General features: G+C 52.8%; 52 protein-coding genes (2 of these 52 running past the window's edge). 22 read left to right on the top strand and 30 right to left on the bottom strand.

What is annotated here, in order from left to right:
• From C5523_RS15025 to pgaD, 6 genes are all read left to right on the top strand, one after another.
• A protein-coding gene (locus C5523_RS15025; RefSeq protein ID WP_107223278.1) for a Slam-dependent surface lipoprotein crosses the window boundary here: on the top strand, positions 1-528 show its 3' portion. Its footprint begins 234 nt before the window's first position; only the last 528 of its 762 coding nucleotides appear in the window; its start codon lies off the left edge, out of view; the stop codon is at positions 526-528.
• 53 nt (positions 529-581) lie between these two features.
• Complete coding sequence (locus tag C5523_RS15020) at positions 582-1997, top strand: porin family protein (protein WP_107223277.1); 1416 nt, start codon at positions 582-584, stop codon at positions 1995-1997.
• A 765-nt stretch (positions 1998-2762) separates the two neighbouring features.
• Positions 2763-5225, top strand: coding sequence for a poly-beta-1,6 N-acetyl-D-glucosamine export porin PgaA (gene pgaA / locus C5523_RS15015; RefSeq protein WP_108702329.1), 2463 nt, complete (start codon positions 2763-2765; stop codon positions 5223-5225).
• Positions 5226-5233: 8 nt separating this feature from the next.
• Entirely contained in the window at positions 5234-7249 is a 2016-nt protein-coding gene (gene pgaB / locus C5523_RS15010) for a poly-beta-1,6-N-acetyl-D-glucosamine N-deacetylase PgaB (RefSeq protein ID WP_108701418.1), read from the top strand.
• On the top strand, positions 7246-8580 hold the full coding sequence (pgaC, locus tag C5523_RS15005) for a poly-beta-1,6-N-acetyl-D-glucosamine synthase (protein WP_108701417.1): 1335 nt from the start codon (positions 7246-7248) through the stop codon (positions 8578-8580). Before pgaB ends, pgaC begins: the two co-directional genes overlap by 4 nt.
• The gene (gene pgaD / locus C5523_RS15000) at positions 8577-9005 is read left to right on the top strand and encodes a poly-beta-1,6-N-acetyl-D-glucosamine biosynthesis protein PgaD (RefSeq protein ID WP_039079270.1); all 429 of its coding nucleotides are present in this window, start codon (positions 8577-8579) and stop codon (positions 9003-9005) included. Before pgaC ends, pgaD begins: the two co-directional genes overlap by 4 nt.
• Positions 9006-9090: 85 nt before the next feature.
• Here pgaD and C5523_RS14995 read toward each other — a convergent pair whose 3' ends face one another.
• Complete coding sequence (locus C5523_RS14995; protein ID WP_039079269.1) at positions 9091-10257, bottom strand: iron-containing alcohol dehydrogenase; 1167 nt, start codon at positions 10255-10257, stop codon at positions 9091-9093.
• Positions 10258-11016: 759 nt separating this feature from the next.
• On the opposite strand from C5523_RS14995, the gene C5523_RS14990 reads away from it, so the two are divergent.
• Entirely contained in the window at positions 11017-13068 is a 2052-nt protein-coding gene (locus C5523_RS14990; protein ID WP_108701416.1) for a bifunctional diguanylate cyclase/phosphodiesterase, read from the top strand.
• Between the two features lie 221 nt (positions 13069-13289).
• Here the strand turns inward: C5523_RS14990 and C5523_RS14985 are convergent, their stop codons facing one another.
• From C5523_RS14985 to C5523_RS14970, 4 genes are all read right to left on the bottom strand, one after another.
• Complete coding sequence (locus C5523_RS14985; RefSeq protein WP_108701415.1) at positions 13290-14540, bottom strand: NAD(P)/FAD-dependent oxidoreductase; 1251 nt, start codon at positions 14538-14540, stop codon at positions 13290-13292.
• Between the two features lie 130 nt (positions 14541-14670).
• A complete protein-coding gene (locus C5523_RS14980) occupies positions 14671-15489 on the bottom strand; it encodes an ABC transporter permease (RefSeq protein WP_108701414.1) in 819 nt (272 codons plus the stop codon).
• A 1-nt stretch (position 15490) separates the two neighbouring features.
• Entirely contained in the window at positions 15491-16345 is an 855-nt protein-coding gene (locus tag C5523_RS14975) for an ABC transporter permease (RefSeq protein WP_039079265.1), read from the bottom strand.
• A 63-nt stretch (positions 16346-16408) separates the two neighbouring features.
• Positions 16409-17440 (bottom strand): ABC transporter substrate-binding protein, encoded by a 1032-nt coding sequence (locus C5523_RS14970; protein WP_079496581.1) that lies wholly within the window; start codon positions 17438-17440, stop codon positions 16409-16411.
• Positions 17441-17782: 342 nt separating this feature from the next.
• Here C5523_RS14970 and C5523_RS14960 point away from each other — a divergent pair, with 342 nt between their 5' ends.
• Complete coding sequence (locus tag C5523_RS14960; protein WP_039079263.1) at positions 17783-18745, top strand: LysR family transcriptional regulator; 963 nt, start codon at positions 17783-17785, stop codon at positions 18743-18745.
• Between the two features lie 19 nt (positions 18746-18764).
• Here C5523_RS14960 and C5523_RS14955 read toward each other — a convergent pair whose 3' ends face one another.
• The 9 genes from C5523_RS14955 to C5523_RS14915 all read right to left on the bottom strand — a co-directional run bounded on the left by C5523_RS14955 (position 18765) and on the right by C5523_RS14915 (position 26789).
• A complete protein-coding gene (locus tag C5523_RS14955; RefSeq protein WP_071194907.1) occupies positions 18765-19694 on the bottom strand; it encodes a glyoxylate/hydroxypyruvate reductase A in 930 nt (309 codons plus the stop codon).
• Positions 19691-20140 (bottom strand): type II 3-dehydroquinate dehydratase, encoded by a 450-nt coding sequence (locus C5523_RS14950; protein ID WP_039079261.1) that lies wholly within the window; start codon positions 20138-20140, stop codon positions 19691-19693. Before C5523_RS14950 ends, C5523_RS14955 begins: the two co-directional genes overlap by 4 nt.
• Before the next feature lie 12 nt (positions 20141-20152).
• A complete protein-coding gene (locus C5523_RS14945) occupies positions 20153-20767 on the bottom strand; it encodes a glutathione S-transferase N-terminal domain-containing protein (protein ID WP_108701413.1) in 615 nt (204 codons plus the stop codon).
• The gene (locus C5523_RS14940) at positions 20764-21747 is read right to left on the bottom strand and encodes an NAD(P)H-quinone oxidoreductase (RefSeq protein ID WP_223878698.1); all 984 of its coding nucleotides are present in this window, start codon (positions 21745-21747) and stop codon (positions 20764-20766) included. Before C5523_RS14940 ends, C5523_RS14945 begins: the two co-directional genes overlap by 4 nt.
• Before the next feature lie 8 nt (positions 21748-21755).
• Complete coding sequence (locus C5523_RS14935; RefSeq protein WP_108701411.1) at positions 21756-22913, bottom strand: ABC transporter ATP-binding protein; 1158 nt, start codon at positions 22911-22913, stop codon at positions 21756-21758.
• Between the two features lie 194 nt (positions 22914-23107).
• The gene (gene argE / locus C5523_RS14930; protein ID WP_108701410.1) at positions 23108-24265 is read right to left on the bottom strand and encodes an acetylornithine deacetylase; all 1158 of its coding nucleotides are present in this window, start codon (positions 24263-24265) and stop codon (positions 23108-23110) included.
• Between the two features lie 15 nt (positions 24266-24280).
• Positions 24281-24955, bottom strand: coding sequence for a DUF1028 domain-containing protein (locus tag C5523_RS14925; protein WP_039079256.1), 675 nt, complete (start codon positions 24953-24955; stop codon positions 24281-24283).
• Between the two features lie 4 nt (positions 24956-24959).
• Positions 24960-25394 carry a RidA family protein gene (locus C5523_RS14920; protein ID WP_039079255.1) on the bottom strand — a complete coding sequence of 145 codons (435 nt, stop codon included), beginning with the start codon at positions 25392-25394 and terminating at the stop codon, positions 24960-24962.
• 147 nt (positions 25395-25541) lie between these two features.
• Positions 25542-26789 (bottom strand): MFS transporter, encoded by a 1248-nt coding sequence (locus C5523_RS14915; protein WP_108701409.1) that lies wholly within the window; start codon positions 26787-26789, stop codon positions 25542-25544.
• A gap of 586 nt (positions 26790-27375) precedes the next feature.
• Here C5523_RS14915 and C5523_RS14910 point away from each other — a divergent pair.
• A complete protein-coding gene (locus C5523_RS14910; RefSeq protein WP_108701408.1) occupies positions 27376-28878 on the top strand; it encodes a sensor domain-containing diguanylate cyclase in 1503 nt (500 codons plus the stop codon).
• A 75-nt stretch (positions 28879-28953) separates the two neighbouring features.
• Here C5523_RS14910 and C5523_RS14905 read toward each other — a convergent pair whose 3' ends face one another.
• From C5523_RS14905 to cfa, 5 genes are all read right to left on the bottom strand, one after another.
• The gene (locus C5523_RS14905) at positions 28954-29352 is read right to left on the bottom strand and encodes a helix-turn-helix transcriptional regulator (RefSeq protein WP_052249260.1); all 399 of its coding nucleotides are present in this window, start codon (positions 29350-29352) and stop codon (positions 28954-28956) included.
• Between the two features lie 124 nt (positions 29353-29476).
• On the bottom strand, positions 29477-30172 hold the full coding sequence (locus tag C5523_RS14900) for a lactate utilization protein C (RefSeq protein ID WP_108701407.1): 696 nt from the start codon (positions 30170-30172) through the stop codon (positions 29477-29479).
• Positions 30172-31605 (bottom strand): LutB/LldF family L-lactate oxidation iron-sulfur protein, encoded by a 1434-nt coding sequence (locus tag C5523_RS14895; RefSeq protein ID WP_108701406.1) that lies wholly within the window; start codon positions 31603-31605, stop codon positions 30172-30174. The genes C5523_RS14900 and C5523_RS14895 overlap by 1 nt, the downstream gene beginning before the upstream one ends.
• 9 nt (positions 31606-31614) lie before the next feature.
• Positions 31615-32334: a (Fe-S)-binding protein gene (locus tag C5523_RS14890; protein WP_108701405.1), complete on the bottom strand. Its 720-nt coding sequence runs from the start codon at positions 32332-32334 to the stop codon at positions 31615-31617.
• Positions 32335-32427: 93 nt separating this feature from the next.
• Positions 32428-33576 (bottom strand): cyclopropane fatty acyl phospholipid synthase, encoded by a 1149-nt coding sequence (gene cfa, locus C5523_RS14885; RefSeq protein ID WP_108701404.1) that lies wholly within the window; start codon positions 33574-33576, stop codon positions 32428-32430.
• 210 nt (positions 33577-33786) lie between these two features.
• Between cfa and C5523_RS14880 the strand changes: the two genes are divergently transcribed.
• On the top strand, positions 33787-34584 hold the full coding sequence (locus tag C5523_RS14880) for an AraC family transcriptional regulator (protein ID WP_039079249.1): 798 nt from the start codon (positions 33787-33789) through the stop codon (positions 34582-34584).
• 88 nt (positions 34585-34672) lie between these two features.
• On the opposite strand, the gene C5523_RS14875 is transcribed toward C5523_RS14880, so the two are convergent.
• Positions 34673-35554, bottom strand: a complete 882-nt coding sequence (locus C5523_RS14875) for a LysR family transcriptional regulator (RefSeq protein WP_039079248.1) — start codon at positions 35552-35554, stop codon at positions 34673-34675.
• 105 nt (positions 35555-35659) lie between these two features.
• Here C5523_RS14875 and budA point away from each other — a divergent pair, with 105 nt between their 5' ends.
• Genes budA through C5523_RS14860 form a run of 3 tightly spaced genes read left to right on the top strand, consistent with a single transcriptional unit; the run spans position 35660 to position 38923 of the window.
• Entirely contained in the window at positions 35660-36439 is a 780-nt protein-coding gene (gene budA, locus C5523_RS14870; RefSeq protein ID WP_071194003.1) for an acetolactate decarboxylase, read from the top strand.
• A 58-nt stretch (positions 36440-36497) separates the two neighbouring features.
• Positions 36498-38132 (top strand): acetolactate synthase AlsS, encoded by a 1635-nt coding sequence (gene alsS, locus C5523_RS14865; protein ID WP_369944949.1) that lies wholly within the window; start codon positions 36498-36500, stop codon positions 38130-38132.
• Positions 38133-38152: 20 nt separating this feature from the next.
• On the top strand, positions 38153-38923 hold the full coding sequence (locus tag C5523_RS14860) for a (S)-acetoin forming diacetyl reductase (protein ID WP_108701402.1): 771 nt from the start codon (positions 38153-38155) through the stop codon (positions 38921-38923).
• 382 nt (positions 38924-39305) lie between these two features.
• On the opposite strand, the gene C5523_RS14855 is transcribed toward C5523_RS14860, so the two are convergent.
• Positions 39306-39944, bottom strand: a complete 639-nt coding sequence (locus C5523_RS14855) for a TetR/AcrR family transcriptional regulator (protein WP_108701401.1) — start codon at positions 39942-39944, stop codon at positions 39306-39308.
• 302 nt (positions 39945-40246) lie between these two features.
• Here C5523_RS14855 and C5523_RS14850 point away from each other — a divergent pair, with 302 nt between their 5' ends.
• Positions 40247-41260 carry an HlyD family secretion protein gene (locus tag C5523_RS14850; protein WP_108701400.1) on the top strand — a complete coding sequence of 338 codons (1014 nt, stop codon included), beginning with the start codon at positions 40247-40249 and terminating at the stop codon, positions 41258-41260.
• Complete coding sequence (locus C5523_RS14845; RefSeq protein ID WP_107223255.1) at positions 41253-42785, top strand: DHA2 family efflux MFS transporter permease subunit; 1533 nt, start codon at positions 41253-41255, stop codon at positions 42783-42785. Before C5523_RS14850 ends, C5523_RS14845 begins: the two co-directional genes overlap by 8 nt.
• Positions 42786-43016: 231 nt before the next feature.
• Here the strand turns inward: C5523_RS14845 and C5523_RS14840 are convergent, their stop codons facing one another.
• Complete coding sequence (locus C5523_RS14840; protein WP_108701399.1) at positions 43017-43460, bottom strand: MarR family winged helix-turn-helix transcriptional regulator; 444 nt, start codon at positions 43458-43460, stop codon at positions 43017-43019.
• Positions 43461-43694: 234 nt separating this feature from the next.
• Here C5523_RS14840 and C5523_RS14835 point away from each other — a divergent pair, with 234 nt between their 5' ends.
• The gene (locus tag C5523_RS14835; RefSeq protein WP_172960896.1) at positions 43695-44840 is read left to right on the top strand and encodes an NAD(P)/FAD-dependent oxidoreductase; all 1146 of its coding nucleotides are present in this window, start codon (positions 43695-43697) and stop codon (positions 44838-44840) included.
• Positions 44841-45241: 401 nt separating this feature from the next.
• A complete protein-coding gene (locus tag C5523_RS14830; protein WP_108702328.1) occupies positions 45242-46018 on the top strand; it encodes a BPL-N domain-containing protein in 777 nt (258 codons plus the stop codon).
• Between the two features lie 26 nt (positions 46019-46044).
• On the opposite strand, the gene C5523_RS14825 is transcribed toward C5523_RS14830, so the two are convergent.
• Positions 46045-46632, bottom strand: coding sequence for a TetR/AcrR family transcriptional regulator (locus C5523_RS14825; protein WP_108701397.1), 588 nt, complete (start codon positions 46630-46632; stop codon positions 46045-46047).
• A 162-nt stretch (positions 46633-46794) separates the two neighbouring features.
• Positions 46795-47487, bottom strand: coding sequence for a YafY family protein (locus C5523_RS14820; protein WP_108701396.1), 693 nt, complete (start codon positions 47485-47487; stop codon positions 46795-46797).
• 89 nt (positions 47488-47576) lie between these two features.
• On the opposite strand from C5523_RS14820, the gene C5523_RS14815 reads away from it, so the two are divergent.
• Entirely contained in the window at positions 47577-47975 is a 399-nt protein-coding gene (locus C5523_RS14815) for a glyoxalase/bleomycin resistance/extradiol dioxygenase family protein (protein ID WP_108701395.1), read from the top strand.
• A gap of 116 nt (positions 47976-48091) precedes the next feature.
• Here the strand turns inward: C5523_RS14815 and ychF are convergent, their stop codons facing one another.
• Both ychF and pth read right to left on the bottom strand, forming a co-directional pair.
• Positions 48092-49186 (bottom strand): redox-regulated ATPase YchF, encoded by a 1095-nt coding sequence (ychF, locus tag C5523_RS14810; protein WP_039079207.1) that lies wholly within the window; start codon positions 49184-49186, stop codon positions 48092-48094.
• Positions 49187-49312: 126 nt separating this feature from the next.
• Positions 49313-49897 carry an aminoacyl-tRNA hydrolase gene (gene pth, locus C5523_RS14805; RefSeq protein WP_039079206.1) on the bottom strand — a complete coding sequence of 195 codons (585 nt, stop codon included), beginning with the start codon at positions 49895-49897 and terminating at the stop codon, positions 49313-49315.
• Between the two features lie 273 nt (positions 49898-50170).
• On the opposite strand from pth, the gene ychH reads away from it, so the two are divergent.
• Positions 50171-50446 (top strand): stress-induced protein YchH, encoded by a 276-nt coding sequence (ychH, locus tag C5523_RS14800; RefSeq protein ID WP_039079205.1) that lies wholly within the window; start codon positions 50171-50173, stop codon positions 50444-50446.
• 117 nt (positions 50447-50563) lie between these two features.
• Positions 50564-51613, top strand: a complete 1050-nt coding sequence (locus C5523_RS14795) for a MerR family transcriptional regulator (RefSeq protein WP_108701394.1) — start codon at positions 50564-50566, stop codon at positions 51611-51613.
• On the opposite strand, the gene dauA is transcribed toward C5523_RS14795, so the two are convergent.
• The 4 genes from dauA to lolB all read right to left on the bottom strand — a co-directional run bounded on the left by dauA (position 51608) and on the right by lolB (position 55971).
• Positions 51608-53260 carry a C4-dicarboxylic acid transporter DauA gene (gene dauA / locus C5523_RS14790; protein WP_071194049.1) on the bottom strand — a complete coding sequence of 551 codons (1653 nt, stop codon included), beginning with the start codon at positions 53258-53260 and terminating at the stop codon, positions 51608-51610. The genes C5523_RS14795 and dauA overlap by 6 nt on opposite strands.
• A 149-nt stretch (positions 53261-53409) precedes the next feature.
• Entirely contained in the window at positions 53410-54357 is a 948-nt protein-coding gene (prs, locus tag C5523_RS14785) for a ribose-phosphate diphosphokinase (protein WP_090085106.1), read from the bottom strand.
• 124 nt (positions 54358-54481) lie between these two features.
• A complete protein-coding gene (gene ispE / locus C5523_RS14775) occupies positions 54482-55348 on the bottom strand; it encodes a 4-(cytidine 5'-diphospho)-2-C-methyl-D-erythritol kinase (RefSeq protein WP_172960925.1) in 867 nt (288 codons plus the stop codon).
• Entirely contained in the window at positions 55348-55971 is a 624-nt protein-coding gene (gene lolB, locus C5523_RS14770; protein WP_039079201.1) for a lipoprotein insertase outer membrane protein LolB, read from the bottom strand. The genes ispE and lolB overlap by 1 nt, the downstream gene beginning before the upstream one ends.
• Before the next feature lie 201 nt (positions 55972-56172).
• Between lolB and hemA the strand changes: the two genes are divergently transcribed.
• Together hemA and prfA are read left to right on the top strand one after the other, a co-directional pair.
• A complete protein-coding gene (gene hemA / locus C5523_RS14765; protein ID WP_039079200.1) occupies positions 56173-57429 on the top strand; it encodes a glutamyl-tRNA reductase in 1257 nt (418 codons plus the stop codon).
• Between the two features lie 36 nt (positions 57430-57465).
• Positions 57466-57671, top strand: partial view of a peptide chain release factor 1 gene (gene prfA, locus C5523_RS14760; RefSeq protein ID WP_039079199.1) — the beginning only. The gene runs 877 nt beyond the window's last position; the window shows 206 of its 1083 coding nt (coding positions 1-206); the start codon lies at positions 57466-57468; its stop codon lies beyond the right edge, outside the window.

Raw genomic sequence — 57671 nt, 5'->3', positions numbered from 1 at the left:
ACCACGCCGCAAGGGTTTGCCTATACCATGCGTGGTACGGGGATCTCCGCAGGCTATGTGCAAACCCAGAGACTTGTACGCACGGACGGTACGCCCGTTTCGGCAACATCCTGGTGCTGTGGTCGTATGAGCTACACTACATTCGGTACCTGGACAAGTTTCGAAACTGGTCAACATGATGTTTTCTACACCGGTGATGCGACCGCGGTCGCCAATGTACCGACACAAGGCACGGCAACGTACGTTGGTAACGGCCTGCGTGAGAGCAATCGTAGCGATGCCACCTTCAATATTGATTTTGGCGCCAAAACCATCAACGGAAACATTGCCGCCAGCGATACCTTCGGCAGTGCAGTGACGATGCAGGGCAACATCGCTAACGGTGGTTTCTCCGGCAATGCGCAATCAGGCGGGCAGAACGGGACGTTTGTTGGTCATTTCAACGGCCCGGCAGCACAGGAATTGGGTGGTCTTGCCCAGTTCGCCGACAGCAGCAAAAACGCCTCCTTTGGTGCAACACGCCAGTAAATGTGTTTCCGGCCAGCCCGCCTGGCCGGTGATTTCCTGATGGTAAGTAATTTATGAATGTCTTGCGTATTGGGGCACTGAGTGTGCTTTGCCCATTTGGTGCCGCCTTTGCCGCACCGCCAGAAACGAACGCTATTCCCGCCGCTCCCCATTTTGAACGTCTGACGACACCGGATACCTCCACACCATCCCGTGGAAAGACGCGGCATGTGACAAACGTTCAACTGGCTGAACAGCCCGCGCTGGCGATGGCGTTGCTCGATCAGGCCGTGCGGGACGGGCAATGGCAGGTAGTCAGCGCGATTTTGCCGGTTTACGAGGCATCGCCAAACCCGGATAACACGCTGATTCACTTCGCAAAAGCGGGGCTTGCCCGCAGTCAGGGCAATTATGCTCAGGCCATTGACCATTACCGTGCCATTCTCAGCCTGCACCCTGAATTTGCCGCGGTGCGGCTCGATCTGGCTCGCGCGATGTTTGAAAATCATCAGTATGATGCGGCGGAATATCAATTTCGTCGGGTACTGCAAAGCAGCCCACCGGATAATATTCAACGTGTTATTGCGCAATATCTTGAACGCATTCAGAAAGGCAACGCGCTAACGGGGACGTTGAGTGTCAGCTATCTCAACGACAGTAACGTGAACAATGCGTCTTCAGGCAAAACGATCCGCGTTGGCGACCGTCTGTTTATCCGTAATAAAGACAGCTTCCCGCAACGGGGAGAGGGGCTGTGGTTTAGCGGTGCGATGCAAAAGGATGTGCAGCTTTATGATCAACACGGGCTGCGCTTTCTGGCTACCGTGAACGGGAAAAGCTATTGGAATAACCACAAGTTTGATGACATCACCAGCCGTCTCTATGCCGGATATCAGTGGCGCGATTTCCGCCAGCAGTTTGCGCTGCTGCCCTTTTATGAAAAACGCTGGTACGGCACCGAGAATTACTCCTCTGGTCCGGGCGTGCGTGCAGAGTACAGCTATCTGTTGTCGCCCACCTGGCAGGTGAGTCAGGCGCTTGAGTATCAGAAATTGTCTTACGATGATGATGCTTACCGTTTTCTTCGCGGCTATAACCGTTACACATCAACGACGTTATCCCATGCATTAAGTAGCCGGGTTTCCACCTATGCGGGCATCGATTTTCTCGATCAGCAAACTTTTGTTAAAAGCGAGTCCAGTCACCGGGTGGCCATACGTGGAGGAATACAGGTGGATTTACCCTGGCAGATCTCGTTTTCTGCCGGTTCAGCGTTTGCGCGCCGGGACTACCAGGCCGACAGCGAAATCTTTGCTACCCGCCGTAAAGATAGCGAACAGATCTATAACCTCTCGGTCTGGCATCGCGATCTCTATTTCTTTGGGGTGATGCCGAAACTGAATTTCAGCTATAAGCATGTGGACAGTAATATCGACTTTTATGACTATCGCCAGCGAAATGTGACGTTGTCACTTGATAAAAATTTCTGAATATCTACACGTTAAACGGTAATAGCGGCCACATCATCGATTGCACCGATGTCGCCACAGGTTCTGCAATCGGCTTAACAGGTACATTGTTCTCTCCCCGGTAAGCGCCGGGGAACCGGCCCCGTGTTTTTCACCGTCACGGTGAGAAGGTGAGTTTTACAATACCTGGCCGGTAAAAAATAATGTCGCGCCCATACTGGCAATAACAGCATGCTTTTTATTAGCGATTGGCTAATCCCATAATCTCGAAATTTTGTGATGTGTGTCGGTAATACAGAAAATGATTTCCACCCTATACAATGATTGCCCCCTGATATGTCGCAACATTCCTATTTCAGTAAAGCGTTAGCAAAGAAGCCCACGATTTCAGGTGCTGAAACGTGTAATTCATGAGTCCCGGAATGAATAATCCTCTGGAGTGCATAGCCACCGGTAATGCCATCATCACCATGACCTGTACAGACTGACTGCATCCCTGGCCTGTCTGGGGTTTGAGGCGGTTGGCGTTATTTCTATTGTGGCGTAATAATATTTTTTTATTTTCTTATGGCAAAATTAAAATAGTGAGGCTAACGTTTGTAAGCATTTTTATTTATTTTATTGATTGTCATAGTTTGCATTTTAATAAATAAAAATAGGAGAAAAGTATGATATTTTTTTATTTCGTCATGCATTTGTAGGTCTGGTGTATTTATTAATTTTCGTCATATTGCGGCAATAAATTAATGAAATGCTCACTTTCGATATAAAGGTGCAGGGATGGTTATGGTTACTCTTCATCGGCGTGTTAATTCAGTGAAACGGTTTAAATCAGGAACCTGCTTATTTGCGGTGAGCATGATGTTGCCATTTTTCGCCTATGGCGCGAACCCTGCCTACGATGAGCTGATTATTCAGGCACGAAAAGGGGATCGCCAGCCGCTGCTAACGTATCTCAATGCCCGTGAGCAAACTGCGCCGCTGACGCCAGAGCAAGTTGCCGACTGGCTACAGGTATCCGCTTGGGCAGATAACGATGCACAGACGCTGGAAGTATGGGGCCGCTATCAGGACAAAATGGTCATTCCGGTCCGCGGACAAATCGCCGTGGCACGCGCTCTGCGCAATCTGAAAAAGTGGGATGAATCACTGAATGTCTGGGAGCGCGTTTTGCGTGAGGAGCCCGACAACAACGACGCGCGAACCGGATGGATAATGACCCTCGCCGATGCCCGGCGTAACGAAGAGGCCATTACCGCCGCACAGCAGTGGGCAGAGCAGTCTCCTGGGCCGGAACGCGATGCGCTGCTGGCTTATGTTTACAAGGCGCAGGGTAAAAACTGGGATGCGTTACTCGCCGCGACCCGCGTTGATGCGGATTCACCGGCAAGCAAAAATGTGGTGCCGACACTGTTGTCCGCTATGACGGCTAACCGGATAGCCGGCCCCGCGCTGTCGCTTTACGAGCGCAACCCGCAGTCCGATGCGATCACCCGCCAGCTTGAACTCGATGCCGCCGCCCAGACAGTACGCGCGGCGTTTACGCCCGCCCGCAACGAAGAAGAGCGCTATCTGGTGGCCGATCAAGCGCTTGCCCGCTATGACGCCTTCATCGCTGCCTGGAAAGATAATCCCGAGGCGCAAAAGGATGTGCGGCGCGCCAGAATCGACAGACTGGGTGCCCTGGTGATTCGCAAACGCAGTGCTGAGGTCATTGCCGAATATGAAGCGCTGGAGGCCGATGGACAACACGTCCCCAATTATGCCCGGCGCTGGGTTGCCTCTGCCTGGCTTGCCGAGCGACAGCCTGATAAAGCGGAATCAATGCTGGAAGCGGTTTTCTACCCGCATGGCCCTGTCGCGGTGATGCCGCTCACCATGGATGACCAGCAAGACCTTTTCTATGCACGTCTCGACAATAATCACTTCGATAAAGCAAAGCAGCAACTGGACACCTACATCAGTAAAAGCCCTTACTTCATCTATTTCGAGGGTTCACCCACACCGCAACCTAACGATAACTGGCTGCTCGGTCAGTCATTGCTTATCGACTATTTCACGGCAACCAATGACTTAGCTGCCGCACAAAAACAAGCGCAAACGCTGGTGAGCAAGGCTGCGGGTAATCAGGATCTGCGTATTGCTTTAGCGTCGGTCTTGCTGGCGCGGGGCCTCCCGCACGCAGCAGAACGCGAACTTAAGCTTGCTGAGGTCATTGAACCCACCAACCTGGCGCTGGAGAGACAGCAGGCCTCGACGGCGCTGGAATTGCAGGAGTGGCGGCAGGCCAATGAACTGACCAGTGATGTGGTCGCACGCAGTCCCGATGATTTCGCCACCCGTCAGCTCGAACGCCTGCTGGCGGTACACAATAAAGCGGAGCTGCGTATCAGCGGCACGCAGGGGATTTCGTCGGACAGCCCCATTAGCGGCAAACATGATTTTACCCTGAACACCGCTCTCTACAGCCCGCCCATAAACGATAACTGGCGACTCTTTGCGGGCTATAACTTTGCCAGCGGTGAGTTTGAAGAAGGCAAGGGGATTAACCGCGATATTGGCGCCGGTGCGGAGTGGACCTCACGGGATAACTGGGCCGAACTGGAAGTGTCCGGGCATAACTACGGCGACGGGCAGAAAGTCGGTGGACGCCTGTCTGCCTGGCACGATTTTAATGACAACTGGCGGGTGGGTGGTTCGGCGGAGCGGTTATCGCGTAATACGCCGCTGCGTGCGTTACGCAATGGCGTAAGTTCCAACGGCGGCGACCTTTGGCTGCGTTGGTATCACAATGAACGTCGCGAATACCATTTTTCACTGGCGGGCGCCCATTTTACGGATGGCAATGATCGCCTGGAGTACGGCATCAGCGGCAAAGAGCGGCTGTGGACCCGGCCGCGTTTTACGCTGGATTTCATCCCCGCCATCAACGGTAGCCACAACAGCAAAGACAATGCGCCTTATTACAACCCCAAACGTGACGTTTCAGCCGTTGCGGGCCTGCGCGCGGAGCACGTGATGTATCACCATTACGATACCGTCTGGAAACAGCAGTTTATCGTGGGCGCGGGGGGCTACTGGCAACAAGGACACAATAGCGGTGCCATTACTCAGCTTGGCTACGGGCAGCGCATTCAATGGAATAACGTAGTGGATGCCGGGGTGACGCTCTCCTGGGACAAACGTCCTTACGATGGCAAGCGTGAGCGAAATATCGCCCTCGCTTTTGATCTGAATGTCAGATTTTAAGGACACGCATGTTTAAACACTGGCTACGCATCGTCATTGTGATCGCAGGGTGGATACTGGCAAACGTGTGTGCCAGCGCGCCAGCGCCACGCTACCTTTCCCCCTCAGCGCGGGCGCCACTCTACGCGGAACAGCCCTGGCCAAAAAACAGCTTCCTGGTGCTGGCGTACCACGACGTGGAGGATAACGCCGCGGATCAGCGCTATCTTTCCGTGCGCACCAGTGCGCTTAACGATCAGTTTGCCTGGCTGCATGTTAATGGCTACCACCCGATAAGCGTGCAGCAGGTGCTCGATGCTCACGCCGGCAAGAGTGTCCTGCCGCCGAAAGCAGTACTGCTGACCTTTGATGACGGTTACAGCAGCTTTATCAAACGTGTTTTACCTCTGCTCAAATCCTATAAATGGCATGCCTTATGGGCACCTGTCGGCATTTGGGTAGATGCGCCAGCCAATGTTCCGATTGATTTTGGCGGGCTCAAGACGCCACGCGATAAATTTGCGACCTGGCAAATGGTACGCGAAGCCAGCCAGTCGTCGCTGGTGGAGATTGGCGCACACACCTGGGCTTCGCACTATGGGCAACAAGCGAATCCGCAGGGCAGCCGCGAGCCTGCCGCGGCAAATCGCGGATTCAATGACGCCACCGGGCAGTACGAAACCGATAGCCAGTTTGAGCAACGCATGAGCGCTGACCTTGTGCATATCAGCCGGAAAATTACCGAGGTGACGGGACATTCACCGCGCGCGTGGGTCTGGCCGTATGGTGCGGCGAGTGGCACCACGTTGAGGCTGGCGAAGCAGCAGGGTTATCAGATGGCTTTTACCCTCAATCAGGGCCTGGCCAATGCGGCAAACCTGGACGACATACCCCGTATGCTTATCACCGGTAATCCGTCGCTTCGTGAGTTTGCCGACCAGGTCGCGCAGGTCAGAGAGCCTGAGTCTATGCGGGTTATGCACATCGATCTGGATTATGTGTATGACAAAAACCCCGCGCAGCAGCGTAAAAATATCGATGCACTCATCCAGCGCGTCTTTGATATGCATATCTCGCACGTATTTTTGCAGGCCTATGCCGACCCGAAAGGGGATGGCAATGTGCAGGCGCTCTATTTCCCGAACCGCTGGCTGCCGATGCGCGCCGATTTATTCAACTTTGTCGCATGGCAACTCCAGACCCGCGCGGCTGTGAGTGTCTATGCCTGGATGCCGGTGCTGGCTTTCAATCTTGATGCCTCTGTTCCACGTGTGATGGCATGGTCGCCGGGCGCCGGGCGGACAGCGCCTGACAGCAGGCACTATGCGCGGCTTTCACCCTGGAGCCCCGTGGCCCGTAAGCGGATCAACGATATCTACGAAGATTTGGCTCGCCATGCCAGCTTTCAGGGCATTTTGTTCCACGATGATGCGTTTCTGACGGACTATGAAGATGCCTCTCCGGCAGCGCTGGACGCGTATCGCGCTGCCGGGTTTCCTCACGACATTGCGCAAATTCGTGCCAATCCCCAATTACTTGAGCGCTGGACGCGCTTTAAAAGCCGGGCGCTGATTGATTTCACCGAACAACTCACGCAAACCGTTCGATCCATACGCGGCCCGCAGGTGAAAACGGCGCGCAATATCTACGCGATGCCGGTGCTGGAGCCAAAGAGCGAAACCTGGTTTGCCCAAAATTTGAATGATTTCCTTGGCACCTATGACTGGACGGCACCGATGGCGATGCCGTTGATGGAAGATATTTCGCCGAAAGACGCGAACGACTGGCTGGACAGGCTGGTCGGGCGCGTGGCCCGTTACCCTGGCGCAATGGAGAAAACGGTCTTTGAGTTGCAGGCGCGTAACTGGCGCAAAGGGGCAGGGCAGGACGGCATCAGTGATGAAATGCTTATCGGGTGGATGCAACAACTTCGGTTGAGCGGCGCCAAAAACTACGGCTATTACCCGGATGACTTCATTAACGATCAACCCCGGATGGCGGAGATACGCCCCGCTTTCTCATCATACTGGTATCCACAAAAATGACCGATCGCATCATCGCATTCCTGATCCTTTGCCTGATGTTCAGTTTTCCGCTCGGTGTGGCGGTGGTCTTTACGGGTGAAGTGATTCTGGATTTCGTCTTTTTCTGGCCGCTGTTTATGTCTGCGCTTTGGATGAGCGGTGGCCTCTATTTCTGGTTTCATCGTGAGCGTTACTGGCCATGGGGGGAAGGGACACCTGCGCCAACGCTTGCGGGAAATCCGCTGATTTCCATTCTTATACCGTGCTTTAACGAAGGGCTGAATGCGCGGGAAACCATCGAAGCCGCCCTGGCCCAGCGTTACGACAATATCGAAGTCATCGCCATTAACGATGGTTCGAAAGACAACACGGGGGCTGTGCTGGATCAATTGGCCGAAGAGTATTCGCGGCTGCGGGTCATCCATCTGGCGGAAAACCAGGGCAAAGCGGTAGCGCTTGCGGCCGGAGCCGCCGCGGCACGCAGTGATTTTCTGGTCTGCATTGATGGCGACGCCTTGCTGGATAAAGATGCGGCGGCATACATGGTCGCGCCGTTGTTAAATCATCCACGCGTGGGGGCGGTGACCGGTAACCCGCGTATTCGCACGCGATCAACGCTTATCGGGCGGGTGCAGGTCGGTGAGTTCTCATCAATCATCGGGTTGATCAAGCGAACCCAACGTGTCTATGGGCAGGTTTTTACTGTTTCCGGCGTCATTGCCGCGTTTCGTCGTCGGGCGCTGGCTGAGGTGGGCTACTGGAGCCCGGATATGATCACCGAAGACATTGATATCAGTTGGAAGTTGCAACTGCGCCACTGGTCCATCTTTTTTGAACCCCGTGCGCTGTGTTGGATCCTGATGCCTGAGACGTTAAAAGGGCTCTGGAAGCAGCGTCTGCGCTGGGCACAGGGTGGTGCCGAAGTCTTTATTGTCAATATGCGTCGCCTGTGGGGCTGGGAATATCGACGCATGTGGCCGTTGTTTATTGAGTTTTGTATGTCCAGCGTGTGGGCATTTGCCTATGCGATGACGATTGTGCTGTTTCTCATCGGGCTTGTCATCCCTATGCCTGATTCACTGCATGTTCAGCATCTCTTTCCACCCGCATTTACTGGCCTGATGCTTGGCGCCGTTTGCCTGCTGCAATTCGCGGTCAGCCTGTTTATTGAACGGCGCTATGAAAAAGGCATTGCGGCGTCGTTGTTCTGGGTTATCTGGTTTCCGGTGGTGTACTGGATGTTGAGCCTGTTCACAACCCTGGTGGCTTTCCCGAAAGTGATGCTGCGGCGCAAACGCAGCAGAGCGCGTTGGGTCAGCCCCGACCGCGGTATCGGGAGAATTGAACCATGATCGAACCGTTAATTTTTACTGAACAGCGTCTGTTTCCGCGCATGCTTGATGTGTTTTTAACGCTTGTTGCCTGGCTGGGATTTTGCTGGCTGATCTATAGCGGGCTGGTGGTGGCGATAAAACATGATCCCTTTATGGGCGTCCGGCCGTTTTATACCACGCTCAGCACCCTGAGCGTCTATCTGCTGGTGGCCTGTATGATCAGTCTGACACTTATCGGCTGGGCTAAATATAACCAACTACGTTTTCGCGTTGAGCGTCGTCGGCGTCGCCCCGGCCTTGAAGCGCATGAAGTGGCGGCAAGCTTTAATATCACACCTGAACTCGCGCAGGCGATGAGTCGGGCCCAGGTATTTACCCTTGCCCATTATGACACCGGTGCGATTGACCGTGTGTGGATGGCAAAAATGCTGGCAGAAAACTAGGGCAGTCTTGTCGGGAGAATAGATCCACGCCGAAGCGTGGATCTTTCTCAGTGGCCGGTGCCGTTATACGCTAAACGGCGCTAATTCAGAGCGCGCCTTCGCCTTCGTAAGCCTGACGATAAAGCTCGATGACCTGCTCTTTCGTCGCTTTTCGTGGGTTGGTTAACTGGCAAACATCTTTTTTGGCGTTCTCCGCCATAATGGCGAAGTCTTCCGGTTTAACCCCCAGGCTTTTCAGATCGGCAGGAATACCGACCTGTTTGCTCAGGCGACGAATGGCGGCAATCGCCCTCACGGCGGCTTCATCGGTCGACAGACCGGCGACTTTCTCACCCATGGCTTCGGCGATATCACGGAAGCGATTAAGGTTGCCGATAAGGTTAAATGATTCAACATAGGGCAGAAGAATCGCGTTACACACGCCGTGAGGAAGGTTATAGAAGCCGCCTAACTGGTGCGCCATCGCATGAACATAGCCCAGTGACGCGTTGTTAAATGCAATCCCGGCGAGGTACTGGGCATAGGCCATATTGTCCCTTGCCTTCATATATTCACCGTTGGCTACCGCTTTGGGCAGGTATTGCGTGATCATTTTAATGGCTTGCAATGCGGCGGCATCGGTTAACGGATTCGCCATTGTCGACACGTAGGCTTCGATAGCGTGCGTCAGCGCATCCATACCGGTTGCAGCGGTAAGGGAAGGGGGCATGCCGACCATTAATTCCGGGTCGTTGATGGAAATTTGCGGGGTGACGCGCCAGTCGACAATCGCCATTTTCACCTTGCGTTCCGTATCCGTAATAATACAGAAGCGGGTAATTTCAGAGGCGGTGCCTGCGGTGGTATTAATCGCCATCAGCGGGATCATATCGTTGCTGGATTTATCCACCCCTTCGTAATCGCGAATATTCCCGCCGTTTGCCGCAACCAGGCCAATACCTTTGGCGCAGTCATGGGAGGAGCCGCCACCGAGTGAGACAATCCCATTACAGCCATGTTCACGATAGCATTCGATGCCGGCCGCGACGTTTTTATCCGTGGGGTTTGGCTCTGCGCCGCCAAAAATATGTACATCGATACCGGCTTCTTGATAAATCTTCGCAACATTATCAGCCATGCCGCTTTTTGCCAGAAATGCATCCGTGACGATAAGGATTTTTTTCACATTTAACGTTTTTGCCAACGTACCGGCTTCCTGAACACTACCTTCACCAAATACATTGCGTGTTGGTAGAAAATAATATGTCGACATTGATCATCCCCTGTTCATAAATGTGATTGTTAGAGTGTCCATGACTGCTTTTAAACTCCTGGCAACGTATTCCTGCCGCAGAATAACGATACTCTGCTGATGCGAATAAAAGCGCTGACTGAACATGCGCAGGCAATGTTAAGGAAAAGCTGACAGGGAACAGTGAACAACCTCACAAAACACAGGGGTTTTTAACAATAAACATCAAATTTATTTACAGGGAGGGTTTCTAATTATCACTTTATGTTATTAACTTGTTGTAAAAGAACGGGTGAAAATGGCGGGTAGTGGGGCATTTTCTCTTTGTGATCAGAAAGCTTGCAGGTTTTGTTTAACATTGCAGAGAAAAGTTAAACGGGGCGACAAGGCGGTCGGTGTGTCGGTGTAGTGATGCGAAGGTGAGCATTACACACGCTTCGCTTGCTGCTTTAGTCTGCTGAGCGGATCTTTCGGGTGCTGAATAAAGTGCGCATGGTTGCGTTTAAGCCAGCGTGAAGACGTTTGTTTTAATCGCAAAGCAGTGAAAGGCGCTAATTAAAGCAAATGTCCGCTCTGAAAGAGGAAAGGCATTTCCAAAAAACGCCAAAGAATACATGATGTATACATTGAACGAGATAAATCTATTCTGTTATTTTTCTGCGTTATAAACCTGTTCGCTACCGATTTCCATATTGAGCTTGCTTATTATGGCGTGGGGTTGAAACAGTGATTACGCGCTGAGGGAAAATCACCGTTTTTATTGATCGTGGCGGGGGCAATATGAATAAAACTCACTGGGATGAAAGTGGCTTATTTCAGGCAATCCTCGACAAATGTCCCGTCGGAATAGCGGTAATTGATTATGACGGACATTATCTGACTGTTAATCCCGCTTATTGCGATATCTATGGCTATACGCAGCAAGAGATGTTGCATCACTCCTTCACCATGATTTTTCCAGCCGCAGATAAACAGGCTGTTCTGCAACGTCATTATCAATTTATCAAAGAAGGCACCCGCCTTGGTGGAGAGTGGCCTGTCCTGCATCATAATGGTTCGCAAATGACGGTCTTTTCGGAGTCCGTGACCTTTTATCCAGCCAAGGGACTGCCCGCCAGGCTGGTCTACGTTCAGAACATCACCGAACGCAAAAAGGCGCAGGAGCAAATGAAAATTGCGGCAGCCGTGTTTGATGCGAGCCAGGAAGCCATTGTCGTGACCGACTGCGACAATAATATTATTAGTATTAACCCGGCTTTCACCATCCTGACGGGATGGTCTTTGGAGGAGGTGAAGGGGCACAATCCTCGGGAATTTAAGTCGGGCCGCCATCCACGTTCTTTTTATACCGAGATGTGGCAGGCATTAAACGACAGCGGACAGTGGATGGGGGAGGTCTGGGACCGGCATAAAGACGGCACTGAATTTCTCAAAGAGCTGAGCATTTCGGTGATAAAAGATCCTGCGGGCAATGTGATTAATTACGTTGGCATGTTTTCCGACATTACCCTACGTAAAAAACAGGAAGAACTCATCTGGCAACAAGCAAATTATGATGCGGTCACCGGTTTGCCCAACCGTCATTTGTTTCAAAGCAAGCTTGAACAGGCGGCCCGCCACGCCTCGCGCACCCACCGTATCATGGCGCTGATGCTCATCGACCTCGATCAATTTAAATCGGTTAATGACAGTATGGGGCACCGGGCGGGTGATGAATTATTAGGCCGCGTGGCTATGCGCTTACTTGAATGTGCCAGTAACGCCGAATGTATCGCGCGCCTGGGTGGCGATGAATTTGCCATCATTATTCCGGACATTAACGATCCGGCGGAATGTACGGATATTGCCCGCAAGATTCTCCGTAAACTGGAAATTCCATTTACGATTAACGGCGAGACCATGTTTGTCTCGGCCAGTATTGGCATTTCTCTTTATCCCACTGATACAGAAAACCTCGAAGATTTATTCAAGAACGCCGACCAGGCGATGTATGCGGTTAAAAACGCGGGGCGAAAGAATTTCCGCTACTACTCCCGCGCCCTGCATGATGCGATTCATGCGCGTCTGCGGATGATGAGAAATTTAAGAAAGGCGCTCGAAGAGAGCCAGTTTGTGGTCTATTACCAGCCGATTGTCTCGCTCACCACGGGGCAGATTACCCGAATGGAAGCACTGGTTCGTTGGCTCCACCCGGTACAGGGGATTATTAGCCCGGATACCTTTATTCCGCTGGCCGAAGATACCGGTCTTATCGTCCCCATGGGCAACTGGATCGCAAAACAGGCTATTACACAACTGGCTTACTGGCGGCAAAAATATGACCCTCAACTCAAAATGGCTATTAATCTGTCACCAATACAGTTACGCAGCCAGGAGTTTGAAGATATCCCCTGGATTCGGGATCTACAGAATCATAACCTTATGGGTGATGCGGTCACCATTGAAATCACCGAAGGGTTGCTGCTTAATTCGGAAACACGCGTCAACCACAATTTAAAAATGATGCATCAGATTGGTATTCAGATTGCCATCGACGATTTCGGCACCGGCTATTCATCACTGGCCTATCTGAGAAAATTTAATATTGATTTTCTCAAAATTGATCGCTCCTTCGTGGAAGATTTAAAAGGGGTGGGGTTTGAACTTTGTACGGCCATTATTGCGATGGCGCACAGTCTGGGGCTCGGCGTGATTGCGGAAGGCGTTGAAACAGAGGAGCAGAAAAAATTGCTGATGGAACTGGGGTGCGACGCTATGCAGGGGTATCTGTGTTCGAAACCCTTGCCCGCCGATGAGATCGAAAAGCTACTGGCACCGTCTTATGTCCGATAACGCTTCTGTTTCATAAGGGGCCGCATTACGCTCACCACCCGCAATGTGAGGAATCCCCACAAAAATGCGAGCACGAACGGTCCCCTCTTCCTTGAGGAAGAGGGCCCGGGTGAGGGGGGAAATGCGGCTCTGATGGTCATTCCGTTCACCTTATGTTCCTTGCTTTTCTGTCGCAAAAGTGTAGGTGCCACGGCTGATAAACAGCCGCGATACCCTGATCATTATGATTTAACGTAGTCGCTGTAGGCGTTTTGCAAAACAATATGATCGGCAATATATTTCGCGTCATGCCAGACGCCGTAAATAAACGAAGAGGCACGGTTGACCAGATTCGGCAGGCCAAGGAAATAAATGCCACGCTCCGCTGAAATACCGCGTTTATGGAACGGCAGGCCTTTTTCATCGAAGGCATCCACCTGTAGCCAGCCGAAATCAAATTTAAATCCCGTCGCCCAGATAATGGTGGTAATACCGGCAGCGGCAATATCTAATTGCGCCAGCGGGTTGAGCAGGCATTCCGGGTCCGGCAGTAACGTCCACGCTTGCGGCTCCGGTGGCAGATCCAGCCCGTTGCGTTCGATATACGCGTCCGCATCGCGCAGTACATCAAAATAGGCGTTATCGCCCGCAGCGATATTCTCCGCCAGCCCCTCGGCAAAGCGCAGCACACCGTTATCCCAGCTTTGGGTGATGCCCACCAGCGTAATACCGGTATGCGCCAGGCGTCGGAAATCGACGGTTTTGCCCCCTTCATAACCGCTCACGGCAAAGGCAACGTGCTCTTTCTTCGGCTTTATTTTCACTTCATCCCACAGACCCAGCGCGCCCAGCCACCAGCAGTAATCACGGTCGCGATAACTGCGCGGTGGACGATAATGTTCACCGACTGACAGATAAACGTCACGCCCTGACTGGCGCAGCTCTTCGGCAATTTGCGTACCGGACGCGCCTGCTCCAACAACCAGTACGCCGCCTGCGGGCAGTTGCTGCGGATTTTTGTAAACCGAGGAGTGGATCTGATGCACCCCGGCGCTTTGCGGGACGATCTGCGGAAACGACGGTTTTTGAAACGGGCCGGTGGCGGCGACCACATTGGCGGCTTCAAATTCTCCGGCAGAGGTCACTACGTTGAATCCGCTACGTCCTGCCAGGCGAGTCACCTGATGCACCTCAACGCCCGTGCGCACCGGGGCATTAATCATACTCGCATAGTCTTCAAAATACTGTGCCATGCGCTCTTTGGGTGGGAAAGCTTCCTGGGAGATATTGTCGAATTGCAGCGACGGAAAGCGGTCGTGCCACGCAGGCCCGTTCGCCACCAGCGAATCCCAGCGTTCAGAGCGCCAGCGCTCAGCAATACGGCTGCGCTCCAGCACGACATGGGGCACGCCCATTAATGTCAGATGCTCGCTCATGGCAATACCGGCCTGACCTGCACCGACAATCACAGTATTGATTTTTTCTGTTGGCATAGTGAATCCCTAAATATAAGCGACCCTCGATATTTTTATCGCTACGCGGCATCGGGGCGGTATGAATGATAATCAGGCATTTTTAAATTCAGCGCGGCGCAATAGCCCGCGTGCATTTCTTCACGGTTTATTAATGTCTGGCTTCAACATTTAATATTTTCCCCAGACCTAAAAACCTATTGGCGATAATTAACATCGTGGCGGTGACGGCAATATAGATAACCGACAGGGCAGCGAGTGTTGGATCGGCAAATTCACGCACATAGTTGTACATCGCCACCGGAAGGGTCTGCGTTGCCTGGGTCGTAATAAACAACGATGCGGTAAATTCGTTAAAGGAGAGGATCGCGGCAAACAGCCAGCCGCCAAACAGGCCCGGTAAAATCAGCGGCACGGTGATGGTCCATACCACGCGCAGCGGCGACGCCCCCAAACTTGCCGCCGCCAGTTCAATGCGCTGCTCCAGGTTTTTTAACGACACATAAACACTGCGCAACACAAACGGCAGTACCAGTACGATGTGGCAGAAAATCACCAGTGGGTAACCGCGCCCGAGGTTGAGTTGCGACACCAGCATCAACAGCCCCAGGCCAATGGTGAAGTGGGGGATAAAGAGCGGTGACAGCAGAATGCCTTCCAGCACCTGCTTGCACGCAAAGGAATAGCGTTCAATGGCAATCGCCAGCGTGGCGCCGATGACCACCGCCAGCGACGACGCCCACGCGGTGACTATCAGCCCGGAGTAAAAACCGTGGCGGAAATCGTCATAACTCACCGCCCGCTCGAACCAGCGCAGCGACCAGCCTTTTGGCGGGAAAAACAACACGGCGGTGCTGCTGAACGAGGAGATAAACACCACGATGGTCGGCAGCATGACAAAAACCAGAATAGCGGCGACCAGCAGGCGGCCTGCCAGTATTGTCAGTTTGTTGTTAAGTGAACGGGTCATATCAATGTTCTCCCATCGCGTGCAGGAACCGGGTCATGCGTTTTAGCGCCATCAGCAACAGGATGGTCAGGATTAAACCGGCAATGCTCAGCGCGGCAGCAAACGGAAAATTCATTGAGGAGAACCCCAGTTGATAGACCATTGTGGCGACGGTGCTGACGCGTCCCCCGCCAATCAGTTGCGGTGTGGCAAAGGCGCTAAACGTCCAGGCAAACGCGGTAGTGAGGCTGGCGACGATGCCGGGGATGGACAGGGGGATCGTCACGGTCAGCAGGGCGCGGATTGGCCCCGCGCCAAGACTGGTGGCGGCTTTCTCATAATCGGGATTGATGTGCGATAGCGCGGTTGCCAGCATCAGCACCATGATCGGCATGGTGACATGCACCAACGCCAGCACCACGCCCGTTTGCGTAAACATAAACTGAATGGGTGTGGAGATAACACCCAGCGCCAGCAGCAGGCTATTGAGGAAGCCGCTGTTACCCAGGACGATAATCCATGAGTAGGTGCGCACCACTTCGCCAAGAAACAACGGCGTGATCGCAATAATCAGAATCGTGGATTTGACCCAGATTGTGCGGGTGCGCACCAGGGCAAATGCCAGCGGATAACTCATCAACAGGCCAAAAAAAGCGGTTTTGGCGCTCAGCATAACCGTGTTGATAAACGCATCGGCATAGACGCTTTTGAACAGACCGCTAAAGTTTGCCAGCGTAAATCCGCCCACGTCTAGCGAACCGGGGATATAAGCGCGCACGCTGAACTGCATCACCGCCAACATCGCGATAACCAGCCCGACGGCGGTTAGCGTCGCGGGAATAATGAACCAGGGTAAAAATGTCGGTTTTCTCGTCATAACGTGCTGCCTGAGTAATGTGCTGGCGCCAGAACCTGGGCGACGTGTTCGTCGCCCGGCAAATCAATGAGACATGATGTTTTCAGAGAACCACTGACGCCACTGCGCGGTTTTCTCCGCACGCAGTTGTGGATCGGTATTGATGGTGGCATTCCACTGGGCGGGGGTGGTCAGCATACCCGGCAGTTTTGCCAGTTCAGGATCGATATGGGCGTTGGTTACCGTTGGGCTACCGTGATAAATCTTCGCCACCTGCTCCTGTATTTCGGGCTGTAAGGCAATATTGATAAACTTATAAGCCAGTTCGCTGTGTCGGGTGCCTTTGTTGATCCCGATGGTATCAACGCCCAAAATCGCACCTTCTTTTGGCATTGCCAGTTTGACGTCCACCCCTTCGGCCATCATGTTGTAGGCGTTCATCGAGAGCATCACCTGTACCGGTGTTTCGCCAGTGGAGATCAACTGCTGACTGTTGGCATCATCGGTATAGAAGGATTTGATATTCGGGATCAGCGCCTTGAGCTTCGCCTGGCCTTGCTCCCAGTGCGCTGCGTCGCTGCCGGAGAGTTTGGCGGCCACTGCAATGATGTGGCTCGGATCCCAGTCAGGCAGCGCCAGCGTGCCCTTGAGTTCAGGTTTCCACAGATCGTTCCAGCTCTCGAAGGTTTCGCCTTTGGGGACTAAATCCGGACGGTAGCCGATGGTGTAAACGTAACCCCAGACGCCGAGGTGATAGGGGCTGACTTTGGCCTGCTGGACAAGGTTCGCGGCGTTGGGGATTTTGCTCATATCGAGTTTTTCAAACAGGCCGGAATTGGCATACAGATAGCCCACGTGCGCAGTCGTAAAGGTCACGTCAGTTTCCGGTGACCCGCCGGCCAGTTTGGCTTTATTAAGGCGATCGATGGTGCCGCCGGTAACAAACTGCACTTCCACGCCGGTCTCTTTGGTAAAGGCTTTCGCGATGGTTTCATCGATCAAATCTTTGAAGCCGCCGCCCCAGGTGCTGACAATCAGTTTGTCTGCGGCCATCGCATTTCCTGCGCTTAGCACACATGTGGTCAACAACGTTAAGGCACGAATTTTACGCAACATATTCTTATCCCCATCTATGAAATGGCTGTTGTGGCAGTCTGAAACCCGGCGCGCCAGAACGGTGCAAGCGGTGTTCCCCGGTGTGAAAGCGATAATGACGTGGTGAACGGATGGCGTAAAACAGCCTTTTCCTCGCCGTTGCATCGGAATTTCTGAGGCTAAAAAAGGCGCTGCTTTGCAACGGATTTTCTTAACCAGTGATAAGGATGAAGAGAAGAAGGGCACAACAAAACCAGGGGATTATGCTGTTATTTTTCATTTGGCATGATAACTGCATAAAAATTAGCACTATTAGAATGACTGGCGCGACATGATCGCGTCGGCGATCTCAGGAGAACCTGCATGCTCAGTCGCATTACCCAGCGTCAGCTGGAATATTTTGTCGCCTCCGGGGAGGCGGGCAGCATCATTGGCGCCTCAGAACGTATCCACGTTTCATCACCGTCGATCTCTGCTGCCATCACCCATATCGAATCTGAACTGGGCGTACAGCTCTTTGTGCGCCATCATGCGCAGGGCGTTTCGCTGACTGCCATCGGTCATCAGGTTCTGAAAGAGGCAAAGCTCATTCTGGAGCAGATGATGAATCTTTATACTATTGCCTCGGAGTCCATGAACAATGTGCGCGGCCCGCTGCGGGTAGGCTGCCTGGATACGCTGGCGCCGATGCTGACGCCTGAACTGGTATTCGGCTTTGGACGCGCCTTTCCCGGCGTGCGCATTACGCTTGTCGAAGGCAACCATGAACAGTTACTCAAACAGTTGCGCACCGCCGATATCGACATCGCGCTGACTTACGATTTAGTCCCCGCCAGCGATATTGACTTCACCGCACTGGCCCAATTGCCGCCCTATGTGATGGTGGGGGAACATCATCCGTTCGCGACCCACTCAGCGGTGACCATTGAGGATCTGGCGACCATGCCGATGGTCTTGCTGGATATGCCGTGGAGCCGCGAATATTTCCTGGGGCTGTTCAGCGAAGCGGGCGTTACGCCCAACGTGGTGATGCGCTCCAGCAATATGGAAGTGGTGCGCTCGATGGTGGCAAATGGCGTGGGATTTGGTATCGCCAACGTGCGGCCAAAAGCGCATTTATCCCAGGATGGCAAACGTCTGATTCGTGTGCGACTGGCAGGGGCGAACAGGCCGATGCAACTGGGTTACGCGACCGCAGCCCACACCCAGCACTCGATGGTGGTTAACGCTTTTGCTGAGCGCTGCCGCATTTTTATCTCCGATCAGTATATTCCCGGCATGGCGGCGCCGAGCTATTTCGATCCGCAGGTGGTACGGGTGGCGTGACACCGGGCGTGGCGACAACTTAGTAGCCACGCGCCGGGAAGACCTGGCCGGTCACCGGCTCGCCGCGTGCGGCGCGCTGGATGTTGTCCGCCACCTGTTGTGCGGCGCTGGCCGGAATGGCAACGGAGGCCAGATGGGGCGTGATGAGCACGTTGTCCATGCGCCATAACGGATCGCCCGGCGGCAGCGGCTCACGCTCAAACACATCCAGCGTGGCCTGCGCGATCTGTCCTGAGCGCAACGCCGCTGTCAGTGCCGCCTGATCGACAATCGCACCGCGCGACACATTGATAAAGGCGGCGCCACAGGGGAGGCGAGAGAGCCGGTCTGCGCTGAGCAGGCCCGCCGTCTGTGGGGTGAGAGGCAGCATCACCACCAGAATGTCGCTCTGGCTGAGAAAATCATTCAGCGAGGCCAGTCCGCTGCGACAGTGAATACCGTCGATGGCTTTAGGTGTCCGCGACCAGCCGCGCACGTCGAACCCCTGGCGTGCCAGTTCCCGTGCCGTATACGCGCCCAGTTCCCCCAATCCCAACACCCCAACGCGAATACCAGAAGGGCTGCGCGGGTGGAGGTAATGCCAGCGCTGTTCACGCTGCGCGCGCTCGAATGCCGGGATATCACGCGCGTAACGCAATACCGCAAAAAGCACGTAGCCTGCCATCATGCGCGCCATATCAGGATCGGAGAGACGAACAATCGGAACCGGCGGCAGATCGTCGCGCCCCACCAGTGAATCGACCCCCGCGCCGAGATTGACCAGTAACTTAAGATGGCGGTAGGGCGCAAAGAACCCGTGTGGCGGCTTCCATGCCAGCGCATAGTGCACCTCATCGGGGTTTTGCACTGTTTCGGCGCGGCAAATCGTCACGCCGGGCAAACGTGGCGCAAGAAGGGCCGACCATTCTTCGAAACTATCGAATTCGCTGTAAAATACTAAGGTGCTCATGCGCTGTGTGTCCCCATCAGATTGACCACCGCATCAATGGCCAGCTCGTAGCCCACCGCGCCCAGTCCGGCAATCACACCGGTTGCCGCTTTGGAGACAAGGGAGTGATGGCGAAATGGCTCACGCTTCCAGATGTTGCTCATGTGCGTTTCAATGATCGGGCCATCAAACATCAGCAATGCATCCAGTATGGGGACGGAACTGTAGGTCAACCCCGCGGCGTTGATAATTAACCCTGCGGCGTGCTGACGCGCCTCCTGGATCCAGTCAACCAGCACGCCTTCGTGGTTGCTCTGGCGAAAATGCAAAACCACGCCGTGTGTCCCGGCACGGCGCTGGCAGCGTTCGCCAAGACTGGCAAAGCTTTCGCTGCCATACGTGCCGTTTTTATCCAGGCCATATAAGTTGGCGTTCGGCCCATTAAGAAAATAGATCTGCTGTGACATGCACACTCCTGATTAAACGTGCGGATGGGTAGCGGTCATCGCCGGATGCGCATCAAAGAGGGCGAACCATGCGGCGGTAAGCGGGTGGCTGGCACGCCAGTTGAGTTCGGCAAAGCGAAAGTCGAGATAACCGAGCGCACAGCCGATGGCAATAAGGCCGATATCGTCGGGTTGAGCGCGAAAACTGCTGACCTGGTGTTCAATCTCTGCCAGTGCGGCGGTGACTTTTTTCAATTGGGCGTCGGCCCAGCCCTGCCACTGCTTTTCAGGCGGGCGCGCGGTGAACTCGTAGCGCGCCAGTAATGCTGCATCGATAATGCCGTCGCCCAGCGCCTGGCGTGCCAGACTTTTCCAGCGTGCCTCGGCGTTTTCCGGGTATAAATGGCCCTGCGCACGCGCGTTGAGGTATTCACAAATAACCCGGCTGTCATAGAGACAGAGCCCGTCTTCGGTACGCAGCGCCGGGACTTTTGCCAGGGGGTTAAAGAGGGCGATACGTTCGTCGCGCACCACCGGGTGCGCGGCGGAATCCAGCCGTTCTATCTCTTCTGCAAGCCCCAGTACGGTTGCGCACACCATCACTTTGCGAACATAGGCGGAGGTGGCGGCAAAAAAGAGTTGCATCATGACGCCACCTGCAGCAGCACTTTACCAATGTTGGCGTTGGCTTCCAGAATGCGATGGGCCTCTGCGGCCTGGTCTAAAGGCAGGGTTTGATAAATGCGCGGCGCGATTTTTCCGGCGGCGATCAGTGGCAGCAGATGTTTACTGATGCCCTGCGCCAGGCGTGTTTTCTCGGCCAGGCTTTTGGGGCGCAGGGTGGAAGAGGTCAGACTCAGCCCTTTGCGCATCACCTGTTGCAGGTCCAGTTCAATCTTTGCCCCCTGCATAAATGAGAGACTGACGTGGCGCCCGCCCGGTGTCAGCACGCTGAGATTGCGTGCCACGTACTCACCCCCCACATTATCCAGCACCACATCAACACCACGCTCCCCGGTTGCCGCCAGAATGACGTCGACGAAATCCTCGCCGTGGCGGTCAATGGCGCGCCATACTCCGAGTTGTTGCAGTGCGGCAATTTTTTCCGCGCCGCCCGCGGTTGCTATCACGCGCGCGCCGCACGCCTGTGCGCATTGAATAGCAAATGTTCCTACGCCGCTGGCTGCCCCGTGAATCAGCACGGTTTCCCCAGGCTGCAAGCGGCCCAGTTCAAACAGGTTATGCCACACGGTAAAGGCCGCTTCCGGCACGCCTGCCGCCTGCGGGAGAGGCAGGTTTTCGGGAACGGATAAACAGAGTTCGGCACGTGCCACACAATAATCTGCATACCCTCCGCCGTTGAGCAAGGCCATGACCGGGGTGCCTGGCGCGGGGGCGTCAACGCCTGCACCCAGCGCGACGACGGTGCCTGAAACCTCCAGCCCCAGCACATCGGTGACTCCCGGCGGCAGCGGCATGCCGTTGCGTTGCAGAATATCGGGGCGATTGACCCCGGCACTGGCAACGCGAATCAGCACTTCACCTGCGCCCGGTTGCGGCACCGGGCGCTGCACCTGTTCTAAGACCTCCGGACCACCTGGTCGGCCCGCAATTATGGCGTTCATCATTTCAGGTATCATGCGCGTGTATCCCGGTCTGCCGCGCTAAATGCGCAGACACCTTCATCATCAACGTTAATACCCACCAGGCTACCGACGGGCCAGCGTGTCAGCGCATGAAGACCGGACTGGCGTGCAAAGAGCGTGGCGCTACCCAGCGCAGGCACATCGAGATGCACATCGACATGATCGCCCTGAAAGACATGGGCAATCACCGTGGCGCTGAGCAGTGACTGCGGGCCCAGGGCGGCCAGTTGAATATTTTCCGGGCGAACAAAGACATCCAGGCGTTCGCCAATCGTGGCATGTACGCGATCCGCTGGCAGGCGAAGCACACTGCCGCCCAGTTCCAGCATCGCCACGCCATCGCGACCGGTGTAGCGGCCCGGCAGAATGTTCACATCACCCACAAACCCTGCAACAAAGGGATCCTGTGGACGACGATAAATCTCATCTGGCGTGCCTATCTGGCGAACATGCCCCGCAGACATCACCACCACGCGATCGCTCATGCTCAGCGCTTCGCCCTGATCGTGCGTCACGAAGACCGTGGTGACGCCAAGCTTGCGCTGAATGGCTTTCAACTCAACCTGCATCGACAGGCGCAGATTTTTATCCAGCGCGGAGAAAGGTTCATCAAGCAACAGGACTTTGGGGCGGATCACCAGCGCACGCGCCAGCGCCACACGCTGCTGCTGTCCACCCGAAAGCTCGCGTGGTTTGCGATGGCCGTAACCGGCAAGTTTTACCAGCGCCAGTGCCTGTTCAACACGTTCAGCGATTTCGGCTTTGGGTACGCCGCGCATGCGCAGACCGTAGCCCACGTTTTTTTCGACCGTCATATGCGGGAACAGGGCGTAGTTCTGAAACACAATGCCGATTTCACGCTGCCAGGGCGGGGTATCTGTCACCAGATCACCATCAATGAAAATTTCGCCGCCATCCGCGCCGGCGAAACCCGCCATCAGATTCAGCAGCGTGGTTTTGCCGCAGCCGGACGGGCCAAGCAGCGTGATAAATTCACCTTCTTCAATCATCAGGGAAATTTTGTGTAAGGCGATGGCGTCGCCAAAGCGTTTGAGTACGCCATCGAGCCGTACGGCAACGTGCCTGTTGCTCATGTCGGGTTGCAGCGTTGCGGGCTGCGGGAACGGGGTGACTTCTGCACTGACCATGTAATCTCCAGAAAGGGGCTATCAAATGCCTGAAACCAGCATACGGCTTAAACGCTGAAGACGCGGTTAGTGGTTCCCGAAGCTGGTGTTTGGAAAAGGTAAAGCAGAGATAACGCGAAGCAGAGGGATGCAGGGCGAGTCGGCGCACGCCCTGCAATCAAGGGAACCTCAGAGGGGATGATGCCGCGACAGTATCAGCTTTTTTGACACATCCAGGTCGCAAGACGGCGTAGCAGGGCGTCACAGGCGTTTAGCTGTTCGATGGTAATGAACTCATCCGGCTTATGGCCCTGCGCCATACTGCCTGGCCCGCATATCACGCTGGGAATACCGGACTGATGGAACAACCCGCCTTCGGTCCCGAAGGCGACGGTGCTGAATTTTTCCGATCCGGTGAGATGGGCGACCAGCCGTGCGGCGGCGCTTTGCGCGGCGGTGTACAAACCGGGGTAACTACTGATGGGATAAAAGCGGATCGCGGCGTCACGATTTACCGCGCGCATTGTGGGCAGGAGTTCGCGCTGTGCGTAACTTTCCAGCTCACGGGCCACCTCCTGCGCATCATCCTGCGGCAATGTTCGCACCTCAAAGTCAAAGGCACAGTCGGCGGGCACGATATTCAGCGCCCGGCCACCCTGGATAAGACCCGTTTGCACCGTGGTAAAAGGAGGATCAAAACGCGCATCATGATGCTCCGGCGCGGCCAGCCGCTGGCCGATTAGCGTCAGATGATGGATAAGTTTTGCGGCATATTCGATGGCATTAACACCCTGCGGCGCATAAGCCGAGTGGCAGGCGGCGCCCTGGACTTCACAGCGCACGCCGAGTTTGCCTTTGTGACCAAGAACCGGTTGCAGTTCAGTGGGTTCGCCAATCAGGCAGATAGCGGGCTTGTCCGCACGAGCGGAGAGCGCATCCAGCAATGTTCGTACCCCGAGGCACCCGACTTCCTCATCATACGAAATCGCCAGATGCAGCGGTTGCGCCAGCGGCTGCGCAAGAAAGTGGGGTATGGCGGCGAGAATGCAGGCAATAAAGCCTTTCATGTCCGCGGTGCCACGGCCATACAGTTTGCCATCGCGCTCCGTCAGGGCGAAGGGGGGGACGCTCCAGTTCTGCCCGTCAACGGGCACCACATCGCTGTGGCCCGATAGCATAACGCCACCGTGACCCGGTGGGCCAAGCCGCGCATACAGATTGGCTTTGCTGCCTTCGGCGTTGTGAATCAATTCGTAATCAACGCCGAGCCCGGTTAAATAGCGCCCGACAAATTCGATCAGCGCCAGATTAGATTCGCGGCTGGTGGTGTTAAACGCCACCAGTTGTTCCAGCATTTCACGGCTGGTCATCATCAGCTCTCCTTGCCGTTACTCATCGCCGGGTACGCCGTAACCCGGCGCGCTACGGGGATCGAGCGCCCGCGTTAAATAGTCCTGCATCTGGGGTTGATAAGCCTGCCAGAGTTTGCCGAGTTCATCGATGGGGGCGGCGTCAGCCCAGTCGACGCGCAAATCCACTATCGGCCAGACGTGAGAATCCACGATCGACAGCGCCGCCGAATGCAGCGGACCGGCTTCCCCGCCTGCGCGCAGGCCCGCGTGCATGGCGGCAATGAGCCTGTCAGCAAGATGGCCGGATTGCTGTTCGAACGCGTTTATCATCGCGACAATGACATTGGGATCCGCGAGCATGTTGCCCGCCGCCACGCAGTTCTCGCCGCTCAGGGCGTTGTTAACCCCCAGAGTTTTTTCACCGCTGTAGAAGGCGCTTTCACCCCCGGCGGTCAGCACGGTCACCTGCCGGTACAGAGAATAATCATCCGTGTCCAGGCCGCTTTTCAGCGCGGTTTCGGCACTCTCGCCCTGTTGTAATCTGTCAAGAATACGCGGCCCCAGCGCCGGTAAGGTGATGTTTTGGGTTGAGACCGCGCCAACCTTGCTGCGCAGCCAGGGGCAGCGTGCGCCCACCGCGATACTGGATGAGCTGATGGCAATGCCCAACTGGCCGGTTTGCGCGCAGCGACCAATAATCGATATCGTCATGATCTTATTCTCCCCCAGGGGTTTGCCATTCGTCCGGAATCACCGCGATAACATCGATTTCCATCAGCCACTGCGGCTGACCCAGCGCGGAAATAACCAGCCCGGTTGAGATGGGATACACCCCCTTTAGCCATTTGCCGACAACCTGGTAAACCGGCTCGCGATAGCGGGGGTCGATGATATAGGTGGTTGTTTTGACGATGTGCGACAGATCGCTGCCCGCCTCTTCCAGTAGCTGTTTTACGTTCTTCATCGCTTGCTCAGCCTGGGCTGCCGGGTCGCCAAGCCCCACCAGATTGCCGTCGAAATCGGTGCCAATCTGGCCGCGTACGTACACGGTATTGCCTGCACGAACGGCCTGGCAAAGATCGTTATCCAGTGACTGATTGGGGTAGGTGTCTTTGGTATTAAATTTGCGAATGCGGGTATGTGTGCTCATCGTTGCCTGCCAGTAAGTGGGTTCCCCGCAAGGTATACCCGCTCAGGCAAAACAAACAAAACAGCATAATCCGAGGCTTTAGTTTAGAAAATGCGAACACCCGTCCAGGCCTTGAGCGACGGGTGTCAGAGAGACTGTTTTCGTCACTTACTGCCCGCTATACCTGGTTGCGCTTCTGATGGGAATGAGCAAAGGCAGGATGCAAAGCACCAGTAGCGCGACAAGAATTAAGGTTTGTTGTACCCCCATCACATCGCCTGCCATACCGTAGATGACGGGCATCAGGGCGCCACACCCCAGTGACGCGGTATAGAAAATGGCAAACGCGCGGGTTTGCTGTTGCGGGCGGGATAGCTCGGCAACACTGCCATAGAGGATCGAGGAGGTGCCGTTCAGCGCCACACCCAGAGGAATCAACAGTAACCAGATGACGTGCAGCGGGGCATATGCCATCCCCAGCACGATAGCGGAGGTGATTATCTCACTGGCCGCGACGCTTTTGATGATACCAAGCCGGGTCGACAATATTCCGCAAACCAGCTTACCAAATGCTCCGCCAATAAAGATTAAGGTCAGTGCAAAGCCAATTTGCGTCGCCGATGCCCCGCGTGCGGCCATCAAAAAAGGCAGAAACGTCAACGTGCCCGTGCGCGTTGCGTTATCAATACTGCCGATCACGCATAACGCGGCGAAAGCCCTTCGACGCAAGGGGTCGGGAAGATTTAGCGCCTGTTGATGAGGCTGGCTGTGTGTCTCTTTGGCGGTGAGCGGCTTTGCCTGCGCGGCCTTGCTGCCAACCGGCAATAACAGGTACAGGCCCAGGGTGACGAGGAAGCCAAAGAGGGCAATCCACTGCAGGGCGCTTCCCCAGGAGATGACGAGCAGGCAGGCCGACAGCGTGCTGGGAATCACCCCTTTGCCGACATCGCCAAAGAAGTTATATGTGCTAAGCGCAATACGGGCCTGCTTCGCGGAATAATATTGCGTAATAAAACTGGATGATAAGGGATGCTGAACGCTGGCGCCCAGCCCACCGATGACAATCAGTACCATGAGCTGTATCAGCGTTGATGAGGTGCCGTAGAGGAGCAGCGCGACGGTCAAAAGCAGGGTGCCAGCCATTAAGACTTTGCGTTCGCCGTACTTTCGACCTAATTCCCCTGCGGGGATCTGAAAGGCTGACATCGCGCCGGAGAACAGCATTTTAAGCAGGCCTATCTGAGCCATGGAAAGCCCGAATTGCTGCTGCCAGATAGCAAAAAGGACATAGTGCAGGTCGGTGGCGCCGTCATGGAAAAGGTGAGCAAGACTGGTTGCCCCCAGGACTTTGCGGCTGTGTGACTTTTCGACGCTAACCGGATGCGTGTTATCGGGGGAACCGGACGTCAGGCTCATGCAATTGCTCCACGGTACAAAAGAGTATCTTTACATTAAATTTCCCTTGGCGAGAATATCGTTTGAAAGTTTATTTGCATAAGCATTCAGGGTTCTGCTCTGTTAGGGCGATTTTTTATTTTTTCGCCGCGTGTTCCGACTTTTTTGCTGATATCACAAGGGTTAAGATTCAGAACGGCTTAACAGGTTTGTATTCTGGCTTATTCACTATTTTAAATAGGGTTACTATATCAATTTAAATATTAACCAGTGTGTTACTTGAATTTTCTCGCGATAAGTTAACAGCCGCGATTCACTTATCGCATTTGTAATATTGCTCACGCAAACTTATTGCACATTCACCGTTTGTTGCGCAACTTGCAAGCGAGATGATTTGCCTGCTTTTTTGATGAAATTGAGAATCGATACAGTATGCGGGTACTTAACCAGGGGCATCAGGCGCCGGTTTCACAGCGCACTCTTGATATTGTTACGATGCATGTTCCTATTTTATTTTGCCTTTTCTGATGACATACTATGCGCAAATGTGATTGGACAGATTTCTGCATGCTCTGGTGTTTTTTAGTTGCAGGTATGGGTAAGCAACATGAAGAAAAAGAAATTATTAATATCACTGGTGGTCACGGTTGCTTTCCTTATCGCTTCAGTTTTATTGACATTCCAGATGTTCTCAGCGCGTACTCAGACTATAAATGAGCTTAATATAAATGTCATAAACTTAAGTCGCACGCTTGATACTTATTCGGAAGGCATTATTCGTCAAGGTGAGATGCTTATTAAAACCATTTCCAGCATGACAGAAATCTATGGGCTAAATCATCAGAATATCTCACGCATTCGAACACTCTTGTCGGAACAAACAATATTTCTTGAACAACTGAATAATATCGTCATTTACGATGAAAATGGAGGAGAGATCCTTGCCATGCGTGATATCCCGAAGGGAAGCAGAAATGGCGCAGACAGGTCCTTCTTTATCTATCATCGTAATAATCCCTCTAAAAATATCTTTATTGGTCCTCCTGTTGTCAGCAGAACAACGGGTAAGTGGGTTATTACCATCAGTAGAAGGCTGGAGGATGCTAATGCCCTGTTCAGAGGTGTGGTCGTTTTAACGCTGAACGTTGAAAATTTTCTGGAAACATATGGCAAATTAGATATTGGCAAAAATGGTTCTATCTCGCTGATTAGCGATTCAGGTACGCTTATGGTCCGCTTTCCGTTCAGTGAGGAATATATTGGAAAGGCGTTCTCTGATTCGCTTCTGTTCACCCATTATCTGAAAGAGAGTGACTCAGGAACGGCAACCGTGATCTCTCGTGTTGACCATATTGAACGTATTTTCGCTTTTCAGAAAAATAAGCGCTATGGGTTAGTCACAACGGTTGCGGTAAGTACAGATGAAGCCTTAAATTCATGGCGGCATCACGCTGAGATTCTGAGTGCGACCATTATATTCCTTGTTGGATGTGCTTGTTTTTCAGGCGGTTATGTTTTTAAAGAAATGAGCAGACGTGTGCAGCTTAATAAAGAACTTACAAATGCAAAAGAGTCATTGATGTCTGCTAATGCACAATTAAAAGAGATGGCTTCGGTTGACAGTTTAACAGGACTGGCTAATCGCCGGGAGTTTGATGATATTTTTCCTCAAACAATTTCGGAATGTGCGAAAAATAAAAAATCGATATCGCTTTTGCTGATCGATGTTGATTTTTTTAAAAATTACAATGATAAGTATGGCCATGTGGCCGGAGACGACTGTTTACGCAGTGTGGCGGCAATAATAAAAGCGAGTTTAACAGAGTTTAATGCTGTGACAGCCCGCTATGGCGGCGAAGAGTTTGTAGTTATCTTACCCGAAGCAGAGCCAGAATTAGCAAAGAGAATTGCCGGGTCGATTACGCGTAATATCATCAGCGAAAGAATAACCCATGAAGCCAGCCCCTTTGGGGTGGTGAGTGTCAGCATAGGTGTTTCACATGCACGCGCGACCGATCTGGACGATGACGGAACGTCACTCATTGAAAGTGCCGATACGGCACTTTATCGTGCGAAGTTTTCTGGCCGCAACCAGATTAGCATGGTCTGACAGCTTCTTACTGAACCAGCTCGCTTTCCTGGCTTGTTTTTAAAACCGTTGAATAAATGCTATCGAGCAAAGAGATTAACGGTTCGTGGTCATCGCAGGGTTAACCTGACTTCCGCTGTAATGCTTTTCCTTCACCCAAAGACGATACTGCCCGGGCGTGCGATGATAATGTTCGCGAAACGCGCGACAGAATGTTGACTGCTGTCGGTAACCCAGATGCATGGCAATATCGGTGATTGAGTGACGGGTATCGTGGAGTAAATCGCGGGCAATAACCATTTTTCGATAACGTATATATACGCCAGGAGTCATACCCGTTATTTTTTTAAATCCCCGCTGGAAATGCCAGGCAGAATAACCCGATTTTTGCGCCAGCACCTTGAGTGGCAAAGGCGTTGCAATATTGCACTCTATCCAGTCGATAATGTCCTTTATCGTTAATCTCATCAGGCATAATGCGCTTTCCTTTGTCATTTCAATACCCTTTTATTGGCAGCATCAGGGGAGCCACCGTCATATAGCAGCGTCCCCCGACAGAAATAATAATCGCTTTCTATGGGCCGGCTTAGGGTAAATCTTCGCGTGCCCGTTTATTGCATCAGCAGTCTTCGATAATCAAATAGACTGCGTTCAGCGGCCCGTGAACGCCAACGACTTTAATCAGTTCAATATCCGCCGTTGAACTTGGCCCGGCGATGAGATTGATGCAAGAGGGCAGTGTTTCGCCTGACTGCACCCGCTGGCGAAGGATCTCCGCCAGTTGCGTGACGCCAGCCAGTAACCGGCTCTTGTAGATAACAAACAATGTCGTCGGAGGAAGCAGGCTGATGGCACGCCCCTGCAAAGGAGAGGAAAAGAGCACGACGCCGCCTGTTTCACAAAGACCGTATTCGGCAAAGACCACACCGATATTTGCCGCAGCGGCGTTACGTAAGTTGTCTTCTCTTCCCGGCGAGGCCCAGCAGTGTGTCGGGAACGTCTTCTGTAAGTGCGCCGTAATGCCCGCGTTTACCAGCCGGGCATCGCCGCTTATCAGTACCGGACCGCCGCCATAATGTTTACAGAGACGTTCGGCAACCTGTGGCAGGGTGGCAAGGGAGGCCCGTTCGCAGTGAGCCTGCATGACCTGTGCGGCAAAGGCCATAAAACTGTCGCAAGGTTGCTGTGCTATCTTTTCCGCATAGCGGCTTCTTAGCGGCGCTGCATGCGTCGTGGGCAATGGCTGAGGGATGCGGCGCGGTTCACGGCCAAGCTGTCGGGCAATGTTTAGCATGAAGGCATCACGGTTTTCCATTATGCGTCCTCCCCATTTTTACGTTGCTTTTGATGCGTTTTGAACCAGCTTCGGAAACTTTCTCCATCAGCCTGTGGCAGATCCCGAGCTTCCGTCCATTTGCGGATAGCGGCGATGCTAAAAGGCATCTTCCCGTTGCGAATCATCAGTTGCGCGGCGCGTGCGCCCGCCACCATACCGACCTTCCACAGAGCGTGATGACGGTTAGCGTAATTGAACAGATGGACGGTCTGGCGTTCCATCGCGGGGGTCATTCCGTTTTCAACCAGCGTCCGGCGGTGCTCAAGAATTAAAGAAGACAAGGGGATACGAACCGGACAGACGTCATCGCAGGCCGTACATAACGAGCAGGCATAGGGCAGGTTTTTGAAATCCTTATAGCCACCGAGCAGCGGCGAGAGTACCGCGCCAACAGGGCCAGGATAAATGGAACCGTAGCCATGTCCGCCAATATGGCGGTAGGCAGGGCAGGTGTTCATGCAGGCGCCGCAGCGTATACAGCGCAAGATATCCTGAAAAGGCGAGCCCAGTACCTGCGAACGACCATTGTCGACAATCACCAGATGGAACGCCTCAGGCCCGTCGCTTTCTGCGTGACCACCGGGGCCCGTAAGCCAGGTGTTGTAGCCGGTCAGGCGGGCGCCCACGGCGCTGCGAGCCAGCATGGTCAGCATAATGTCCAGTTCTGCAAATGAGGGCACCACGCGCTCCATCCCCATCACGGCAATATGCGTTCGCGGTACGGTGGTGCAGAGCCGGGCATTACCTTCGTTGCTCACCAGGCTCAGCGTCCCGGTTTCCGCGACCGCAAAATTGCATCCGGTAATGCCGATATCGGCGGTGAGGAAATCTTCGCGGATCTTCTGGCGAATAAAGCGTGTCATCGCTTCCGGGGTTTCGGCGCCCTCGTAACCCAGTTTCTCCCGCAAGACGCGCTGAATTTGATGGCGGTCTTTATGTATGGCAGGAACAACCACATGGGAGGGGGCGTCGTTGGCCAGTTGCAGGATATACTCGCCCAGGTCGGTTTCGACGACCTCAATGCCTGCCGCCTCCAGCGCGGCATTCATGCCGATCTCTTCGGTCACCATCGACTTCGATTTCACGATTTTGCGGGCCTGCTTCTGCTGCGCAACCTGCAAAATGTAGCGGGTGGCATCTTCGCGCGTGTTGGCAAAAAAAACGGTGCCGCCATTCGCGGTTACTTTTTCACTGAGCTGATAGAGATACGCATCCAGATTTTCGAGAACATGGGCGCGAATATCCGCAGCGCGGGAACGCCAGTCGGGCCAGTTCTCAAGTTCGTCGATCATTTTCTGGCGATTAATGCCAATGCGATCCTGCGCGTTCGCGACCGCATGACGCATCACAGGATCGTCGATTTGCTGCTGTACCCGATCATAAAAGGGCAGGTTACTGGTTTTAAGAAACATAGGGATTCCTTAGCGGCTCATCAGCACATCGGCGATGTGCAGTACACGAACGTTGTGGCCTTCGCGCTGCAAGCGCCCGCCAATATTAATCAGGCAACTGGCATCTGCGCCGATCACATAATCCGGCCTGGCTTCCATAAGATGCGCCACTTTTTCCTTCACCATCTCCCCGGAGATTTCGGCCATCTTGACCGAGAAAGTTCCGCCGAAACCGCAACAGGTCTCCTGAGCGGCAAAAGGGATGATTTCCAGTTCGCGAACGCTACGTAACAGGGCCAGAGGTTCATCGCGTACGCCAAGCTTGCGAAACAGACTGCACGAAGGATGATAGACAGCCCGCCCCGGCAGGCGCGCACCAACGTCCGTGACGCCAAGCTGGTTTACGATAAACGAGGTCAGATCAACCATTCGACTGGCAACTTTCGCCGCGCGCATTGCCCAGTCTGGTTCATCCCTCAGCCAGTCCTGATAGTGGCGAATCGCGTTCATACACGACCCGGCGGGTGAAATAATGGGATCGTCGTTGTTCTCAAGGGCGGTAATCTGCGCTTTCATACCTGGCAACGCATCGGTAATGTAGCCGCTATTGATAGCCGGTTGACCGCAACATCCCTGATGTTCAGGAAACTGGATACGACAGCCCAGTTGCTCAAGCAACAGAACACTGTTTCGGGCCATCCGTGATTTAAGCGCGTCGCCAATGCAGGTGACAAAGAAATTAACGTTCATATTATTTTGCTTCCGGAAAATGTAATGACTCGCGTCTTTTTTCAATAAGACAGTCAGTGATGGTGTTGTTAGTCACCTTATTAAATTATGTATTTAGCGAGCCACGCGCAGCCCGCCGGAGACGCCACGGCTTAGTACCAGTTGCCAGAGTTGAATATTTCTGGCGCGAAATGCGCCCGCACAAGCGGTGAGATAATAGTTGAACATACGCTGAAATTTCAGGGAGTAGTTTCCTGATAATTGCGGCCAGGCCTTATTGAAGCGACTATGCCATGCCATCAGGGTCTTATCATAATCAGCGCCGAAATTATGTAAGTCTTCTATGACGAAATAAGGTTCACAGGCTTGCGCGACCTGTTTTACGGAGGGCAGACAACCATTAGGGAAGATATATTTATTGATCCAGGCATCAACGTTATATTGGGTTTTATTCGAACCGATGGAATGCAGTAAAAAAAGACCATCGGGTTTCAGGCAACGATCTACCGCCTTAAAATAGGTGGCGTAATTTTTCGGCCCTACGTGCTCGAACATGCCGACAGAAACGATACGATCGTACTGTTTATCCAGATCGCGGTAATCCTGGAGCAGGATGCGCACATCCTTTCCGGCACTGAGGCTCTCGGCGTAGGCTTTTTGCTCTGCGGAAATCGTAATGCCTTCCACACGCACGCCATAGTGGCGCGCCGCATACTCTGCTAAACCGCCCCAGCCGCAGCCAATATCCAGCATTGTCATGCCGGGTTTAAGCTGTAATTTTTCGCAAATCAGCGCCAGCTTGTTTTCCTGGGCGACAAATAACTCATCGGCCTCTTTCCAGTAGCCGCAGGAGTATTGCATGTGGGGATCGAGCATGCGGCTAAAGAGATCATTGCCCAGGTCGTAATGCACTTCGCCGACTTGCCAGGCGCGTTTGCGTGACTGTGGGTTAGCAAGGCGGGCAAACGCGATGCGCAGAAGATCGGATAAACGGGCGGGGCGTTGTTCGTCCAGGTGGGCGCGCAGCAATTTATCAAAAAAGATATCAAGCCGTTTGCAGTCCCACCAGCCTTCCATATAACTTTCGCCAAGACCGAGCGAACCCTGCTGTAAAACGCGTTTAAAAAAACGGGTATCGTGCACCCGGATATCCCAGGGTTCAGCGCCATTAATTTCAATTCCCGCCTGTGATAGCAGTTCTTGCACAATGCGCAGCCAGTGGTTTGGTTTGCTGATCACATCGACGGTACATTCATTAGCCATCATCTCTCCTTTAACGTAGCGTGCAGCCAGCCAGAAAATATCCCTGTCACGCCAGTCAATGTTTGCGAAAAGGCTTATCCCTCAGGCAGATGGCTGGTAAATTATTCATGACGGGTGAACCAGATTTATGACCGCTTCATTATTCAGTAAACCCGCCTTGTCTGCGCTGTGCTATCAAGACAAACTTCATCGAATAGAGGCCAGGTGCTTATGTGCTCTACGTTAGTGTTACCGCCGAGTCAGCCGGTGAACGGCCAGCCCGCCCCGGTGCTGATGGCATTGCCGCGCGCGGTTTACTTTCGCAGCTACCCCCTGATGGGCGATACGGGCGTGGACATGCATGAGCACCCCTTCGCTGAATTCCTCTATGCGCGCAACGGCAGTATGCGTGTGGAAATTGAAGGCAAGACGCTGGTGGTTCCCGTTCTCTATGGCGTGTGGATCCCGGCTCATGTGCCGCATCGTATTCTTGCCACGAGCGACGTGCTGCTTGAAAGTCTCTACGTTGAAGCCGATTTCGCCACCATCGCTTTCAGTGGCAGCAAAGTGGTGGTGGTCAGCGATTTCGTGCGTGAGTTTATTCACTACGCGACACAAAATGTGCCGGAGTTGTATGACGATAAAGGGGAGGATGGGCAACTTGTGCAAGTGCTGATTTCGTTACTCAGACGGTTGCCGGATGCCGGTCTGGCCATATCATGGCCGGGCTCACCTTTACTGATGAAGGTCTGCCGCCAGATCCAAAAAACACCGGGTGACGCGCACAGCATTGAGAAGTGGGCCTGCGATAGCGGCATGTCGGTGCGCACTTTTTCACGTCGCTTCAAAAAAGAGACCGGCGTGGCGTTCAGTGAATGGAAAAAACGCGTGCGCTTGCTGGAATCCGTTGTGATGCTCAAAAACAAGCGTAGCGTTACACAGGTTGCCCTTGATCTGGGCTATTCAAGCCCGGCCGCATTCACCTTTGCTTTTCGCGCCATGTTCGGCGTGCCGCCGACACGGTATTAGGTTGTTTCCTGGGTAAACCGTCTTCATTCAGATTGCCGTTGCCCTTGTGTTTAAGTCCCTCAGAGAGCAGGGCATAACCGCGCAGCGTTTACTTCTCACTCAGCATCGACAAAAAACGTTTCACCGTTCGCGAGCGTTCGAAACGTCGCCAGCACAGCGCGATCTCGGTATAGAGCGTCGGTGAGATAAGCGGATGATGAGTAACATTCGGCGGAGAAATGACCACCATTGACTGCGGCACCAGGGCAAAACCGCTGCCTGCGGACACCATGCTGATGGACGACGAAAGCTGTGAGCACTGTAGCGCGTTTTGCATATCAATCCCGCAACGTGCGCAGCACGAGTAAACGCGATCATATAAGCACGGGGCAATCTCCTGTGGGAACAAAACCACTGGCGTATCCCGGAGCTGCTCAAGCGACAGCGAACCGCTTGCTGCGAGAGGGTGATCGCGATGCAGTACCACCACCATTGGTTCCCGGTCCAGTATCTTTACTTCGAACGCTTTACTGCTCTCACAAGGCAGCCGGACGAATGCAATGTCCAGTTCCCCCTCCGCCAGCATCGTTGTAAGAGAGGACATGTTGGCTTCCAGTTGATGAATTTTCACCGCCATGTTCTGCAACTGAAAATGGCGAATAAGCGTGAAGATCATCGGATGAAAAGCGTCTGAACTGGTAATCCCGATCGACAGATTACCGTTGAGCCCACGAGCAATACCCCGAACTTTTTCGACTGCTATGTCGCTCAACGCCAGGATCTCACACGCGTCTTCATAGAAGGCTTTTCCCGCTTCGGTCAGCTCCACGCCACGCGTCAGGCGTCTGAACAGTGGTGTACCCACTTCCTCCTCAAGCCGCTTGATTTGCTGGCTCAGGGGAGGCTGCGAAATTCCCAGCGCTTTAGCCGCCTTAGTGAAATGTCTCTCGTGTGCAACCGTGACGAAATACCGCAGATAACGAAGTTCCATATCTAAAACGTCTCAAACCAGCATGGTTTCTATATTGGAACTCCCGGCTGAATCGGGTCAACATTTATTTAACCTTTCTAAAAAAAGTTGAAGAGGACGAGCATAATGATGCATTCATCGGCATGCGACTGTGAGGCCAGCCTGAGCGAGACCGTACGTGGGTTCTCTGCCCGGCACCCTGACAGCGTGATCTATCAGACATCGCTAATGAGCGCCCTGTTAAGCGGCGTATATGAGGGAAACACCACCATCGCCGATTTGCTGGCACAAGGTGATTTTGGTTTGGGCACCTTTAACGAACTGGACGGCGAACTGATTGCCTTTAGCAGCCAGGTGTACCAGTTGCGCGCCGACGGTAGCGCCCGCGCCGCGAAACCAGAGCAGAAAACGCCGTTCGCCGTGATGACCTGGTTCCAGCCGCAGTATCGCAAAACCTTCGATACGCCGGTCAGCCGTCAGCAGATCCACGACGCGATCGACCAGCAGATCCCTTCCGATAACCTGTTCTGCGCGTTGCGTATTGATGGCAACTTCCGCCACGCCCACACTCGCACGGTCCCGCGCCAGAAGCCGCCTTACCGGGCGATGACCGACGTCCTGGACGACCAGCCGGTGTTTCGCTTTAACCAGCGTGAAGGGGTGCTGGTCGGATTTCGCACGCCGCAACATATGCAGGGTATTAACGTGGCCGGTTATCACGAACATTTCATCACCGATGACCGTCAGGGTGGGGGCCACCTGCTCGACTACCAGTTGGAGAACGGCGTGCTCACCTTTGGTGAAATTCACAAACTGATGATTGACCTGCCCGCCGACAGCGCGTTTTTACAGGCCAACCTTCACCCAGGCAATCTGGATGCGGCTATCCGTTCCGTTGAAAACTAACAGGAGAACCATCGTGAACAGTGATAAACAGGTTCGCCAGTGGGCGCACGGCGCCGATATGGTTGTCGGCCAACTTGAAGCGCAGGGCGTTAAACAGGTTTTCGGTATTCCGGGTGCGAAAATCGACAAAGTCTTTGATTCCCTGCTGGACTCCTCCATTGAGATCATCCCCGTACGCCATGAGGCGAACGCGGCGTTTATGGCGGCAGCGGTAGGACGGTTGACCGGCAAAGCCGGGGTAGCGCTGGTCACCTCCGGGCCGGGTTGTTCAAACCTGATCACCGGCATTGCTACCGCCAACAGCGAAGGCGACCCGGTTGTGGCGCTGGGCGGGGCGGTGAAGCGGGCGGATAAAGCGAAACTGGTGCATCAGAGCATGGATACCATCGCGATGTTCAGCCCTGTCAGCAAATATGCCGTCGAGGTCAGTTCCCCGGACTCGATTGCCGAGGTTATCTCAAACGCGTTTCGTGCCGCCGAGCACGGCAGACCGGGGAGCGCGTTTGTCAGCCTGCCGCAGGATATTGTCGACCAGCCCGCCACTGGCGCCATTTTGCCTGCCAGCGGCCCGGCGATGATGGGCCCGGCACCCGAATCGGTGATTAACGATGTGGTGAAGCTCATCGACAATGCCAAAAATCCGGTCATCCTGCTGGGTCTGATGGCGAGTCAGCCTGCCAACAGCACGGCGCTGCGTAAGCTGTTGGAGAAAAGCCGTATTCCGGTGACCAGCACCTACCAGGCCGCCGGGGCGGTAAACCAGGAACACTTCACCCGCTTCGCCGGGCGCGTCGGCCTCTTTAATAACCAGGCGGGCGACCGGCTACTGCATCTGGCGGATCTGATTATCTGTATTGGCTACAGCCCGGTGGAGTATGAGCCGTCCATGTGGAACAGCGGGGATGCCACGCTGGTGCACATTGATGTGCTGCCCGCGTATGAAGAGCGTAATTATGTGCCCGACATCGAACTGGTGGGGGATATCGCCGCCACGCTGAACCAGCTTGCCAGTCGGATTGACCACAAACTGGAGCTGAGCCAGCGCGCGTCAGAAATTCTGGTCGACCGCCAGCATCAGCGGGATTTGCTCGATCGCCGCGGCGCCTCACTCAACCAGTTTGCCTTGCATCCGCTGCGTATCGTAAGAGCCATGCAGGACATCGTAAATAACGACGTGACGCTCACCGTGGACATGGGCAGCTTCCACATCTGGATCGCCCGTTATCTCTACAGCTTCCGGGCGCGTCAGTTGATGATCTCCAACGGTCAGCAGACCATGGGCGTCGCGCTGCCATGGGCGATTGGCGCCTGGCTGGTGAATCCGGGGCGCAAGGTGGTTTCCGTCTCCGGTGACGGCGGCTTCCTGCAGTCGAGTATGGAGCTGGAAACCGCGGTGCGTCTTAACGCCAACGTGCTGCATATCATCTGGGTGGATAACGCCTACAACATGGTGGCCATTCAGGAAGAGAAAAAATACCAGCGACTTTCCGGCGTGGCGTTCGGCCCGGTGGATTTCAAAGTGTATGCCGACGCTTTTGGCGCGAAAGGTTTTGCCGTGGAGAGCGCCGATGCGCTTGAGCCCACACTTCGTGCGGCGATGGATGTCGATGGCCCGGCCGTGGTGGCCATTCCCGTTGACTATAGCGATAACCCGCTGCTGATGGGCCAGCTCCATCTCAGCCAGATTTTATGACTCACTATAAGGACAGAAAAATGAAAAAAGTTGCTCTTGTAACCGGCGCAGGCCAGGGGATTGGTAAAGCGATAGCGCTTCGTCTGGTAAAAGACGGCTTTGCTGTTGCCATTGCCGACTATAACGATGAGATGGCGAGCGCCGTTGCCGATGAAATCAACCGTAACGGCGGCAGCGCCATCGCCGTGAAGGTGGATGTCTCTGACCGCGATCAGGTGTTCGCGGCGGTCGAGAATGCCCGCACAGCGCTGGGCGGTTTCCACGTTATCGTCAATAACGCCGGGGTTGCGCCTTCCACGCCCATCGAATCCATCACATCGGAGATTATTGATAAGGTTTATAACATCAACGTGAAAGGGGTGATCTGGGGGATTCAGGCGGCGATTGAGGCGTTTCGCAAAGAGGAGCACGGCGGCAAGATCATTAACGCCTGCTCTCAGGCGGGTCACACCGGTAATCCGGATCTGGCCGTCTACAGTTCCAGTAAGTTCGCGGTTCGCGGTTTAACCCAGACTGCCGCACGGGATCTTGCTCCGCTTGGGATCACCGTTAACGCTTACTGCCCGGGTATCGTTAAAACGCCGATGTGGGCGGAGATTGACCGCCAGGTGTCTGAGGCTGCGGGCAAACCGCTCGGCTACGGTACCGAAACCTTTGCCAAACGCATTACGCTTGGCCGCTTGTCCGAACCGGAAGATGTTGCCGCCTGCGTCTCGTACCTTGCCGGGCCGGATTCCGATTATATGACCGGCCAGTCTCTGCTCATCGATGGTGGGATGGTGTTCAATTAAATTCGACTATACCCGTCATGCTTCACGTTGCCTGTGCGCTCGGCTGGTCACGTACTTATCTACGTTATTCAGACTCGCGGCGTTCATGTAACACGAATTATTAAGATATAAGCTCTGACATGAGTTTTCCCCTGCATCCGTGCAGGGGCTTTTTTTGCAATAAAATAAGGGGGGACTGACACAGTGCAGGCGTGGCGTGCATGGTTATTGCGACTAAACCCGCAGCTTTGTCGCCATTAAACGAGGCGCTGTAGGCCATATGTGAAATGCAGCGCGGGTATGTGGCAGATAATCACCTTCATTCGAATGGCTGGCACGCCCGTGAATGATAAAGTCGTGCTTACGGGCCGCTTTCCAGGCGTTTTAAACAGAGCGTACTGGTTTAGAGATATTGGGTCCCCTTCGCTGCGGCTTCCGCAGCACAAAATCCGCGAGCTGTAATGTCAAAAAGAAACTCAATATCCGTTTGCTCAATATTCATCTTTTGACGGAACAACGCCTCAGTGTATGCGACACGCCATGTATTCATAATAATGGTGGCGAGCAGATGCGCCGTAGGGTCCGTCTCTGGTTGCCCGGCATCTGACGCCAACATTTTTCCAAGTTGTTTGCAAATAATATCAAATTGCATAATGCCAAAGGTGCTCAGCGTTGTGCTGTCCGCAACAACCTGCCAAAATTTAACGACATTCTGGTTAATCATAAAAACTTTATGTTTTTGCTCAAGTAATTCAGCCGTCAGCCCCTTCAATTTGGCGAGCGGGGACCGTTCGTTACGGTTCTTAAGGCTTTCCTCCAGTAATTCCGTTATCTCGCCCATGCGGTCAAACAACAGTTCTTCCTTACGCTCAAAATAGTTAGACACTGTCATCTTCGATACATTTGCCGCCTGCGCAATATCACTAATGGTCACGTTATCAAAACCATAGCGGATAAAAAGCTGAGTGGCTTCATTTGAAATGTGTTGGCGGGTAAGTCTCTTCTTCTGTTCTCTCAGCCCTTCCGGTTTGTTTGCCTTCATTGTTTTCCTCTCTCACCGATCAGCGGACAAACCCCCCTTGATCTTTTATTTGATATAAATTTATACTCGATAAAAGTTTATATCAAGTAAAAATAATGGTCGAAACCAATTATGGACACCATCATAAACCTAATTTTTATTGTTAACTCACTGTTTTCTTTCACATCCATTTATCTGGAAAGCCGGGTCGATACACATCGGAGACTACCATGCTATTGATAACATCAGCGATAACGCCTGCCTCTCTAGCCCAGGGGGACGCCAGCACAGGCGGTGTGGGCCGAAAATGGGGCATTCTACGTATGGCCTTTCTTGCCTTTATTGTTTTTGCTGGCATTTGTGCCTGGTGGATAGTCAACGGTTGGTACATCGAAGAAACCGATGACGCTTTTATCAAAGCGGACAGTATCTCCATTTCATCAAAAATCGGCGGATATGTTGAGGAAGTCCTGGTGACGGATAATCAAGGGGTACGAAAAGGGGAGCCACTGCTCCGTCTTGATAGCCGCCATAGCCACGCAGCGATCGATAAAAAAGTAGCTGATATCGCCAGGTTTGAAGCGGACAAAGCACAAGTGCAGGCGCAAATCGCACAACTGGAGGCGCAACTCATCCAGGCCGACGTGCAGCAACAAGCCGCTCGCCTGGCCGCCCAACATGCAGAAAATGAATGGGCTCGCTATCAACCACTGGTAAAGACAGGGGCGACCACACCACAGCAACTTGCCGACAGGGATAACGCCCGTCAACAAGCCTGGGCGCAATTACATGCCCTGGAAGCCGGAGTAAAAGCCGCCCGGGCAAAAATTGTCGAGTGTCACGCCGAAGAACAAGGATACGAGGCCCAGTTGCAGGGCGCCAAAGCCGACCTGCAAAGTAGCAACTTGGATTTAGAAGATACTGTTTTGCAAAGTATGCAGGATGGAACGGTGGGAGATGTGGGGGTCAGAGCAGGCCAGTACATCCAGGCGGGTTCACGTTTAATGTCGATAGTGCCAACCAAAAGCATTTACGTTATTGCCAACTTTAAAGAGACCCAGGTTGGTCGCATGCAGCCCAATCAACCCGTACGTTTACATATAGATGCTTTCCCCGGAAAAACTTTTGCAGGCCATATTGAAAGTCTTGCGCCTGCAACCGGATCGGAATTCGCATTATTGCCACCGGAAAATGCGACGGGCAATTTCACGAAAGTCGTGCAGCGGGTTCCGGTTCGAATTCGTTTCGATAATCAAGACATGCCATCAACGGTGATTGCAGGCCTGTCAGTAAGAGTTGAAGTTGATACACGCCAGGAACCTCAACATCATGGCTGAGCAAATCAAACCCAAAAATAACGCAACACTGACGGACTGGATTGCTGTTGCAGCAGGCGCGGCCGGTGCCCTTATGGCGACACTCGATGTCTCGATTACTAACTCGGCCTTACCGCAAATTCAGGGCGCAGTAGGTGCTACGGGAACAGAAGGAACCTGGATTACCACCGGCTATATGATGTCCGAAATTGTGATGATACCGCTGGTGGCATGGCTGACAAAATGGCTTGGGCTACGTAACTTGCTGGTTATGAATGCAACACTGTTTATTGTTTTCTCTTTTTTGTGTGGCTTTTCATCCAGTTTGCCGTTTTTGATTGCGGCCCGCGTGGGGCAGGGGTTCTGTGGCGGTGCCATGATCCCTACCGCGCAATCGATCGTCCGAACGCGTTTACCGTTACATCAACTTCCGGTCGGGATGACTGCATTTGGCCTGACAGTCATTATGGGGCCCTTGTTAGGGCCCGTTGTGGGGGGCTGGCTTACTGAAAATGCAAACTGGTCATGGTGTTTTTTTATTAATGGGCCAATCTGTCTCGTCATGTTAGTCATGCTGCTTTGCGGGTTACCTGCAGAGAAAATTAAATCGCACGAGTTTGTTAAAGCGGATTGGTTAGGAATCGCGGGTCTGGCGCTTGGCCTCAGTACATTGATAGCGATTCTGGAAGAAGGACAGCGAGAAAACTGGTTTGAATCAACAATGATTTGCAGGCTCAGCGTGATTTCGGTGACAGGCTTGTTGATGATTATCATGTCGCAAATATATGTTGAAAAACCCGTATTAAACCTCAGGCTATTTAGAAATAAAAGTTTCTCCTCTGTCATCATCATTATATTCGTTACCGGGATTGTGCTTTATGGCATTGCCTACCTGGTGCCGCAATTCCTTTCACATATCGCAGGGTATAATGCTGAGCAATCCGGTGGCGTATTGTTGCTTGCCGGAATACCCGCATTGTTATTAATGTATATTCTGCCCCGTCTGGTGACGAAGGTGGATATCAGGCTGATCGTTATTCCTGGCCTGGTGCTATTTGCAATAAGTTGTTTTATGGATACGTCACTTAGCATACAAAGCTCAGGGGATAGTTTTGTCATTTCACAACTGGTTCGCGGCACCGCGCAAATGCTCTGTATGATGCCACTAAACCAGGCGGCGATGGCGGCGGTGACAAAAGAAGAGTCGGGTGATGCCGCTGGTTTATATAATATGGCGCGTAACTTAGGTGGGGCGATAGGACTTGCGCTAATAGGGACATTTTTAGACAGAAGAGAAGCATTCCATAATACTGTTCTCAGGGAGTCAGTACATGCCAGTTCTCCGGTGGCTCAGTCTAAGTTCGAGGCGCTTGCAGGATCCTCCGTGGGCGGGGATAGCCATATCATATCGGCGGCTCAACTGGTAAAAATGATCGCGCAGCAGTCGTCTGTATTGGCCTATAATGAAACATACTTAGTGTTGATGGTATCGATTCTGTTGTGCATACCGATGGCGTTTTTGTTAAAACGGCCACAGAAAAAGTAATCGCCACTCTATTGTCATTATTATCTCTTTTATCGCTTAAGTATGTTTGAGACTATCCTGGCACAAATATTATTTCTGATGCCGTCGGTTGAAACTATAAATTTAACGCCAGGTCTGTGTTTTTTTATTATCCGCGCGCACTATTTCCATGGAAGGAGATAGTTTTCTTTTTTTTGCCAGATAAACCAGCAACCATCAGCCCCGGTAGAGAGTGAGAGTATTTAACTTTTATTATTTCGACGAATTACGCAGAATATCCGTTATCCGTATCATTGCTTCAAGGTCTTCTTCGCTTAGCCATTTTGCAAAATGTTCATAAATCCCGTTTTGATGCACGGGCTGAGCCATGGAGAGCTGAAGACGACCTTTATCTGTCATGCTGATAAATGAACTATTCCCGCCCTCGCTTTTTTTCTCGATTAATCCTCGCGTTTCCATGCGGGACAATTGATGAGACAAACGCGTCTTATCCCATTCAAGGAAAGTTTGTATATCGCACTGGCGCTGATGGTTACCGCCATTCATGCTGAGTTGCATCAGGATCGTAAAATCAGCGGATGATAATCCCGTTTTTTGTGTTATTTCGCGGCCTATACGAGAGGCAATCACTTCGCCCATTCGGCGAAACCCCCGCCACGCATTGATTTCACTTTGGGTCAGATCTTCTTTTTTCATAGGGTAGCCATCGTTAAGCAAAGTTGACATATCAACTCTGCCACTGTAAAGGTTGATATGTCAACTTAAACCATCACGAAGATGTACCCGGTCACCATAACGTCGAAGGATTTATGGTTCGACCATGCTCACTTTGCCTTGAGTAACGGGAGATCTTGCGTCCGTCCAGGACCTTACTCTCTTGATCATTGACTATTTATTTGCCTGATTTTAATGAATAAAGAGGAACACAGTATGACCGAATCGCATGAAATCGCCATTGTCGGTGGGGGCATTGGTGGACTGACGCTGGCTCGCATTCTTCAACAAAACGGCTTAGACCCTGTGGTCTTTGAACGGGATGCATCACGCTATGCACGTGACCAGGGAGGGACACTGGATATACACGCTGATTCCGGGCAGGTTGCGATAAAAGCGGCGGGTTTAGAAGAAAAGTTTCACGCCCTTGCAAGGCCGGAAGGGCAGCAAATGCGCATTGTGGATAAAACGGGTCACTGTTTTTGGGAGGAGTCGGTTGCGGAAGATAATTTTGATCGTCCGGAAATAGACCGCAAGCAACTGCGGGATCTGTTGATTGATTCTCTGGAGCCAGACCGCATACGCTGGGATCATCGTCTTGTCAGTACGCAACCTGCGGCAAAGGGTAGCCATTCGCTTTTTTTTGAAAATGGTATGCAGGTCCAGGCAAATATTCTTGTCGGCGCGGATGGCGCAGGTTCGCGGATCCGCCCGTTATTGACCTCTGAGGAGCCTTTTTATTCAGGTGTAAGCTTTATCGAAACAGAAATACTGAATCCAGACAGTGCATACCCGGTTATTTCTGCAATGGTGGGTAAGGGGAGTTTTATGGCGCTTTCTGACAATAAAGGGCTAATTGCGCAGCGTAATGGCGATAATAAAATCCGTCTGTATATCGCTTTACGATTACCTGAAAATAGCGATCAAAGAAATGTCCAGTCACTCTGCCCGACAGAAACACGTGAGGCGCTGGAGACCCTCTTCGCTGACTGGGCCCCTGCGCTGAGACATTTCATTCAGGCGAGTGAAGGGGCATTTTTACTGCGCCCCATTAATATGCTTCCTGTAGGGATCCAATGGGAAAATAATGCCACTATTACCCTGCTGGGGGATGCTGCACATCTTATGTCACCCTTTGCGGGTGCTGGCGCCAATCTGGCTATGCTCGATGCGTCAGAACTGGCCTGCGAGTTAGTGTCGGGTAACAAGCCTGCTGAGGCTATCAAGCGCTATGAGGCAAGAATGTTCGCGCGTGCACGATCTGCAGCACAAGAAAGCGCACGTAATCTTGAACTTAGCATTGCGATGAACGGCGCGGAAAATATGGCAAAATTGATGGCTTCATATTTACCCGGTTGTTAAGACACGCCTGGTTTTCTGTGTAGCGGCTTGTTGAGCAAATTTATTGTACCGATAAATAACTTATTGCTGCCTCAGGAGATTTATATCCAAAGAGAGGGGTAGCGTCTGTGCTTTTAGGAATGCATCCTGCCGCGATGCCCTGGTGAGACGCAGACCGGCCAGCCGCACGCCATCTCTTTTCGCTGGTATATCTATATCTCTTTAAAAAATATAAACAAAATAAATTAGGTTACATTTTTATGACGAAAGACTTTTTAAATTGATCCCGAAAACTGTTGACAAACTCAACGGTAAAGATAAATTTGAGCAACTGCTCTAATTTAACGTAATCCGTTGAGGTAGCGTAAAAGTCATTCTCAGGGATTAATAAAAAACACGCCATGACCAGGGGAGATACCGCTATGTCACATTTTTTCCAGACAACGAAGTTAAAGAAAACAAACAGGTTAACCGTGGCGTTTGCTTTCGCTATTCTCACCGCACCGACCTTAGCAAATGCTGCTACGTCAAAGGGTTATAATGTCGCCGTTTATCGGGGCCAGGCTGGATGTCCGGGGTGTTCCGAAATGGTTGTTAAATCTCTCGTCGGCACTGGTTTGCCACTGCATATTTCTTATGTGGGTGAAAAAGAAAAGCTAAAACTCAATGAGCAAACGCTAAAGAAATTTGATATCTATATTCAGCCTGGCGGCGGTCAGGATATTCCCGGTTCTTATGAGGTTATTGGCGATGAAGGGGCAGAGGCTATTCGTCAATTCGTGAAAAATGGCAAAGATTTTATTGGCATTTGCATGGGGGCCTATCTTGCCGATAAAGACTGGATAGGGCTCGTTGACGCCCCTCTTGAATCAGAAGTGGGAAGACCTGATTCACGTGCCAGGGATGAGGGAGATTACACCCTGCAAATCAAATGGAATAATAAGCAAGAAGCTTTTTACTTCCAGGATGGCCCCTATCTCAACAATACCACCTCAGGCAATGGGTTCCAGGCGATCGCGTATTACGAGAATGGAGATATAGCCATCGCCAGTTATAAATATGGCAAAGGAAACGTCATATTATCAGGGCCGCATCCCGAAGCCGATGAGAACTGGATAGACACTGCCGCTGCAGGGAATACCACAGCGGGAAGTAAGATGCAGCGAATTCTTGGCTATTTTGGTATAAAAAAGAACTAATTTCTACAGCACGTTTTCATACGTGCTCAGGAGAATTTTCCAAGGATTTTAAAAGAAAGCTCCGATATTTCATCAAGAAAATTACTTCTCTTGTTCTCTGAATAGTCGAGGATCAGCATACTGGAATATCCATCTATTAATGCATTTATTTGTCTGGCTGATACAGAGGCGTTTACTGAAAGGAATTCGCCTTCATCAAGGCCATAGCCGATGATGCCTTCAAGAATATTGATCCATTGAAGAGATTGATTATGCACCAGGGTAGCATAATCAGCATCACGCGCAGCCATCGGCCAGAGTTCAAGGTAGAGCAGCCAGTGTGCGGAGGGGGCGTCAGGTAATAGCGTACTGATATAGAGCTTAACTCTGTCGGTAGCGCTCATCCCTGGCGAGGCTTTCAGGGTTTCCTTGCACTCTTGTATATCACCGTCAAACATATATTCAACAGTCGCTTTTTTTAACGTTTCCCAGTCGCGGTAATAATGATAAATATGGCTTCTGGAAATATTAAGTTTTTGTGTTAAATCACGCGTGGAAACATTGCTGAATCCCTTTTCTCTGAAAAGCTGCAGAGCGGCTATCTTTATCAGTTCGGAAAAATTTGCCGTTTTCAAGATTTAACCTTTTTTAACGCATAAAATGAAATTATAACATAAGTGCTCTTATTCTGCACGCTTTCAAGCGCTTAACTGCTACGTGCCAGAGCGTAAAACGAGCAATATATATTTTTTTTGATTACCGCAGAGTTGATTGCAAACAAAAGACATACCTTGTTTTTAAATATCGTAGCCCTGGGAGCTACGCCATTTTCTCCATTTCATCCTGAGGCTTTTTTTATCGATGCCAATTTTTTCGTTGAGCACAACAATATTCAACATGCGGTCAGCACGGAAATGGCGGAAGTCCAGTTTTTCCTCACACCATGCGATGAGCAAGCAATGCGTCAGGTCATATCCTAATATGATCGGCCAAATAATCCTTTTCGATATCGTTCCATCTGCGGCACGGTACTCCAGAAACATTTTCCGGCTATCGCGTATTGCCGCCCGGATCAGGCGAGTGTCTACTTTCTCTATGCCAGAGTTTTCGGGTTTAACGGCAACGGCTGCGTCATTTAAAAAACACATCAACTTGTCAGGAATCACCGAAGCTATTTTAGACAGGACATCATTTGCATTGTTAGCAAGGGTGGCATCCGGCAGGTGTTTCACTAATTCAACCCCCAAAAAGACCGCCTCTAGTTCTTCTGCGGTAAACATTAAAGGGGGCATATCGTAATCTGAGCTCAGTATGTATCCTGTTCCCGCTTCTCCCTCTACAGGAACCCGTTGCCCGGCCAGGTCGGCAATATCCCGATAAATCGTGCGCTTAGACACCTCAAGTTCTTCTGCCAGCCTTGCTGCAGTAACCGGAAGCTTTTTCCTGCGAAGTATTTGGATTATCTGGAAAAGCCTGTCTGCACGTCTCATTTATTTTTTCCTGTTGCCACCACGGTGTCAGTAGATATGAATGATGATACCTCCTGATGCTGTTCCTGCCGCAACCTGGAGAATATTGTATGAAATTAGTTTCTACCCGACTCATTGTGCAAGACATCAATACAGTTGTTGAGTTTTATGAATTCGTTACAGGTGTTAGCGCTGACTGGCTTGCCCCGGTTTTTGCCGAAATTGTAACCCCGGGGGCCGTAATAGCCATTGGAAGCGAAGAAACGGTGGCATTGTTTAAGGAAGGGTGCGCAAAATCAGCCGCGAACCAATCCGCAATCCTTGAGTTTCTGGTAGAAGATGTAGACCATCAATTTAACAGATTAAAAGAATACGGTGTGGCGTTTGTCCATGAGCCAAAGGATATGCCCTGGGGGAACAGGACACTACAATTCCGCGACCCGGAGGGCACTCTCGTGTCATTATTCACACCTGTAACGGATAGCGCCAGACAGCGATTTAGTCGGTAATTGTGCCCATAATCCCCTTAAGGCGCGACAAAAAGAAAATCCACGCGATGGCGTGGATTTTATGAGGGGGTGGCAGTATGAGGTTTGATGCAACCTCATGAGACAACAAAGCTTATTTAGACGTTGAACAGGAAGTTCATCACGTCGCCATCTTTCACGATGTAATCTTTACCTTCTGCGCGCATTTTGCCCGCTTCCTTCGCGCCTTGTTCACCTTTGTAGGTGATAAAGTCTTCATACGCGATGGTCTGCGCACGGATAAAGCCTTTTTCGAAGTCTGTATGAATTTTACCTGCCGCCTGCGGGGCAGTTGCGCCAACCGGGATCGTCCATGCGCGCACTTCTTTCACGCCCGCTGTGAAGTAGGTTTGCAGGTTCAGCAACTGATAACCGGCGCGAATAACGCGGTTCAGACCCGGCTCTTCAATGCCCAGTTCGGCCATAAATTCTTCGCGGTCTGCATCGTCGAGTTCAGCGATATCGGACTCAACTGCTGCACACACGGCAACGACAACAGAACCTTCGGCATCGGCGATTTCGCGCACTTTATCGAGGTAGGGGTTATTTTCAAAACCGTCTTCGTTAACGTTCGCGATGTACATGGTCGGCTTGAGCGTCAGGAAGCTCAGGTATTTGATCGCGGCTTTGTCTTCTTCGGTCAGGTTTTTCAGCGCACGCAGCATGCCTGCGTTTTCCAGTTGAGGCAGACATTTTTCCAGCGCCGCCAGCTCTGCTTTCGCGTCTTTATCGCCGCCTTTGGCTTTTTTCTGTACGCGATGAATAGCGCGCTCACAGGTGTCCAGATCAGACAGCGCCAGCTCGGTATTAATAACCTCGATATCATCCGCCGGATCCACTTTATTATTCACGTGAATGATATTGTCGTTCTCAAAGCAGCGTACCACATGACCAATGGCTTCGGTTTCGCGAATGTTGGTCAGGAACTGGTTACCCAGGCCTTCACCTTTGGATGCGCCTTTAACCAGACCGGCGATATCCACAAACTCCATCGTGGTTGGCAGAATACGCTGCGGCTTGACGATCTCCGCCAGCTTGTCCAGACGCGGATCGGGCATCGGTACGACACCGGTGTTCGGCTCAATAGTACAGAAGGGGAAGTTTGCCGCTTCAATACCTGCTTTGGTGAGCGCGTTGAACAGGGTGGATTTACCTACGTTGGGCAGGCCAACGATACCGCATTTGAATCCCATGATGTGATTACCTTAATTTCTGAATAATCAATCCGTTATATAAAACAGATTGCATAAAAGTTAATAACTTTGCCTATTATACACGTAACCGTTGTATCGCGCGGCAAAAATGCCAGAGGGCACGTGTTACTGGGCCTTAAAGGCGTGCAGACGGTTGGTCGCTTTTGTCAGGCCGTCTTTCAGCCAGATTTCCGTGCAACGTGCCGCTTCATCTACCGCTTCGTCAATCAATTTCTGTTCAGAAACAGGCGGTTTACCCAGCACAAAACCGACAACTTTGTTTTTATCGCCCGGATGACCAATTCCCACGCGCAAACGGTGGAAATTGGGGTTATTGCCCAGTTTACTGATAATGTCTTTCAACCCGTTGTGGCCGCCATGACCGCCGCCCAGTTTAAACTTCGCCACGCCCGGCGGTAAGTCCAGTTCATCATGGGCAACCAGGATTTCGTCCGGGTTGATGCGATAAAAGGTTGCCATCGCGGCAACGGCCTTGCCGCTAAGATTCATAAAAGTCGTGGGGACCAGCAGACGCACATCTTCGCCCGCCAGATTAATCCGTGAGGAATAGCCAAAAAACTTCGGTTCTTCACGTAGCGGGGCGCGGCAACGTTCAGCCAGCAGATCGACGTACCAGGCGCCTGCATTATGGCGTGTCGCGGCATATTCCGCGCCGGGATTTGCCAGCCCGACAATCAGTTTAATCGTCACTTTTTCTTCCTGACCAGGTCAATATCTGGCGCGTAGTTTACGTCGTGCGGCGCGTGATGACAAAGTTCTCAGGACGAAACGGGGAAAAGGGCAATGATTACCCATTTGAACCATTAGAAATACAACTAGTTCAGAGGGTTATTTGTAAATATATGTGGTCTTAATATGTGTAATTGTGATCCTGGGCGCAATCGCCATAACCCCCCCTGTCTATACTTTACCCACAAGCATTGGGGTTATTCCCTTTCAACCCATCGTTCCGGAGGTGACACCATGAAACGCAAAAACGCTTCGTTACTCGGTAATGTGCTTATGGGCCTGGGGTTAGTCGTGATGGTAGTCGGCGTGGGTTACTCTGTTCTGAATCAGTTGCCGCAGCTTAATCTGCCGCAGTTCTTCGCCCACGGCGCCATTCTCAGCATTTTTGTCGGCGCAGTACTCTGGCTTGCAGGCGCGCGTATTGGTGGCCATGAGCAGGTCTGTGATAAGTACTGGTGGGTACGCCATTACGACAAACGCTGCCGCCGTGACGGACACGGTCATAGCTAACGTATAGCAACACAAACAAGCGGTTTCCTCAGGAAGCCGTTTTTTTTGGCTTTTTTCTTGACCCTTACGTAACGTTAGGCCCGAGAGTGGCAGTCAAGGGGAAGAAAAGGAGCCGTTATGTTAATTCAAGCTGGTGAACTGGCACGTCGTGCCGGGATCACTGTCCGTACACTGCACCACTACGAACATATCGGTCTACTTACGCCTTCATCCCGAAGTGCTGCCGGTTACCGTTTATACAATCTCGCTGACATCAAACGCCTGCATATGATTCAGGTACTGGCGAAGGCGGGTATGCCGCTGGCAGCTATCAAGGATTACCTGGCGCGGGAGACGCGTCCGCTTCACGTTCTGCTCGATGAACAAATCAGCTTGCTTGATGTGCAAATGCGCACGATCCAGACGTTGCGCCAGCAACTGCTGATGTTAAAGCGTGGAATGGAAAGCGGGGCTGAACCTGACCTGGAGTCCTGGTTACTGACACTGGAGTTAACGAATATGTATAACCGTTGGTTTAGTGCTGAGGAATTGCGCGACCTACCGTTTGCCGCGCATGACGAAGAGCGCAGCCTTGTATGGGCGAACATGGTGGCGGAAGCCAAAGCGCTGATGGCGCAGGGGTGCCCGGTTGATGATGAAAAGGCGATGGATCTGGCAACGCGCTGGATGACGCGCCTGGAGGAGGATACTGCCCGCAGGCCGGAGTTTTTGACCCGGCTCAATGAGATGCACCTGGTTGAGCCGCAAATGCGTGAACAGACCGGAATTGATGATGCGACAATTAATTTCATCACCCGCAGTTTCGGCGAAAGCAAACTGGCTATCTGGCAGCGCTATCTGACGCCAGAAGAGATGGCATTTACCCGCGCGCATTATTTTGACCGGATGATGGAGTGGCCGCCGTTAGTCAGTCGCGTTCGCCAGGCGGCACTCGAGGGGCTTGACCCGCAGTCAGAAGAGGCGCAGGCGCTGGCAAACGCCTGGCTGGAGCTGTTCCAGTCCTATGCCGGAACCGATCCGCAAACCCAACAGAAGTTTCGCCTGTCGATGCAGCAGGAGCCGCATCTCATGAAAGGAACCTGGGTGACGCCAGACCTGCTGCAATGGCTGCAGCAGGCGGTAGATGCCCTGATGCGCAAGCGCTACGGGGCATCGGGTTCATCATAAATCCGCTAACGCGGCGTCACGGTTTGGCCAGAACGACAACCGGCCCGCAATGGGTTTGATACCCGCTCGCGCCATGGTGCGCAGCGGCTGAAACTCCAGATTGCTGACGCGCAACTCGGTGCCTTCCGGCAGGCGATTGACAAAACGCTGGAAGGCATCGAGCCCACCCGCATCAAGCAGCGGTACCGCATCCCACTTGAGTATCACGACCCGTTTGCCTGCAATCCGCGATTCCAGTTCGGTGAACAGACCGTCGGCGGCGGCGAAAAACAGCGGGCCAATCACACGCAACACCAGAATATCGTCCGCCACGTCTACATTGACAGGCGACAGACGGGTCATGCGCGCGATACGGCGCATAAACAGTAGTGATGCCAGAACGATACCCACGCTAATGGCGATAACCATATCGAACAACACGGTCAGCGACATACAAATCAGCATGACGATAATGTCGTCTGTCGGCGCGCGACGCAGCAGGTTTACCACTTTATGCGCTTCACTCATGTTCCAGGCCACCATCAGCAGCAGCGCGGCCATGGCGGAAAGCGGCAGCCAGGAGAGCAAGGGAGCGAGCACCAGCAGGGCAAGAATCACCAGAACCGCGTGAATAATGGCAGATACCGGGGACGATGCTCCGGCGCGGACGTTGGCCGCTGAACGGGCAATCGCCGCCGTAGCGGTGATGCCGCCAAAGAAAGGCGCGACAATATTCCCAAGCCCCTGACCTATCAACTCGCTATTGGCTTTATGGCGTGTTCCGGTCATGCCATCAAGCACAACCGCGCAGAGCAGAGACTCAATGGCCCCCAGTAACGCCATCGAGAACGCGGCGGGCAGCAGCGCCTGCAGAGAGGCCCAGCTCAGGGTGAAGCTCGAACCCGGCAAATCCCAGGGCAACACAAGCTGTGGCAGCAATTGTGGAATACCGTTGCCCTGTGAACCGTCTGCCAGCACGTAGTGAAATTGAGAGCCAATGGTGGCGACATGACCACCCACCAGATTAACCACCGCCATCACGGCACAACCGGCAAGCAGTGCCGGTAAATGCCCCGGCAGGCGAATGCGCAGACGAGGCCACAAAATCAGGGTGCCGAGGGTAACGACACCGATGGCCGCATCACCGAGGTTAATACTCGGCAATGCCATTGCCAGCGCGCCGACTTTTTGCAGGTAATGTTCCGGCATATGGGCAACCTGCAAACCGAGGAAATCTTTTATCTGCATGGTACCGATGGTAATCCCGATACCTGACGTAAAGCCCAGCGTGACGGAAACGGGAATATATTCGATCAGGCGCCCAAAGCGGGCGAGGCCAAACAGAATCAAAAAGACGCCTGACATCAGCGTCGCTACAAGCAGCCCACCGAGACCAAATTGCTGCGATACGGGATAGAGAATGACGACGAAAGCGGCGGTAGGGCCGGAAACGCTATAGCGCGACCCCCCGGTCAGTGCGATGACGATACCGGCGACAGCGGCGGTATAAAGCCCGTACTGCGGCGCAACGCCGCTACCAATGGCCAGGGCCATGGCCAGCGGAATGGCGATGATGCCAACCGTCACCCCGGCAATCAGGTCGCGCGTGAAACGCGCCAGGCTATATTTTTCCTTCCAGCAGGCCTCAATAATGGCGCTGAATGGCATGACGTGTGGAGAAAAGAGTCTTTTCACAGAAGAGTAATCCCTGGTCAAATATCACCAATACAAATTTGTATGCGCGATGTTTATTAGTCATACAAATAAAACACAGGAATAAAAAAACCCGCCGTAGCGGGTCTTTGTGCCGATTCCAATCAATGTTCGAACATTGCGGAAATGGATTCTTCGTTGCTGATGCGACGAATCGCTTCGGCCAGCATGCCAGACAGAGTCAAGGTACGCACGTTTGGCAGCGATTTGATTTCATCCGTCAGCGGGATGGTGTCACAAACGACCACTTCATCGATAACGGAGTTGCGCAGGTTGTTTGCCGCATTACCAGAGAAGATCGGGTGAGTCGCGTAAGCAAACACGCGTTTAGCACCGCGCTCTTTCAGCGCTTCTGCTGCTTTACACAGCGTACCGCCGGTGTCGATCATGTCGTCAACCAGCACGCAGTCACGGCCTGCGACGTCACCGATGATATGCATAACCTGAGAAACGTTCGCACGCGGACGACGTTTATCAATGATAGCCATATCGGTATCGTTAAGCAGTTTTGCGATAGCGCGAGCGCGAACAACGCCGCCGATATCCGGAGAAACCACAATCGGGTTATCCAGATTAAGTTGCAGCATGTCTTCCAGCAGAATAGGACTACCGAATACGTTATCAACCGGCACATCAAAGAAGCCCTGGATCTGCTCAGCGTGCAGGTCGACGGTGAGGACGCGGTCAACGCCTACGCTGGAGAGAAAATCTGCGACAACTTTTGCGGTGATAGGTACACGTGCGGAGCGCACGCGGCGGTCCTGACGGGCATAACCAAAATAAGGAATAACAGCGGTGATACGGCCTGCAGAAGCACGGCGCAGGGCATCAACCATAACAACCAATTCCATCAGGTTGTCGTTCGTTGGAGCACAAGTGGACTGGATGATGAAAATATCACCACCGCGTACATTTTCATTAATTTGTACGCTGACTTCGCCATCGCTAAAGCGACCTACGGCGGCGTCGCCGAGAGAAGTGTACAGGCGGTTGGCAATACGTTGTGCTAGTTCCGGGGTGGCGTTACCAGCAAAAAGCTTCATATCAGGCACGAGAAGAACCTCAGGCATGCGTCCATTGGTGGATAGAATAAGCCATAAATGTGCGGTTCGGACATAATTCTATCCATGCGGTGTATTAAAGAGCGCGATGCAACGTCTGGAACAAGTGACGTTGTCACCGGGACTCAGCTTGCCCGGCGAGGGTGCTGGCGAGAGGCGAGAGGTTTACACCTCGTGCGACAAAACCGCGCAACCATGCCGGGGCTTGCTCTAACACCTGAAGAGCAGCAGACTCTGTGTCAAATTCAGCAAAAACACAGGCCCCTGTGCCAGTCAGGCGCGACGGCGCGTATTCTAGCAGCCAGGTAAGCGCCTCATCAACCTTACGAAAACGTTTTCTTGCGATAACCTCGCAATCGTTGCTGAATTCACATTTTAGTAACGTTTCTATTGACCGCTTTGGTGTATTTCTCGGCAATTCCGGATCGCGGAAAATGGTCGGGGTGGGGATGCTGACGCCAGGATGGGCGACCAGATACCATTTCTCTTCGGGTTCCACGGGGGTAAGTATCTCGCCGACACCTTCGGCAAACGCCGCGTGGCCCCGGACAAAGACTGGTACATCCGCTCCCAGTGTTAATCCCAGTTCTGCCAGTTCATCAACCGATAAACCGCAATGCCACAGATGATTGAGCGCCACTAGCACCGTGGCCGCGTTTGATGAGCCACCGCCCAGACCGCCGCCCATCGGCAGGCGTTTGTCTATCTGGATATCCGCGCCGCTGCCAGCAGGCAGGCGACCCGTTTTATGCGCCTGCTGCATCAACAGACGGGCTGCGCGCACGATCAGGTTTTCTTCATCCGGCACCCCTTCAATAGGCGTTAGCAACCGAATAACGCCATCTGTTCGCGGTTCAAAGCTTAAGGTGTCACCGTAATCAAGAAACTGAAACAGGGTTTGCAGCGTGTGATAACCATCAGTCCGTTGCCCGGTGATGTACAAAAACAGATTGAGTTTCGCCGGTGCGGGAAAGCGCGTCATCATTTCGCAATCCAGTTATCCATTTTGAGCTTAATACGCTGTCCGCCATCGCTTAGCTCAAGACTGGAGGGCAGGGCCGGCTTCGTATTGCTGTCATAACCGCCGTACACCACTTTCCAGTTTTTGCCCCCCTGGCTGTAGTTAAGCTCGCTGAGGCGATACTGGTCGTCAAGCTTGTAGTCGGTCGCGTCGCCGGGCAGACCCAGAATCCACTGACGCAGACTATTCAATGGAATCGGCATACCGGTCAGTTTGCCAATCATCTCTTCCGCATCGGTGGAGGTATAGTGCTTGCCTTTGTTGTCGACCAGCTCTACTGCGCCAGGCTGGGCGTTGAGTTCCAGCTCCGTGCTGCCCAACGGGTTTGTCAGCAGCAGGCGATAGCGATCCTGCCCGGTCTGTTGCCAGAAAAAGCGGGCATAGACTTTCTGCTCATCGGAGATAAAAGCGAAAGCGCCACGTGTCTGAAACTGGTTCAATTTGCTGACGTCTTGCTGATGTTGACGCCACTGAGGGGCATCCGGACTCTGGCCCGGCCCTTTAGGCGCATTGAGGGTACAAGCAGTCAGTACGAGGCTAGCCAGCGGCAGCAAACGAATAAGGCGAAAGTCCGGCAAAGTCATAATGATGACGAATCCTTGAGGTGCGTTGCAGTAAATATTCTTAATGCTAGCGCCGGGCAGTGATAGCGTCTACGTTCAAGTTGTCTTAAATCATTAAATTACCGATTACTCCAAAAGGGGGCGCTCTCTTTTATTGACCTCGCGCATCCTGTATGATGCGCACAGTCTAACCTTATCAACGTTGGTACTATTCCCACTCACATGACTCTTCTGGCGCTCGGCATCAACCACAAAACGGCCCCCGTTTCGTTGCGAGAACGTATTACGTTTTCGCCGGATACGCTTGACCAGGCGTTAGACAGCCTGCTGGCGCAGCCGATGGTGCAGGGTGGTGTGGTGTTGTCAACATGTAACCGTACCGAGCTTTATTTAAGCGTTGAAGAGCAGGAAAACCTCCATGAATCGCTGGTTCGCTGGCTGTGTGATTACCATCAGATCAGCGAAGAAGAGTTGCGTAACAGCCTTTACTGGCACCACGATAACGACGCCGTCAGCCATTTAATGCGCGTGGCGAGCGGGCTGGACTCGCTGGTACTGGGCGAACCGCAGATACTCGGCCAGGTGAAAAAAGCGTTTGCGGATTCTAACCGCGGTCATCTGAAAGCCAGCGAACTCGAACGCATGTTCCAGAAGTCGTTCTCCGTCGCCAAACGCGTGCGCACGGAAACCGATATCGGCGCGAGCGCGGTTTCTGTCGCCTTTGCTGCCTGTACCCTGGCGCGCCAAATCTTTGAATCACTCTCGTCGGTCAGCGTCATGCTTGTCGGTGCGGGGGAAACTATCGAACTGGTGGCACGTCATTTGCGCGAGCATAAAGTGCAGAAGATGATCATCGCCAACCGTACCCGTGAACGTGCGCAGGTTCTGGCAGATGAAGTAGGGGCGGAAGTGATTTCCCTGAGCGATATCGATTCGCGCCTGAAAGATGCCGATATTGTTATCAGTTCTACCGCCAGCCCATTGCCGATCATTGGTAAAGGCATGGTTGAGCGGGCAATGAAGGCGCGCCGCAACCAGCCAATGCTGCTGGTGGATATTGCCGTTCCGCGCGATGTCGAGCCGGAAGTGGGTAAACTGGCGAACGCCTATCTCTACAGCGTTGACGATCTACAAAGCATTATTCAGCACAACCTCGCGCAGCGTAAAGCGGCGGCGGTGCAGGCTGAAACTATCGTTGAGCAGGAAACGAGCGAATTTATGGCCTGGCTGCGCGCGCAAAGCGCCAGCGAGACAATTCGTGATTACCGCAGCCAATCTGAGCAGATTCGTGATGAATTGACTGCCAAAGCGCTGGCCGCCCTTGAACAGGGTGGCGACGCACAAGCCATTATGCAGGATCTGGCCTGGAAACTGACCAATCGCCTGATCCACGCACCAACCAAATCTCTTCAGCAGGCCGCCCGTGACGGGGATGATGAGCGCCTGCATATTCTGCGCAACAGCCTCGGGCTGGAGTAGCACAACAATCTCTAATAACAGGGTGCATTTACGCCTATGAAGCCTTCTATCGTTGCCAAACTGGAAGCCCTACACGAGCGTCATGAAGAAGTTCAGGCGCTGTTGGGTGACGCGCAAACCATCGCCGATCAGGAGCGATTCCGCGCCTTATCCAGGGAGTATGCGCAACTAAGCGACGTATCGCGCTGTTTTACTGACTGGCAACAGATTCAGGAAGATATCGAAACCGCACAAATGATGCT

This window comes from Phytobacter sp. SCO41 (assembly GCF_003073275.1).
In the GTDB taxonomy this organism is placed as follows: Bacteria; Pseudomonadota; Gammaproteobacteria; order Enterobacterales; family Enterobacteriaceae; genus Phytobacter; species Phytobacter diazotrophicus.
This window is presented reverse-complemented; position numbering and strand designations above follow the sequence as displayed.

What these genes read in the sequence shown, in the direction of transcription:
- C5523_RS15020 (WP_107223277.1), top strand. Translation starts at nt 582, where the DNA reads ATGAATGTCTTGCGTATTGGGGCACTGAGTGTGCTTTGCCCATTTGGT.
- pgaA (WP_108702329.1), top strand. Translation starts at nt 2,763, where the DNA reads ATGGTTACTCTTCATCGGCGTGTTAATTCAGTGAAACGGTTTAAATCA.
- pgaB (WP_108701418.1), top strand. Translation starts at nt 5,234, where the DNA reads ATGTTTAAACACTGGCTACGCATCGTCATTGTGATCGCAGGGTGGATA.
- pgaC (WP_108701417.1), top strand. Translation starts at nt 7,246, where the DNA reads ATGACCGATCGCATCATCGCATTCCTGATCCTTTGCCTGATGTTCAGT.
- pgaD (WP_039079270.1), top strand. Translation starts at nt 8,577, where the DNA reads ATGATCGAACCGTTAATTTTTACTGAACAGCGTCTGTTTCCGCGCATG.
- C5523_RS14995 (WP_039079269.1), bottom strand. Translation starts at nt 10,257, where the DNA reads ATGTCGACATATTATTTTCTACCAACACGCAATGTATTTGGTGAAGGT.
- C5523_RS14990 (WP_108701416.1), top strand. Translation starts at nt 11,017, where the DNA reads ATGAATAAAACTCACTGGGATGAAAGTGGCTTATTTCAGGCAATCCTC.
- C5523_RS14985 (WP_108701415.1), bottom strand. Translation starts at nt 14,540, where the DNA reads ATGCCAACAGAAAAAATCAATACTGTGATTGTCGGTGCAGGTCAGGCC.
- C5523_RS14980 (WP_108701414.1), bottom strand. Translation starts at nt 15,489, where the DNA reads ATGACCCGTTCACTTAACAACAAACTGACAATACTGGCAGGCCGCCTG.
- C5523_RS14975 (WP_039079265.1), bottom strand. Translation starts at nt 16,345, where the DNA reads ATGACGAGAAAACCGACATTTTTACCCTGGTTCATTATTCCCGCGACG.
- C5523_RS14970 (WP_079496581.1), bottom strand. Translation starts at nt 17,440, where the DNA reads ATGTTGCGTAAAATTCGTGCCTTAACGTTGTTGACCACATGTGTGCTA.
- C5523_RS14960 (WP_039079263.1), top strand. Translation starts at nt 17,783, where the DNA reads ATGCTCAGTCGCATTACCCAGCGTCAGCTGGAATATTTTGTCGCCTCC.
- C5523_RS14955 (WP_071194907.1), bottom strand. Translation starts at nt 19,694, where the DNA reads ATGAGCACCTTAGTATTTTACAGCGAATTCGATAGTTTCGAAGAATGG.
- C5523_RS14950 (WP_039079261.1), bottom strand. Translation starts at nt 20,140, where the DNA reads ATGTCACAGCAGATCTATTTTCTTAATGGGCCGAACGCCAACTTATAT.
- C5523_RS14945 (WP_108701413.1), bottom strand. Translation starts at nt 20,767, where the DNA reads ATGATGCAACTCTTTTTTGCCGCCACCTCCGCCTATGTTCGCAAAGTG.
- C5523_RS14940 (WP_223878698.1), bottom strand. Translation starts at nt 21,747, where the DNA reads ATGATGAACGCCATAATTGCGGGCCGACCAGGTGGTCCGGAGGTCTTA.
- C5523_RS14935 (WP_108701411.1), bottom strand. Translation starts at nt 22,913, where the DNA reads ATGGTCAGTGCAGAAGTCACCCCGTTCCCGCAGCCCGCAACGCTGCAA.
- argE (WP_108701410.1), bottom strand. Translation starts at nt 24,265, where the DNA reads ATGATGACCAGCCGTGAAATGCTGGAACAACTGGTGGCGTTTAACACC.
- C5523_RS14925 (WP_039079256.1), bottom strand. Translation starts at nt 24,955, where the DNA reads ATGACGATATCGATTATTGGTCGCTGCGCGCAAACCGGCCAGTTGGGC.
- C5523_RS14920 (WP_039079255.1), bottom strand. Translation starts at nt 25,394, where the DNA reads ATGAGCACACATACCCGCATTCGCAAATTTAATACCAAAGACACCTAC.
- C5523_RS14915 (WP_108701409.1), bottom strand. Translation starts at nt 26,789, where the DNA reads ATGAGCCTGACGTCCGGTTCCCCCGATAACACGCATCCGGTTAGCGTC.
- C5523_RS14910 (WP_108701408.1), top strand. Translation starts at nt 27,376, where the DNA reads ATGAAGAAAAAGAAATTATTAATATCACTGGTGGTCACGGTTGCTTTC.
- C5523_RS14905 (WP_052249260.1), bottom strand. Translation starts at nt 29,352, where the DNA reads ATGACAAAGGAAAGCGCATTATGCCTGATGAGATTAACGATAAAGGAC.
- C5523_RS14900 (WP_108701407.1), bottom strand. Translation starts at nt 30,172, where the DNA reads ATGGAAAACCGTGATGCCTTCATGCTAAACATTGCCCGACAGCTTGGC.
- C5523_RS14895 (WP_108701406.1), bottom strand. Translation starts at nt 31,605, where the DNA reads ATGTTTCTTAAAACCAGTAACCTGCCCTTTTATGATCGGGTACAGCAG.
- C5523_RS14890 (WP_108701405.1), bottom strand. Translation starts at nt 32,334, where the DNA reads ATGAACGTTAATTTCTTTGTCACCTGCATTGGCGACGCGCTTAAATCA.
- cfa (WP_108701404.1), bottom strand. Translation starts at nt 33,576, where the DNA reads ATGGCTAATGAATGTACCGTCGATGTGATCAGCAAACCAAACCACTGG.
- C5523_RS14880 (WP_039079249.1), top strand. Translation starts at nt 33,787, where the DNA reads ATGTGCTCTACGTTAGTGTTACCGCCGAGTCAGCCGGTGAACGGCCAG.
- C5523_RS14875 (WP_039079248.1), bottom strand. Translation starts at nt 35,554, where the DNA reads ATGGAACTTCGTTATCTGCGGTATTTCGTCACGGTTGCACACGAGAGA.
- budA (WP_071194003.1), top strand. Translation starts at nt 35,660, where the DNA reads ATGATGCATTCATCGGCATGCGACTGTGAGGCCAGCCTGAGCGAGACC.
- alsS (WP_369944949.1), top strand. Translation starts at nt 36,498, where the DNA reads ATGGTTGTCGGCCAACTTGAAGCGCAGGGCGTTAAACAGGTTTTCGGT.
- C5523_RS14860 (WP_108701402.1), top strand. Translation starts at nt 38,153, where the DNA reads ATGAAAAAAGTTGCTCTTGTAACCGGCGCAGGCCAGGGGATTGGTAAA.
- C5523_RS14855 (WP_108701401.1), bottom strand. Translation starts at nt 39,944, where the DNA reads ATGAAGGCAAACAAACCGGAAGGGCTGAGAGAACAGAAGAAGAGACTT.
- C5523_RS14850 (WP_108701400.1), top strand. Translation starts at nt 40,247, where the DNA reads ATGGCCTTTCTTGCCTTTATTGTTTTTGCTGGCATTTGTGCCTGGTGG.
- C5523_RS14845 (WP_107223255.1), top strand. Translation starts at nt 41,253, where the DNA reads ATGGCTGAGCAAATCAAACCCAAAAATAACGCAACACTGACGGACTGG.
- C5523_RS14840 (WP_108701399.1), bottom strand. Translation starts at nt 43,460, where the DNA reads ATGAAAAAAGAAGATCTGACCCAAAGTGAAATCAATGCGTGGCGGGGG.
- C5523_RS14835 (WP_172960896.1), top strand. Translation starts at nt 43,695, where the DNA reads ATGACCGAATCGCATGAAATCGCCATTGTCGGTGGGGGCATTGGTGGA.
- C5523_RS14830 (WP_108702328.1), top strand. Translation starts at nt 45,242, where the DNA reads ATGTCACATTTTTTCCAGACAACGAAGTTAAAGAAAACAAACAGGTTA.
- C5523_RS14820 (WP_108701396.1), bottom strand. Translation starts at nt 47,487, where the DNA reads ATGAGACGTGCAGACAGGCTTTTCCAGATAATCCAAATACTTCGCAGG.
- C5523_RS14815 (WP_108701395.1), top strand. Translation starts at nt 47,577, where the DNA reads ATGAAATTAGTTTCTACCCGACTCATTGTGCAAGACATCAATACAGTT.
- ychF (WP_039079207.1), bottom strand. Translation starts at nt 49,186, where the DNA reads ATGGGATTCAAATGCGGTATCGTTGGCCTGCCCAACGTAGGTAAATCC.
- ychH (WP_039079205.1), top strand. Translation starts at nt 50,171, where the DNA reads ATGAAACGCAAAAACGCTTCGTTACTCGGTAATGTGCTTATGGGCCTG.
- C5523_RS14795 (WP_108701394.1), top strand. Translation starts at nt 50,564, where the DNA reads ATGTTAATTCAAGCTGGTGAACTGGCACGTCGTGCCGGGATCACTGTC.
- dauA (WP_071194049.1), bottom strand. Translation starts at nt 53,260, where the DNA reads ATGCCATTCAGCGCCATTATTGAGGCCTGCTGGAAGGAAAAATATAGC.
- ispE (WP_172960925.1), bottom strand. Translation starts at nt 55,348, where the DNA reads ATGACGCGCTTTCCCGCACCGGCGAAACTCAATCTGTTTTTGTACATC.
- lolB (WP_039079201.1), bottom strand. Translation starts at nt 55,971, where the DNA reads ATGACTTTGCCGGACTTTCGCCTTATTCGTTTGCTGCCGCTGGCTAGC.
- hemA (WP_039079200.1), top strand. Translation starts at nt 56,173, where the DNA reads ATGACTCTTCTGGCGCTCGGCATCAACCACAAAACGGCCCCCGTTTCG.